Raw genomic sequence first — 55,801 nt, forward strand, 5'->3', positions numbered from 1 at the left:
TTGAGGTAGCCGAGCAGGAAGTCGATGTTCAGGCTGCGTTCATGCGCCTCGTCGATGATGATCGTGTCGTAGTTGCGCAGCAGCGGGTCGGTCTGCGTTTCGGCCAGCAGGATACCGTCGGTCATCAGCTTGACCGAGGCGCCCTTCTGCAGGGTGTCGTTGAAGCGCACCTTGAAGCCCACGTGTTCGCCCAGCGGCGAGCCGAGTTCCTGCGCGATGCGCTTGGCGGTCGACGACGCGGCGATACGGCGCGGCTGGGTGTGGCCGATCAGCCCACGGCCGCCACGGCCCAGTTCCAGGCAGATCTTCGGCAGCTGGGTCGTCTTGCCCGAACCGGTCTCGCCCGAGACGATGACCACCTGGTTCTCTGCAATCGCCCTGGCGATCTCGGCGCGCCGGCCCGACACCGGCAGGTCTTCGGGGAAGGTGATCGGCGGCAGCGGGTTACGCACAACCGGCGCTTCTTCGCGCGGCGCACGTTCCTGGCGTGGACGCGGCTCGCCCGGCTCGCCTCGAGCACGGCGTGGCCGGCGTTCGGCCGGCGCTGCTGCACTGGTTGCGTTGGCGGTGGCGCTCGCGTCGCGCGCCGGCTGTGGCGAAGGCTTGTTACTCTGTTCAGACATTGATTTTACAAGGATTTGGTGCGCACAACGCGCAGCGAATTATAATGCGGCAAATGGAAACTCCTACCCAATTCGTCCAGTGGCTGCGCTCGGTCGCGCCATATATTCATGCGTTCGGTGGCAAGACCTTCGTGGTCGCCTTCCCGGGCGAACTGGTCGCCGCCGGCGCCCTGCCGGTGCTGGCGCAAGATCTCTCCCTGCTGGTCGGCCTCGGCATCCGCATCGTACTGGTGCACGGTTCGCGGCCGCAGGTGGCCGAACAGCTGGCGCTGCGCAACGTCGAGGGGCGCTTCCACAACGGCGTGCGCGTCACCGACACCGCCGCGCTGGAATGCGCCAAAGAAGCCGCCGGCGAACTGCGCCTCGACATCGAGGCCGCCTTCAGCCAGGGCCTGCCCAACACGCCGATGTCGAACGCCCAGATCAGCATCGTCTCGGGCAACTTCGTCGTCGCCCGCCCGCTGGGCGTGATCGACGGCGTCGATTTCGAACTGACCGGCGTGACGCGCAAGATCGCCGCCGAAAAAATCCACCCGATCCTGCAGACCGAGGACAACCTGGTGCTGCTGTCGCCGCTGGGCTTCTCGCCGACCGGCGAGATCTTCAACCTGACCATGGAAGACGTCGCGGCGTCGGCCGCGATCGCCCTGCATGCCGACAAGCTGATCTTCATCACCGAAGCGCCGCTGCTGACGGACGCCGGCGGCGCCGAGCTGCGCGAGCTGTCGTCGCACATGGCCGAAGCCGTGCTGCAGGCCGGCTTCCTGTCCGACCCGGCCGCGTTCTACATGCAGCACGCGATCAAGGCCTGCAACGCCGGCGTCGACCGTGCCCACATCATCCCTTACGAGATGGACGGCTCGGCCCTGCTCGAGGTGTTCACCCACGACGGCGTGGGCACCATGATCAGCCACGAGAACCTGGAAAGCCTGCGCCAGGCCACAATTGAGGACGTCGGCGGAATTATCAAGCTGATCGAGCCACTCGAAGCGGACGGCACCCTGGTCTACCGGGGCCGCGAGCTGATCGAGCGCGAGATCGACCAGTTCTCGGTGATCGACCACGACGGCGTGATCTTCGGCTGCGCGGCGCTGTATCCGTTCCCTGAATCGAAGATGGGCGAGATGGCTTGCCTGACGGTGAGCCAGGACGCCCAGACCCAGGGCGACGGCGAGCGCATCCTGAAGCACATGGAAAACCGCGCCCGGGCGGCCGGGCTGACCAAATTGTTCGTGCTGACCACGCGCACGTCGCACTGGTTCAAGAAGCGCGGCTTCGTGCCGGCCACCGTGGACGACCTGCCAAAAGACCGGCAACACATGTATAACTGGCAGCGCCGATCACAGGTCCTGATCAAGACTCTATAATACCGGTTTTAGACTGTCACGAATAACAGGAGTACACGATGGCCCGCACTGTCCACTGCATCAAACTGAACAAGGAAGCCGAAGGCCTGGATTTCCCGCCGGTCCCAGGCGAAATGGGCAAGAAGCTGTACCTGTCGGTCTCGAAAGAGGCCTGGCAGGGATGGCTGAAGCATCAAACGATGCTGATCAACGAGAACCGCCTGAACCTGGCCGACGACCGCGCACGCAAATACCTGGCGACGCAGATGGAAAAGCATTTCTTCGGCGAAGGCGCCGACCAGGCAATGGGTTACGTGCCGCCACCGGCATAATCAGCCCGTAGTCAGGCCACATCAGCCTTTCGCACCTCCGCACGCAAGACCGTCATTCCCGCGCAGGCGAAAATCCAAGTCATCCGCAGGCCACTTCAGTCAATCGTCGTGGAACGCTGGCGAACCTGGATTCCCGCCTTCGCGGGAATGACGTTTTTGGGCAGGGGGCAGCGTTTTGGGGCGCCGGGCGGCGTTTTGGGGCCGCGAATTTACATTTGACGGCATTGGCGCAACTCGCAGCGCGCCATGAACACCTTGCCGTTTTCGCACTGCATCCGATAGACCTCGATCGGCCCCGGCTCCGTGATCAGGCTCGCGCCTTTGGCACTGGCGCAAGCTTTGGCCTTGCCGAGTTTCTCGACCGTGGTCGACGACACCCCGACCTTGAACGGCACGCGCTGGATCTCGACGACGTCGGAAGACGGCGCCGCCGCAGGCTCCGCCAAATCCACCTTGCCGCCGAAGACGGAACAACCGCCCAGCAAGACCGCCGCCGCAATCCACGCGCGTTTCATGCGTGCTCCCCGGTCAGAGCGACAGGGTCTTGACGCCGTCAGGCGTGCCCAGCAGGCAGACGTTGGCGCCGGCCTTGGCGAACAGGCCCACGGCGATCACGCCGGTGATCTGGTTGATGCTCTCTTCGAGCGCCACCGGATCGGTGATCGACAGGCCGGCCACGTCGATCAGCTCACCGCCGTTGTCGGTGATGAAAGGCTGGTCGGTGCCGGGCTTGAGGCGCAGCTTCGGCTGGCCGCCGAGGGCCGCCAGCTTGCGCATCACGACGGCGCGCGCCATCGGGATTACCTCGACCGGCAGCGGGAAGGCGCCGAGCGTGTCGACCAGCTTCGAGCCGTCGGCGATGCAGACGAACTTCTTCGACACCGAAGCGACGATCTTCTCGCGCGTCAGCGCCGCGCCGCCGCCCTTGATCATGGCGCCCTGCGCGTTGATCTCGTCGGCGCCGTCGATATAGACCGCCATCGACTCGACGTCGTTCAGGTCGAACACCGGGATGCCGTGGCCGCGCAGGCGGCTGGCGGTGGCTTCGGACGAAGCGACGGCGCCCTTGATGCGGTCCTTGATCCTGGCCAGTTCGTCGATGAAGAAGTTGGCGGTCGAGCCGGTGCCGACGCCGATGATTTCGCCGTCGACCACGTAATCGATGGCGGCGCGCGCCACTGCTTGTTTCAGTTCGTCTTGAGTCATGATGCGGTTGGTAGAGGAAAGGGAATACGCCATTTTAGCGGATTGCCGCGACCAATCCTCCAAAACGTCACGCCCGCGAAGGCGGGGCCAAGCGCTAAATCACCCATGCATGCCACGATCATGCAATCCGCATTTGCCAATCTTGTAACAAGCCATCACACTTGTCGTTTTAGTTGTTGTCCGTTTGCGTGGGAACCAATGAAAATCTTTACCAGGAAACGCATCGTCATCGCCGCCGCCATCCTCGTCGCCGCCGCGACAGCCGCGGTCTTGCTCAAGCCAAAAGACAACGTCGTGCCGCCGTCGAAATACCGCACCAGCGTGGTCGACCGCGGCGCCATCAACCAGACCGTGACCGCCACCGGCACCATCAATCCGGTCGCGCTGATCAATGTCGGCTCGCAGGTCTCGGGCACCGTGGCCGAGCTGCACGCCGACTTCAATGACCGGGTCAAGAAAGGCCAGGTGCTGCTCAAGCTGGAGCCCACCATCTTCAACGCCCAGGTAAAACAGGCCGAAGCCAATATCGCCTCGGCGCGCGCCAGCCTGCGCCTTAGCCAGGCCACCTTCCAGCGCAACGAGCAGCTGGTGGCGCAGAACTTCGTTTCCAGCCTGGCGCTCGACCAGTCGCGGCGTGAAATGGACGTCGCCGCCGCCAACCTCAAGCTGGCCCAGGCCCAGTTCGAGCGCGCGCGCGCGGACCTGAACAACAGCGTGATCCGCTCGCCGATCGATGGCGTGATCATCAAGCGGACGATCGACCTGGGCCAGACCGTGGCGGCGTCGTTCACCACGCCGAACCTGTTCCAGATCGCGCAAGACCTGACCAAGATGCAGATCGACACCAGCGTGTCGGAAGCCGACGTCGGCCAGCTGCGCGACGGCCTGCCGGCGCGCTTCGTCGTCGACGCCTATCCCGACCGCGAGTTCCACGCCACCATGCGCCAGTTCCGCCTGGCGCCGAACGTGGTGCAGAACGTCGTGACCTACAACGTCGTGCTCGACGTCGACAACAGCGACGAACTGCTCAAGCCCGGCATGACGGCCCAGGTGCGGCTGGTGGTGGCCAATCGCCCCGACGTGCTGCGCATCCCGACCACGGCGCTGCGTTTCCGCCTGTCCGAAGAAGAGCAGGCGGCCGAGAAGAAGCGCACAGAAGAAAAGAACAAGGGAGCGGGCAAGGACGTCAGGCAGGTCGCCGCCAAGCCGGCGCCGGGCGCCACGGCCAACGACGATGTCGCCTTCCGCAGCGCCAGCGAGCGCGCGCGCATGTTCAAGATCTACAAGCTCGACGCGATGAACCAGCCGCAGCCGGTCGACATCCACGCCGGCCTGTCCAACTTCCGCTACACCGAAGTCCTGTCGGGCGCTTTGCAGCCGGGCGACCGCGTGGTGACGCGCGCGCTGGCGCAGCCGGAGAATCAATGAGCAGTCCGCTGATCGATATCCAGGGCGTCACCAAGACCTATGTCAGCGGCAGCGTCGAGACGCCGGTGCTGCACGGCGTCGACCTGACGGTGGAGCGCGGCGACTTCGTCTCGATCATGGGCGCGTCGGGTTCCGGCAAGTCGACCCTGATGAACATCCTCGGCTGCCTCGACCAGGCCACCGGCGGCGCCTACCTGCTCGACGGCGTCGATACGCGCCTGCTTTCCCGCCCCGCGCTGGCCGATATCCGCAACCGCAAGATCGGCTTCGTGTTCCAGAGCTTTAACCTCATCAAGCGCATGAACCTGGCCGAAAACGTCGCCCTGCCCCTGATCTATGGCGGGGTTTCGCGCGGCAAGGCGCATGCGCGCGCGCTGGCCGAACTGGAACGGGTCGGCCTGGGCAACCTTGCCGGGCGCACGCCCAACCAGCTGTCGGGCGGCCAGCAGCAGCGCGTCGCCATCGCGCGCGCGCTGGCGACCGACCCGCCGCTATTGCTGGCCGACGAGCCGACCGGCAACCTCGACACGCAGACCAGCGACGACATCATGGACAGCTTCGGCCAACTGAACCGCGAGCGCGGCATCACCATCGTGCTGGTGACCCACGAACCGGACATCGCGGCCTGCAGCCGCCGCCTGGTGCGCCTGAAGGACGGGCGCGTGCTGTACGACGGGCCCGCCGCCGATGGCCTGCGCCAGTTCGCGGCCAATCAGGCAGGAGCCGCGCCATGAACCCGATCCAGATCCTGATCGAGTCCTTTCGCTCGATGGCCGCCAACCGCCTGCGCACGGCGCTGACCATGCTCGGCATCGTGATCGGCATCGCCTCGGTGGTGCTGCTGCTGGCGCTGGGCGACAGCATGCAGCGCTTCATCGGCAAGCAGCTCGAGATGCTCGGCACGAATATGGTGTATGTGATGCCGGGGGGCGATCGCACCGCGGCCCAGCGCGCGCGCGAGGGCAAGGTGGCGGTGCTGAGCCTGGACGACGCCGAGGCGCTGAACGCCCTGCCCAGCCTGACCGGCGCCGCCCCCGCGCTGCAGGGCAGCTTCAAGGTCAGCGCCGGCAGCGAGAACCTGAGCAGCACCGTGATCGGCGTGACGCCGGCCATGTTCACGATCCGCAACTGGAAGGTCGACCAGGGCGCGCTGTTCGGCGAGGCCGACGTGCGCGCCAGCGCGCGGCTGGCGGTGATCGGCCAGAAGGTGGCCGACCAGTTCTTCTACCGCACCGATCCGCTCGGGCGCTACCTGCGCATCGAGAACGTGGCGTTCCAGGTGGTCGGCGTGCTGGCCGGCGAAGGCCGCCAGAGCGACGGTACCGAACTGTCCGAACAGATCCTGGTGCCGATCACGGCGGCCAGCGCCCACCTGGTCAAGTCGCCGTTTCCGCAGAACGTCCACTACATCAACGCGCAGGGACGCTCGGACATGTCGATGAGCGATGCGATCGAGGACATCAAGGAAGTGCTGCGCGACCGGCACCGGATCCGGGTCGACGATCCGGACGACTTCAGGGTGCAGAACCTGAACACGATCGCGCAGACGGCCAACAAGATCACCACCGGCATCGCGCTGCTGCTCGGCGTGATCGGCGCGATCTCGCTGCTGGTGGGCGGGATCGGGATCATGAACATCATGCTGGTGTCGGTGACCGAGCGCACCCGCGAAATCGGCATCCGCATGGCGATCGGGGCCCGGCCCAACGCCGTGCTGCTGCAGTTCCTGGCCGAGGCGGTGGTGATCTGCCTGGCCGGGGGACTGGTCGGGATCGCGATCGCGGCGGGCGGCGCGGCGCTGATCACGACATTCGGCGGCGGCGACTTCGAGGTCTATCTCACCCTGTCGGGCATCCTGGTGGCGTGCGGGTTCTCGACGGCGGTCGGGGTGTTCTTCGGGTTCTATCCGGCGCGGCGGGCATCAAGGCTATTGCCGGTGGATTGCCTGCGCTACGAATAGCCTGGACGGCGTAGCCGTACGGGCTACCGGCGGGGCTTCGGCGCCGCCGGCGCCTTCTTCTGCTTCGGCGCGGGCAGCACATGCGTATGCCCCGCATGGATCATCGGCTGATCCAGCCCATCGTCCGAATTGGTCATCACGGTCAGCATCTCCACCTCGTCGCAGCCCTCCGCGACCAGGTAGGCATGCCCCATGCTCGAGTCGAAATAGATCGACTGCCCCTCCTTGAGCACCACCGGGTCGTAGAACTCGGTGTGCAGCACCAGCGTGCCCTTGATCACATACGAGAACTCCTCGCCCGAGTGATGCACCAGGCTGCCGAATTCCTCGAGCGTCTTGGTGCGCAGGCGCCCGAACACCGGGATCATCTGCTTGCGCCGCAACTCCGTGCACAGGTAGTGGTAGTCGTAGTTGGGCGTCTCGATATGCACCGCCGATTGCAGGTCGCCCAGGCTGCGGCGCGCCGTCACCGGCGGCTCGGCCTCGGGCGCTTCGGCGAACAGGTCCGACATGCGCATGCCCAGCTTCTGGCTCAGCTGGTACAGCTTGTCGTAGGTCAGCGTCAGCTGGCCATGCTCGACCTTCGACAAGGTCGATACCGGAATGCCGCTCTTTTCGCTCATTTCCTTCAGCGTCCAGCCCTGGCGGCTGCGCAGGCTGCGGATCAACGCGCCGAGTGTGGGGGATTCAGATGCCATAGGAGAAGTTTTATATGTTGACATAGTCTCTAATTAGGAAGATATTTCTCTAATCAGAGAAAAATAACTCGGATCAAGCTTTATTTTATAGGCTGGACGGGTCGTTCGCAATCAACCGAAAGAAGAGGGAGAAGGAGACTCGATGAGAATTCTGAAGATTCTGCTGCTGAGCATGCTGTGCTGGAACGCCGGCGCGCTCGCCCAGCAAGTCACGCAAACACCGACATTGCCGCCGTCGCCGATCGCGCCGGGTCCGGCCGCCAAGACCCCATCCGATACATCGCAAACCGCCGTCCAGACGCCGCGCGCCAGCGCCGGACAAACCCTCGACAAGACCAACCTCGACACCTGGCTCGACGGCTACATGCCGTTCGCGCTCAACACCAGCGACATCCCGGGCGCGGTGGTGGTGGTGGTCAAGGATGGCCAGGTGCTGAGCGCGCGCGGCTTCGGCTACGCCGATGTCGAGAAGCGTACCCCGGTCGATGGCGAACGCACGCTGTTCCGCCCCGGCTCGGTCTCGAAGCTGGTGACCTGGACCGCCGTGATGCAGATGGTCGAGCAGGGCAAGGTCGACCTCGACGCCGACGTCAACACCTACCTCGACTTCAAGATTGCGCAGCGCGCCGGCAAGCCGGTGACGATGCGCCAGATCATGACCCATACGGCCGGATTCGAAGAGTCGGTCAAGTACCTGATCGTCTACGACAAGGGCAAGGCCAGGCCGCTGGGCGAACTGCTCAAGGCGTGGATACCCGAGCGCATCTATGACGCCGGCACCACGCCCGCCTATTCCAACTATGCCACCTCGCTGGCCGGCTACGTGGTCGAGCGCGTCTCCGGCATGCCGTTCGACGACTACGTGGAGAAATTCATCTTCGCGCCGCTGAACATGCGCACCGCGAGCTTCCGCCAGCCCCTGCCGGCCGCGCTGGAGCCGCTCATGGCCACCGGCTACAGCAAGCCGGGCGAGCCATCGCAGGGCTTCGAGATCGTCAATTCGGCGCCGGCCGGGGCGCTCTCGGCCAGCGGCATCGACATGGCCAACTTCATGATCGCGCACCTCCAGGGCGGCCAATTCAACGGCCAGCGCATCCTGTCGGCCGCCACCGCGAAGACGATGCACGACAGCCCGCTCGACAAGATCGCCAAGCCCTCGCTGCTGCCACCGCTGAACCGCATGGAACTCGGCTTCTTCGAGACCAATGTGAACGGCCGCGACGTGATCGCCCACCTGGGCGACACCGAGGGCTTCCACAGCTCGCTGCACCTGTACATGGGCGACGGTGTGGGCCTGTACCTGTCGGTCAACAGCGGTGGGCGCGAGGGCGCCTCCAATACGCTGCGCGCCGCGCTGTTCCAGGATTTCTCGGACCGCTACTTCCCCACCACCCTGCCGGCGGACGGCCGCGTGCCCGACGACGAAGCGAAGCGCCATGCCGAGATGATGGTCGGCTCGTGGCAGAACAGCCGCCGCTCCGAATCGAATTTCTTCGCCGTGTTCAGCCTCCTCGGCCAGACGAAGATCGCGCTCGACGACAAGGGCCAGCTGACGGTGCCGGCCCTGCTCGGCCCCAACGGCCGCCCGCGCGAGTGGGTCGAGATCGCGCCCTTCGTCTGGCGCGACAAGAACGGAGAAGACCGTCTCGCGGCCCAGGTCGTGGACGGCAAGGTCGTCCGCTGGAGCATGGACTTCATGTCGCCCTTCATGGTGTTCGACCGCGTTCCTGCTTCCATGAACGGCGCCTGGTTGATCCCGGCCGCCTGCCTGGCCCTCGCGGTGCTGCTGTACGCGGTGCTGGCCATTCCGGGCGACTGGATCGTGCGCCGCCGCTACAAGCTGCAGCACACGCTCGACAAGCCGGCGCGCCAGGCGGCGCTGGCCACGCGCCTCGGTGCGCTGGCGATCCTGGCGGTGCTGGCCGGCTGGGTCGGCATCATTGCGGCCTTCGAAGCGTCGCTGGACAACGCCACGTCCCCACTCGACCCCTGGCTGTGGCTCCTGCAGATCGGCGGCCTGCTGGCCTTCGTGGCGGCGCTGGTCGCCGGTGCGCGCAACCTGCAACTGGCGTTCAGGGGCGCTGGCCGCCTGCGCAAGTTCTGGAGCGTGCTGTTCCTGCTGTCCGTGCTGCTGCTGGCGTATATCGCCCTGCGCTTCAGCCTTCTTTCCATGACGGTGAACTACTGATGGCCCGCCTGAATCTCTCGGTCGCGACCGAAAAAATGCGGCTCGTGAAGCCGTTTCGCATCTCGGGCTATGTGTTCGACGCCTTCGACGTCGTGGTTGTCACCCTGGATGACGGCCAGCACCGGGGCCGCGGCGAAGCCGGCGGCGTCTATTATCTGGGTGACGATGCGGCGCACATGCTGTCGGTGCTCGACGGGGCCAGGGCCGACATCGCCGCCGGCCCCACGCGCGAAGAACTGCGCGCCATCCTGCCGCCCGGTGGCGCGCGCAACGCCGTCGACTGCGCGCTGTGGGAACTGGAAGCGGCGCGCGCCGGCGTGCCGGTGTGGCAGCTGGCCGGCAAGCAGGCGCCCCGGCCGCTGCGCACCACCTTCACCCTGGGCGCCGACGAACCGGAAGCGATGGCGGAAACGGCGCGCGGCTACGCGCAGGCCCATTCGATCAAGATCAAGCTGACCGGAGACCTCGATCTGGACCTGGCGCGGGTGGCGGCGGTACGCGCGGCCCGGCCCGACGCCTGGCTCGGCGTGGACGGCAACCAGGGCTTCGTGGCCGGCCAGCTCGACGACCTGGTTGCCGGCCTGCTGGCCCAGGACGTCGGCCTGCTCGAGCAGCCGCTGGCGCGCGGCAGCGAAGCCGACCTCGAGGGACTGCGTTCGCCGATCCTGCTGGCGGGCGACGAGAGCATCCTGTCGCTGGCCGATATCGCGCCCTCGGTAGGCCGCTACGACGTGGTCAATATCAAGCTCGATAAATGCGGCGGCCTGACCGAAGGCCTGCTCATGGCGCAGGAAGCGCGGCGCCTGGGCCTGAAGGTCATGGTCGGCAATATGGGCGGCTCGAGCCTGGCGATGGGGCCGAGCTTCGTGCTGGGCCAGGAATGCGACATCGTCGACCTGGACGGCCCGATCTTCCTGGCCAACGACCGCAACCCGGGCGTCGACTACGTCGACGGCAATGTCTGGTCCGGTCCGGACGTCTGGGGCGGCGGCGCGAAGGCCGCCGCATGAGCAGCGCGATGAACGCCCAGCCAACCTGGTTCGGCCACCCGCGCGGCCTGACGATCCTGTTCCTGACCAATATGTGGGAACAGTTCTCGTACTACGGCATGCGCGCGCTGCTGGTCTACTTCATGACCAAGGAACTGCTGTTCGCCCAGGCCCAGGCTTCGTTCATCTATGGCGCCTACACGGCGGCGGCCTATTTCACGCCGATCCTGGGCGGGGTGCTGGCCGACCGCTGGCTGGGAAAGCGGCGCGCCATCATCATCGGCGCCTCCGTCATGGCGGCCGGCCACTTCATGATGGCCTTCGACGCCTTCTTCTATGTCGCGCTGGCCACCATCGCCCTCGGCAACGGCCTTTTCCTGCCATCGCTCCCGAGCCAGGTCGGCGACCTGTATGCACGCGGCGACGCGCGGCGCGGCTGGGCGTTCAACGTCTACTACGTCGGGGTCAATATCGGCGGCTTCCTGGCGCCACTGATCTGCGGCACGGTCGGCGAACTGTATGGCTGGCACTACGGCTTCGGCCTGGCCGGCATCGGCATGCTGCTGGGCCTGGTCGTCTATGTCGCCGGACAGCGCTACCTGCCGCCCGAGACCACGAACAAGGCCCAGCCCGCGCCGGACGCGGCACACGACGACGCTCCGCGCGGCCTGGGACGCGAAACCGTCATGGTCCTGGTCGGCATCGGCCTGGCGGTGACGGTGTTCCGCTCCGCCTACGAGCAGGTCGGCAATACGGTCGCGCTGTGGGCCGACAGCGGCGTCGATCGCAGCGTGGGCGACTGGACCATCCCGATGACCTGGTTCCAGTCCCTGAACCCGCTGTTCGTGATGCTGCTCACACCGCCCCTGCTGGCCTACTGGCACCGCCGTGCGGCGGCCGGCGTCGACCAGGCGCCGCTGCGGCGCATGGCCTGCGGCGCGCTGATCGTGGCCGGCGCCTACCTGCTGCTGGCGATGGTCGGCTGGAGCGCCGGCGGCGCCGCCACCGGCTGGATCTGGCTGGCGCTGTTCTTCCTGGTGCTGACGATCGGCGAACTGTTCATCCTGCCCACCGGCCTGGGCCTGTTCGCCCGGCTGGCGCCGCGCCACCTGGGCAGCACCACGGTGGCCGCCTGGTTCCTGGTGACCTTCGCCGGCAGCCTGTCGGCCGGCCTGGTGGGCGGCCTGTGGAGCCGCTTCGAACCGGGCGCCTTCTTCGCGCTGCTCGCGGCCCTGGCCGCAATCGCCGCCGGCCTGCTGTGGCGCCTCAACAGCCCGATGCAGCACGCCGAGCGGCTGCATGCCGCCGGCGCCAACGCTTGATGTACCTGCAACGATAACGAATAACAGGAGAGACCCACATGGCAATCCATATGCCTGCAGCAGCACGCCGCATCGTACTGACTTCGATGGCGCTGGCCGTATCGAGCGCGTTTCCAGGGGCTCATGCCGCCGGCCAGGACCAGGCCGCGCGCGAGGACGTCCAGCAAGTGGTGGTGACGGCCCAGAAGCGCGCTCAGACGATGGTCGACGTGCCGCAGTCGATGTCGGTGGTCGGCGGCGACGCGCTGGAAAAGCACCAGGCGACCGGCTTCGCCGACTACCTCAAGCTGGTCCCCAGCCTGCAGCTGGTGCAGAGCACCCCCGGCGAAGGGCGGCTGGTGCTGCGCGGCCTCGATACCGGCGGCGTCGCTTCCACGGTCGCGGTGTACCTCGACGAAACCCCGTTCGGCTCGAGCAGCGGCCTGGCCAACGGCGCGATCCTGGCCGGCGACTTCGACACCTTCGACCTGGCCCGGGTCGAGGTCTTGCGCGGCCCGCAGGGCGCGCTGTATGGCGCCAGCTCGCTCGGCGGCCTGGTCAAGTTCGTCACCAACGCCCCCGACCTCGACGGCTTCGCCCTGCGCGCCCGCATCGGCGCGGCGTCGGTCGATGGCGGCGGCGTCTCGTACCGCACCAACCTGGTGGTCAATACGCCGATCAGCGATACGGTGGCCATGCGCGCCTCGGTCTCGTACCAGAAGGAGCCCGGCTTCATCGACTCGATCGGCACCGCCGGCTCGGACGTGGCCAAGGACATCAACAAGGCCGAGAACTACGGCGCGCGCGCCTCGCTGCTGTACAAGCCGCACAAGGACTTCGACCTGCGCTTGAGCGCAGTCGCGCAGAACATCGCCACCGACGCCCCCAGCATCGTGGAGAGCGATCCGGACACGCTCGAGACGCTGTACGGCCGCCCCACCCTCTCGCAATACATTCCGCATATGCGCGACATCCACTATCGCGTCTTCAACGGCACCGCCAACTGGAACCTGGGCGCCGCCAGCCTGACCTCGTCGACCAGCTACAGCACCCAGAAGCAGTATGTGCGCGAGGACGCCAGCTTCAACCTGAGCGCTCTGGTCGAAGGCGCCTTCGGCGTGCCCAACGAGCTGTACCTGGGCCAGGAACTCGAGGTCAAGAAGTTCACGCAAGAGCTGCGCCTGAGCTCCAACGGCGGCGGACGGGTCGACTGGCTGGCCGGCCTGTACTACACCGACGAGGAAGGCGACCTGGCCCAGCGCTACCACGCCGTGGTGCCGGGCTCGATGACCCCTGCCACCGGCCTGCCGCTGCTGGCCGACCTGAGCCTGGGATCGAACTACCGCGAGATCGCGGCCTTCGCCAACACCACCATCCACCTGAACCCGGTGTACGACCTCGATATCGGCGGCCGCTACAGCCACAACAAGCAGGACGCGCGCCAGATCGGCGACGGCGCCCTGGCCGGCGGACCGGCCGACGACCGCGCCGAATCGTCCGAGGGCGTGTTCACCTATGCGGTGGCGCTCAAGCGCAAGTTCAGCGAGCGCACCGCCGTCTACGCGCGCGCGGCCAAGGGCTTCCGTCCCGGCGGGCCGAACGTGCTGCCGCCCGACCCGCCGCCGGGCACCCCGGCCACCTACGCCTCGGACAGCGTGATGAGCTACGAGGCCGGCCTCAAGACGCAGACCCAGGACGGACGCTGGTCGCTCGACCTGTCGGCCTTCCACATCAAGTGGAACGACATCCAGCTGCTGGCGGTGGTGAACAACTTCGGCGTCAATACCAACGGCGCCGGCGCCACCGCCGACGGCGTCGAGGTCAGCGCCGGCTGGCGTCCCTTGGGCGGCCTGCGGCTGTCGGCCAACGGCGCCTGGAACAAGGCGCGCCTGGATGGGGCCACGGATCCGATCGTGGGCGGCTTCAAGGGCGACCGCCTGCCGTTCTCGCCCAAGTACACGGTCGCACTGCTGGCCGACTACCGCTGGACCATCGGCGACACCACGCCCGCCTATGCCGGCGCCTCGGTGCGGCGCATGGCCGGCCAGTACGGCGCCTTCGACGCCGACTACCGCACCGCCAACGGCCGCCAGCGCGAGATCCCATCGTACAACGTGGTCGACGCCCATGCCGGTCTTGAACTGGGCAACTGGACGGTCGAGGTGTTCGGCAAGAACCTGGGCAATAGCGACGGCCGGCTGTCGACTTCCGCGGTCACGGCCAACGGCGGCTTCGTCTATCCGAATGGCGCCATCGGCACCGGCGTGATCACGCCGCGCACCGTCGGCTTCACCCTGACCCGGGAGTATTGATGGCGCCGGCATCACGAGCAGGAGAACTGGAAAACCAGGCCGTCGGACGCTGCCTGCTGTTCCTCGGCGACGTCACCGAACCGGGCTTCGCCAAGACCGCCTTCGGCCTGCGCGACTGGGCCGCCGAACGCTGTGTCGGCGAGCTGCGCCTGCCGGCGGGGACCGTCTCGGCCGGCCTCCCGCAGCTCAGCTGCGAAGAAGCGGCGGCGCAAGGCGCCAGCGCGCTGGTGATCGGGGTGGCGGCCGCCGGCGGCGCCATTCCCGACGCCTGGGTGCCGACCCTGGCCGGCGCGCTGGACGCGGGCCTCGACATCGTGTCGGGCATGCACGTACGACTGGACTCGTTACCCGCCCTGCGCGAGGCGGCCGCGCGCAGCGGGCGGCGGTTGGTCGACGTGCGCGTGCCGCCGGCCGGGATCCCGATCGCGACCGGCCTGCCGCGCGGCGGACGCCGCATCCTGACCGTCGGCACCGACTGCGCGCTGGGCAAGAAGTACACGGCGCTGGCAATCAGCCGCGCCCTGGCGGCGCGCGGCGTCGACGTGAGCTTCCGCGCCACCGGCCAGACCGGCATCATGATCGCCGGCAGCGGCATGCCGATCGACGCCGTCGTGTCGGACTTCGTGGCCGGGGCCGCCGAGATCCTCAGCCCGGCCGCGGCGCCCGGCCACGTCGACGTGATCGAAGGCCAGGGCTCGCTGTTCCACCCGGCCTTCGCCGGCGTCACGCTCGGACTGCTGCACGGCAGCCAGCCGGACATGTTCGTGGTCTGCCACGATCCGCGGCGCACGCACGTGCTGGGCTACCCCGGCGCCAGCCTGCCGTCGATCGAGACCGTGGTCGATCAGACCATCGCGCTGGGCCGGGTGACCAATCCCGCGATCCGCTGCGTCGGCGTGGCCCTCAACACCGGCGGCATGACGCCGCAGGAAGCCGAGCGCGAGATCGCGGCCCATGCCGCGCGCCTGCCGTATCCCGTCGCCGATCCGATGCGGGGCGGTCCCGCCTTCGACCGCCTGCTCGACGCCTGCCAGGAGACCCCATGAGACATGCCCTGACCACCTTGTTGTTCACTGTCGCCTGCGCCCCCGCGCTGGCGGCGCCCCCGAGCGGCTTCGAGGCCCGCGTCGAGACGCTGCGCCAGCGCATCGGCGTGCCGGGCCTGGCGATCGCCATCGTCGAAGACGGCAAGACCACGCTGGCGCGCGGCTTCGGGGTGCGCCAGCTCGGTTCCGCGGCCCCGGTCGACGGCGACACGCTGTTCCCGACCGGCTCCACCGGCAAGGCGATCACCGTGGCCGCGCTGGCCACGCTGGTCGATGCGAAAAAAATCACCTGGGACGACAAGGTGATCGACCACCTGCCAGGCTTCCAGATGCATGACCCGTGGGTGACGCGCGAGATCACGATCCGCGACCTGCTGACCCACCGCAGCGGCCTTGGCTACGGCGCGGGCGACCTGCTGTTCGTCCCGCGCAGCAAGCTCTCGCGCGCCGAGACGGTGCACCGGGTGCGCTACCTGAAGCCGGCGACCAGCTTTCGCAGCACCTATGCCTATTCGAACCTGATGTACGTGGTGGCCGGCCAGCTGATCGAACAGGTCAGCGGCAAGACCTGGGAAGACTACACGCGCGAGCACGTGCTGCGCCCGGCCGGGATGACGGTGTCGACCACCCGTAATCTCGATAATTTCGCCACCGCCAACCGCGCCTATCCGCACGCCAGGATGAATGGCGGCCTGCGCGGCGCCGGCGACCAGGCGCGGCTGGACGAACGCGACGACCTGGGTCGCAATGCGGCCCCCGCCGGCGGCATCGCCAGCAGCGCCAACGACCTGGCGGCCTGGTTGCACACCCAGCTCGGCGCCGGTGCCACGCCTGACGGCAAGCGCGTGTTCAGCGCCGACACGCACGCGCAGATGTGGACCCCTTCGATGCCGATGCCGACCGGTCCGATGCCGCCCGAGCTCAAGCTGCTCGAGTCGAAGCTGTCGAGCTATGGCCTGGGCTGGGACCTGGTGGACTACCGCGGCGCGCGCATGATCTGGCATGGCGGCGCGGTGTTCGGCTTCGGCACCGCGGTGGTGCTGCTGCCCGAGCAGAAGGTGGGCTTCGCCATCGCGATCAATAGCGAAGACGGCGAGCTGGTGCGCGGCCTGATGTACGAACTGGCCGATCACTACCTCGACAAGCCGAAGGCCGACTGGCCGGCGACCTTCCAGGCCTACAAGGCGAAGAAGGTCAGGCAGGGCCTGGACCTGGTGAAATCGAAGCAAGCCGCGCCGGTCAGGTCGACACCGTCGCTGCCGCCGGCGGCGCTGGTGGGGACCTACGCCGACCCCTGGTACGGCAAGCTCGCGATCACGCAGGAGAAAAAGGGACTGCGCGTCGACTTCACCTCGACCCAGCGCATGGCGGGCCGCCTCGAGCATTGGCAATACGACACCTGGATCACCCGCTTCGACGATAATGCCCTGGAACCCGCCTACCTCAGCTTCGCCTTCGACAAGGACGGCAAGGTGCAAGGGATCAAGCTCGCACCGGTCTCGCCGATCGCCGATTTCAGCTGGGATTACGCGGACCTGGACTTCACTCCGATTAAAGCGCCAGAATGAAAAAAAACAAGACCTCCTGCCTTGCCCTCGCTTCACTGGTCGTGCTCGCCGGCTGCGCCGCACCTGCCGCGACGCCGCCGGTGGACGAGACCCACCGCCGCCTGCTGACGCTCGACGCCCACCTCGACACGCCGGTGCACTTCGGCCGCGAAGGCTGGGACTTCGGCCAGCGCCACGATCCGGCCACCGAAGTGGCCCAGCTCGACCTGGCGCGCATGGGCGACGGCAGCCTCGATGGCGGTTTCTTCGCCATCTTCACCGACCAGGGGCCGTTGACGCCGGAAGGCTATGCGGCGGCGCGCAGCCATGCGCTGGAACGGTCCAGGCTGATCGACGCGACGCTGGCGCGCCACGCCGGCCGGATCGGGCTCGCCACGACCGCCGACGAGGCACGCCGCCTCGACGCGGCGGGCAAGCTGGTCGCGTTCAAGAGCATCGAGAACAGCTATCCGCTGGGCGAAGGTGCGGCGGCGCTGGCCGCGCTGTCCGAATTCCAGCGCCAGGGCGTGCGCCTGGTCGGCATCGTCCACGGCAAGAACAACCAGTTCGCCGATTCGTCGACCGACAAGCCGGCCTGGAACGGCCTGTCGCCGCTCGGCCGCGACTGGGTGCGCGAGATGAACCGGCTGGGCATGGTGATCGACGCCAGCCATGCGGGCGACGCCACGGTCGACCAACTGCTGGCGTTGTCGACCACCCCGCTGCTGCTGTCGCACTCGAACTCGCGCACCAGCTTCGACCACCCGCGCAATATCGACGATGCGCGCATTCGCAAGATCGCGGCCGGCGGCGGCGCGATCTGCGCCTCCACCATCTACCTGAGCGACATCGGCATGGGCCCGCGCCGCACAGAGCTGTTCGACCGGCTCGAACACATCGGCAAGCTGGCGCCGGCCGAACAGGCCGCGCTGGGCAGGCAGTGGCTGGCGCTGGACCGGACCGCCCCCCTGTGGAGCACGAGCTTCGAACAATACATCGCCTCGCTCAAGCACCTGATCGCGGTGGCCGGCAGCGATCACGTGTGCATGGGCGCCGACTTCGACGGCGGCGGCGGCATCCCGGGCCTGGACAATGTGTCGCATCTGCCGCGCATTACCGAACGGCTGAAGGCCGATGGCATGTCGGATGCCGACCTGGCCAAATTGTGGAGCGGGAACCTGCTGCGGGTAATGGCGGCGGCTGAAGCTCGGGCACAGGTCGCTGTCGCTACCAAATAAATATTTGCCAACTTAAGTATTCAATGACTATCGGTCGATAATTTCCATACATTGTTTTGTTTCTTGTTCGCAACGGCGGTGCGAATTTGTGGACTTTCGGTTTCGCAAATACGCACCGGGGCGCTTATCCTTGAGCTGATTTCCTTATGTATCAATACTTTACATGAGAAATTGAGCCAAGACACAAGCCAGCCCTTCGTTCCCGAACCGGAAAAACATGAAAATCAAAGACCTCAGCATCGGTACTCGTCTGGGCGGCGCCTTCGCCGCCGTCCTTCTACTCGTGGTCATCATGCTGGCAAGCGCGCTATGGCAGCTGGCGCGTATCGCGGAAGCAAAGAATGCCATGGCGCAGACATCGCACAAGGCGCAACTGGCCACGAACTGGGTGCACGGCATTGCAATGAACTCGCTGCGTACCGCCGCTAAATTCAACAGTGCCGATCCGGCCTACGAACAGCTGCTCGACAAGGAGATGGCCGAAAACAGCCGTGTGGTCAGCCAGTTACAAAAAGACCTCGAAGCGCTGGTCGCGAGCGACAAGGGCAAGCAACTGCTCGCGGCCGTGGCCGCGCAGCGCCAGCGCTACACCGGGATCCGCAACGAAGGCTACAAGCTCAAGGACGCGCTGGGCGCCGCGAGCCCGGAAGTGCAGGCCTATCTGCGCGACAAGGTCATGCCCGCGATGCGGGCCTATGTGCAAAGCGTCGAGGACGTGAAGGCCTTACAGGTTGCGCTGCACGACCGCGAGAACGCCCACATCGATGCGCTGACGGCATCGGCGCGCCAGATCATGGTCATCCTCGGCGTCATCGCCCTCGCCCTTGGCGCGGCGTTCGGCTGGCTGCTCACGCGCAGCATCACGCGGCCGCTGGCGGGCGCCGTTGGCCTGGCCCAGCAGGTTGCAGCGGGCGACCTGACGGCCGACATCCGCGTCGACTCGCGCGATGAGCTCGGGGCGCTGATGGCCGCGCTCAAGACCATGACCGAGAACCTGCGCAAGACCGTCACCGAGGTGCGCGCCGGGACCGAGACCATCGTCACGGCCTCGCAGCAGATCGCAGCGGGCAATCTCGACCTGTCCTCGCGCACCGAGCAGCAGGCCGGGTCGCTGGAAGAAACCGCGTCGTCGATGGAAGAACTGACGAGCACCGTGCGCCAGAACGCCGACAACGCGCGCCAGGCCAATGTGCTGGCCAGGAACGCTTCGCAGATCGCCTCGCATGGCGGCGAAGTCGTGTCGCAGGTGGTCACGACCATGGCCTCGATCAATGAATCGTCAAGGAAGATCGGCGACATCATCGCGGTCATCGACGGCATCGCTTTCCAGACCAATATCCTGGCGCTGAACGCGGCGGTGGAAGCGGCGCGCGCGGGCGAGCAGGGCCGCGGCTTCGCGGTGGTGGCCAGCGAGGTGCGCAACCTGGCGCAACGCTCGGCCGGCGCGGCGAAAGAGATCCGCGCCCTGATCGCCGACTCGGTGGCCAAGGTCGGCGCCGGCGGACGCCTGGTCGACGATGCCGGCGCGACCATGCAGGAAATCGTGCAGGGCATCACGCGCGTGACCGACATCATGTCCGAGATCGCCTCGGCCAGCGCCGAGCAGACCGTCGGCATCGAGCAGGTCAACGAAGCGATCACGCAGATGGACGGCGTGACCCAGCAGAATGCCGCGCTGGTCGAGGAAGCGGCGGCGGCGGCGACGTCGCTGCAGGAGCAGGCGGCCACGCTGGCGCAACTGGTCAGTGTGTTCAATGTGGGTGAAAGCAAGCCTAGCGGCTCGCGTAGTACCGACTTAGCTCTGCGATCTCCCGCTCGCTCAGCGCCTGCACCGCATTACGCATTTGCCGGTTGATGTCGTTGCTGCGCCGGCCATCGCGAAACGCGCTCAGCTGCTCGCGCAGGTAGCTCTCGGACAAGCCTTCCAGCACCGGCGTGGCGGGCCGTTCGGCATGCGGGCTGTGGCAGGACGAGCAGGCGCCGATGGCGCGCATCGGGTCGCCGTTGCGCACCAGGCGCGGCGTATCGCTGTCCGACGGTTCGACGGCGGCGATGCGCTCGCGCTCGAGCGAGGCGTAATAGACCGCGAGGTCGCGCATGTCCTGGTCATCCAGGCTCGCCACCAGTGGCTGCATGATGGCGCTCGGGCGATGTCCGGAAGCGAAGTCGCGTAGCTGCTTGTAGGTGCCGGACGCCGGCTGGCCGGCCAGGTGCGGCGTGCCGGCGGGGCTGGTGCCGCGCGCGCCGTGGCACATGGTGCAGCTCATGGCCAGGGTGGCCCCGTTGCCGATCGAGTTGGCCCCCTGCGATCCCATCATGCTGGCGCTGACGATCACGTCGCTCGGGTTGCGCTGGCCGGGAGCGGGCAGCGCGGCGCCCTGGAACGGCGCCGGCGCGCCGGCGGCGCTGCAGATCGCGTCCCACAAGTTCGCCAGTGTCGCCTGCGCATGCGCGCGCGGCAACCATACGAACGCCACCATCGCCCCCAGCAGCGCGACGGCGACCACGGCGCCGACGCTCCATGTGAACCAGCGATTGGCCAGCGAAAAAATCTTCTCGTCGCTCATGGCGACTCCCCCACCGGCACCGCCGGCACCGAGGTCTGCTCCAGCAGGATCAGCTGGCTGATCGGATAGCCGTAGTTCACCACCGACAGCCCGACCATCAGCGCCAGCCATAGCGCGTAGCCGTTCAGCGCGGCCGGCATGCCCGCGCCCTCGTGCACCGCCCTGGCGAAGGTGAACTCGGGCAGCGTGACGAGCGCGCTGCGATGGCCGCGCAGCAGGACCAGGATGAACATCAGCCCCGAGACCACCAGCAGCAGGCCGCCGAGGAAGGTGATGATCACCGTGAGCGCCTGGGCGCTGAGTGCCGGATGGCCGTAGTCGAAATAGGCCATGCGGCGCGGCATGCCGAGGATGCCGACCACGTGCCAGGGGAAGGTCAGCACGATCATGCCGATGAACCAGGTCCACAGCTGCGCGCGCATCAGGCGTCCCGCCACCAGCACGCGGCCGGTCAGGTGCGGCCACAGGTCATAGGCCAGGGCGAAGTACATGATCACGATGGCGCCGCCGAAGATCAGGTGGAAGTGGCCGGTGATCCACTGCGTGTTATGGACCGCGAAGTCGAGCTGGTAGCTCATGTTGATCAAGCCCCCTGCCCCGCCGAAGCCCAGCAGGATGAAGGAAAACGCCACCGCCAGCATCATCGGGTTGCGCCACGGCAGCTTGCTGAGCCAGCCGAACGGGCCACGGCCGCCGCGCAGGCGGCCCGCGATCTCGACCGAAGCGGTGATGGTGAAGATGGTCAGCAGGGTCGGCACCGACACCATCGCCGTAAACACCGCGTGCATGAACTTGACGCCGGATCCCACTTGCGGGTCCTGGAACAGGTGGTGGATCCCGATCGGCATCGAGAACACGAGGAACAGCACGAACGAGATGCGCGCCATCTTGTCGCTGTACAGGCGGGCGCCAATGGCGCGCGGCACCAGCGTATAGAAGGCGATATAGGCCGGCATCAGCCAGAAATAGACGATCGCGTGCAGGGTCCACGAAAAGAACACGCGCGCCAGGCCCGCGTCGATCGTGTGCCTGAACCCCAGCGCCACCGGCAGGATCTGGAACAGGATCTCGATCGCGGCGCCCAGCGAGGTCCAGGCCCACAGGTAGGCGCCGGCCAGGTTGGCGAACATGGGCAGCGGCACCGTGGCGCCGGGGTTGGCCCTGCGCCACACCCGCAGGTTGAACGACATCGATCCCACCCAGAGCCACGATCCCACCACCACCAGCACCACGCCGATGTAGTAGAAGGGATTGCCGATCAGCGGCGGATAGAAGGTATACAGCACCGTGGCCAGGCCCATCGACACCGGGGTCAATGCGGTCACGGTGCCCAGCACCACCAGCCAGAAACCGAGCCAGGCCCAGCGCCGTCCGACGAGCGCCTGCTTGAGCGAGAGTTCGACGATGGCGTAGCCGAAGCCCATCGCCACCAGGGTCGGGAACACATAGCCCATCGCGGTGCCGTGGGCGGTGACGGCGCGGTAGTACAACTCGGGGTTGCCGATCCAGTCGCGCAGCGGGCTGCGGATATACATCTGCCACTCGCCCAGCAGCAGGGCCACGAAGAAGGCGGCGAAGGCGACCCAGAAATGGGCCAGCACCAGGCGCCTGGAATCGACGCTATGCACAGCTGACCCTCCTGCCGCCGGCGGCCTGGCGCGCGAATGCTTCCTTGTCGATGATCTTCACCCTGGCCCACATGGCCGCATGGCCGACGCCGCAGTACTCGTGGCAGGGCATCACGTGCTCGCCGGTTTCCTCGAAACGCGCGCGAAAATTCGAGATATAGCCGGGCACCAGCATCACGTTGACGTTGCCGGCGGCGATCGAGAAGCCGTGCACCACATCGGCCGCCGTGCCGCGGATATGGACCGGGGTGCCGCTCGGCACCAGCAGGCAGGTCGGGGTGAACGAATACTGGTTGGCCAGCACCCGCAGCGTGACGCTGCCATCGGGCTCGAGCGTGGAGCCCAGGTTGGCCTCGACGAATTCGCCCGACAGGTGCAGGGTGCCGGGGTCGATGGTCTCGGTGCGCACCGGCGGCATCGCCGCCCAGTGCACGCTCATCCAGACCAGCATCCCGAGCAGGAACGCGATGATGGCGCCGACCAGCCAGGCCCAGCGCGCCTCGGCGGCATGGGCGACGGCGTCCGGATCGACCGGGTGGGGAGCATGCGCCATCTACGTTCCTCCGCGCGCCACATAGACCAGCAGGTAGAAGGCCAGCCACATGGCCAGCACGACCGCCACCGCCAGGCCGGCCACGGCGAAGGCCCCGCCCGGCCCCCTGGCGACGACCGCTTCCACGCGCCGCTGGTCGGCGCTGGCATCGTCTTCTGGCGCTTCCTCGATCATGCTTCCCCCATGTCGTGATATGAACCGCTACTCGACCGTCGCGGCGCGCAGCGCGCTCACCTCGCCCGCCGTGACCGGCGCGCCGCGGTTGCCCCAGGCGGTGCGGATATAGGTGACCACCGCCGCCACGTCGCCGTCCGACATCGCGTACGCGAATGGCGGCATCCCGTATGGCATCGGATTGCGCCTGGTGCCCGGCGGATATCCGCCGTTGAGCACCATGCGGATCGGATTGACGCTCGACGTCATCGTGATCGACTGGTTGTCCTTCAGTGGCGGATAGTGCGGCGGCATGCCGCGTCCATCGCCGCCATGGCAACTCGCGCACTGCGCGTCGTACACGCGCTTGCCCTGGGCATGCATCTGGCCGATATTGGCGCGCGCCGGTGCCTGGGACGGATCGGCGTTGACCGGCCGGTCGGCGGGCAGGCTTTTGAGGTAGACCGCCATCGCACGCACGTCGGCGTCGCTCATGTGCTGCAGGCTGTTATAGGTCACCTCGGCCATCGGGCCATACACGGTGCCGCGCTGGGACACGCCCTTTTGCAGCAGGTCGACGATGTCCTGGATCTCCCAGGTGCCCAGGCCCGCCTCCTTGTTCGAGGTGAGCGACGGTGCATACCAGTTCTGCATCGGGATCAGGCCGCCCTGGAATTCGCGCGCCTGCGAGGAACCGCCCAGCGCATTGATCGGCGTGTGGCACATCGCGCAGTGGCCCAGCCCCTGCACCAGGTAGGCGCCGCGGTTCCACTCGCTTGATTTGGTCTTGTCGTTTTCGTACTCGCCTTCCTTGAAGTACAGCGTGCGCCAACCGATCAGCAGCGAGCGGTTGTTGTAGGGGAAGCGCAGCTCGTGCCTGCGCGAGGCCTGGCGCACCGCCGGCACCGAGCGCAGGTAGGCGTAGATCGCGTCCGAGTCGGCGCGCGTGACCTTGGTGTAGCTGGCGAACGGCATCGCCGGATACAGCAGCTCGCCGTTCCTGGCGCGGCCGGTGCGCATCATCTTGAAGAAATCGTCGGCGCTCCAGCTGCCGATGCCGGTCTTGACGTCGGGCGTGATGTTCGGCGCGTACAGCGTGCCGAACGGGGTCGGCATGGCGCGGTTGCCGGCGAAGATCTTCCCGGCCGGGACCGTATGGCAGGCGATGCAGTCGCCCGCCTGCGCCAGGTATTTGCCGCGTTCGACCAGCGCCTGCTGGCGCTCCCTGGCCGGCGGTTTCTGCGCCGCGCTGGCCGCTAACGCCAGCATGAGCGCAGCGCACGTCAAGGCAGTCCGGCGCTTCATGGTCGGCCTTCGGTATGCGCCTGGCTGCCGCAGGCCAGCGGCAGCTGGGCCGCTCCCGCCTTGGCCGGCCGCGCCTTGCTCACCGGGAGCGAGGCCAGGTAGGCGGAGACGGCGGCCACTTCGGGCTCGGTCAGGCTGGACGAGATCACCTGCATGCAGTCCGGGGCCAGGGCGGTGCGCACGCCGAAGCGCCAGGCGCCCAGCTGAGCGCTGACGTAGTCGGCGCGCAGGCCGAGCAGGCCCGGGATGCCTGGCTCGCGTCCGGCCAGGTCGCCCCCGTGGCAGGTGGTACAGGCGGGAATGCGGCGTCCAGGCACGCCCGCGGTGGCGATGTGGTGCCCCTCCACCACCAGCGAGGCGGCGGGCGGCGCTCCGGCAACCGCCAGCGGCGGCGGGTTCTGGGCCGCGAACCAGTCGGCCATCTGGCGCAGGTAGGCGTCCGGCAGGTAGGCCAGCAGGTAGTTCATCGGCACATACTTGCGGCGCCCGTCACGAAAGGCCACCAGCTGGTTGTACAGGTAGCCGGACGGTTTGCCTGCAAGGCGCGGGAAATAGACGTTTTCCACCCCGCGGCCGGCCACCCCGTGGCAGCCGGTACAGGCGGCAACGCGTGCTTCCATGGTGTCGGGCACGCGTGGCGGGGCGGGCTGCCCCTGGGCCAATACCGTCAGCGGCAGCCAGGCCCAGGCAAGCAGGCATGCGAGAACGCAATTGAGCGGTTTCAACCGAACCCTCCCGGCGAACGTCTGGTATTTGTTGTTGAGGATAAAACAGTTGTCCGATCCACGCTCCGCCCAAAAGTCATAGCCTCGCGCATTGCGGGCGGTCACCAGGCGGTGGCGCGGCAAATCATGATTTTCCGCCATCATTTTGTTACAACTAGGCAACAGAAAGCGTGAAATCGCCATGATAAAGGCCCAAAGCGACAGCAACCGCAGTTATTCTTTACTCTAAGTTCTAGAATTAATATTCAGCAAAATGAATTGCCCTTCTTCTCCGACCTGGACCCTATGAAATACTACGACTTCAAAGTAGGCACCCGTCTGGCCTGCGCCTTTGCAGCAGTCATCGCTCTCATGGCAATCATGCTGTTCTGCATGTTATGGCAGCTCGACCGCATCGCCACGGCCAAGGCGGTCATGGCCGATGCCAGCCATCAGACGACATTGGCCAGGCAATGGCTCGAAGGTATCTCGACGAACAGTGTGCGCATCGTCGCCAAGCTCAGGAGCGTCGTCGCGGCCGACGACGCCTATTACGACGAGCGGATACGGGGCGCCGATCTCAAGATCGCCCAGGTGCAGAAGGAACTCGAAGCCGTGCTCGACAGCGAGCACGGCCGGCAGTTGCTGCTTGCGGCGGGCCAGCACCGCGCGGCCTGGTCGGGGCTGAGCGAGCAGGGCTTCGCGCTCAAGGCCCGATTCGGTGGCGACCATCCGGACGTCCAGCAGCATTTCAAGGACAAGGTGGCCCCCCAGATGCGGTCCTATACCCAGTCGGTCGAGGAGCTGGTCGCCTACCAGGCCAAGCTGTTCGACGAGGCCAATGCCGGTATCGATACGCTGCAGGAATCCGGCAAGTGGATCCTGGGCGCCCTGGGCCTGTTCGCCTTCGCCGGCGCGGCCCTGTTCGGATGGCTGCTCGCGCGCAGCATCACGCGCCCTCTTGCGCGCGCCGTCGACGTCGCCCAGCAGGTCGCGGCGGGCGACCTGACGGCCGACATCCGCGTCGACTCGCGCGATGAGCTCGGGGCGCTGATGGCCGCGCTCAAGACCATGACCGAGAACCTGCGCAAGACCGTCACCGAGGTGCGCGCCGGGACCGAGACCATCGTCACGGCCTCGCAGCAGATCGCAGCGGGCAATCTCGACCTGTCCTCGCGCACCGAGCAGCAGGCCGGGTCGCTGGAAGAAACCGCGTCGTCGATGGAAGAACTGACGAGCACCGTGCGCCAGAACGCCGACAACGCGCGCCAGGCCAATGTGCTGGCCAGGAACGCTTCGCAGATCGCCTCGCATGGCGGCGAAGTCGTGTCGCAGGTGGTCACGACCATGGCCTCGATCAATGAATCGTCAAGGAAGATCGGCGACATCATCGCGGTCATCGACGGCATCGCTTTCCAGACCAATATCCTGGCGCTGAACGCGGCGGTGGAAGCGGCGCGCGCGGGCGAGCAGGGCCGCGGCTTCGCGGTGGTGGCCAGCGAGGTGCGCAACCTGGCGCAACGCTCGGCCGGCGCGGCGAAAGAGATCCGCGCCCTGATCGCCGACTCGGTGGCCAAGGTCGGCGCCGGCGGACGCCTGGTCGACGATGCCGGCGCGACCATGCAGGAAATCGTGCAGGGCATCACGCGCGTGACCGACATCATGTCCGAGATCGCCTCGGCCAGCGCCGAACAGACCGTCGGCATCGAGCAGGTCAACGAAGCCATCACCCAGATGGATGGCGTGACCCAGCAGAATGCGGCGCTCGTGGAAGAAGCGGCGGCGGCGGCGACCTCACTGCAGGAGCAGGCGGCCGCGCTGGCGCGGCTGGTGAGCGTCTTCAACATTGGCAGCCGCGATGTTGTCGTGCACGCGACGGCGCACTCGCGTCCGGCCCGGGTGCAGCTGGCCGAAGCCGAGACCTTCGCCGCCTGAACCCGGGCCCGGCCTCAGGCCGCCGCTCCGGCCAGCGCGCACGCCAGCCAGCGCGCCGGCCCGCGGTGCAGGTTGGCGCGGTCGCCCGGGTCGCGCAGGAACGACGCCAGCACCTGCTCGAACAGGGCCAGGCTGTCGCGGTAGCGCTGCTGGCGCATGGCGCCCGGTTTGCGCAGGAACTTGAGGACGAAATAATCGGCCAGCAGGTCGCCCTGGGCTTCCATATTGTAGTCGGCCAGGGTCGCGTCGTCGTACAGGGTGTAGCCGTACGACAGGCCGATGCGCAAAGCCCCGCGCAGCCGCACCGGATAGCCCAGCTGGTGCTGCCAGACGTGCACCATCTCGTGCATGAACCAGTGGATCGCGGGCGGATCGCCGCGCGAATAGTCGGGCAGGAAGCAGGACGGATGAAAATACATGCTGCCGTTCGGGGTCATCGCGCAGTTACGCGGCTGGAACGGCATGTAGCGCCGGTTGTACACGCGTACCCGGCGGTAGTCGATGGCGTCGCCAAACAGCAGCGACGCCATCGCGGTCTCGCCCTCGCTCATTGAGCGAGAACGAGGACGCACGCGCAGCTTCATCATGTCATTCCTGCGATGCCCGGGTCCGATGCTCAGGCGCGCAGCGCGGCGGCGGCCCTGGCCAGCTCGGTGATGCGAGCCCAGTCGCCGGCCTGGATCGCATCCTTCGGGGTCAGCCACGAACCACCCACGCAGGCCACGTTCTTGCAGGCCAGGAAGGATGGCGCGTTATCGATCGAGACACCTCCGGTCGGGCAGAACGTCACGTCCGGCAGCGGGCCGGCAATCGCGTTGAGCATGCCTACGCCACCCGCCGGCACCGCCGGGAACAGCTTCAGTTGCCTGAAGCCGGCCTCGCGCGCCGCCATCACTTCGGACGGCGTCATCACGCCCGGCAGCAGGGCCAGGCCGCTCGACTTGGCGGCGGCGATCAGCGCTGGCGTCAGGCCCGGCGAGACGCCGAACACGGCGCCGGCGTCGCGCGCGGCGGCGAATTCCTCGCGCTGGGTCAGGGTGCCGACGCCGACGATGGCGCCTTCGACCTGGCTCATGGCGCGGATCGCGCCAAGACCGTGTTCGGTGCGCAGCGTCACTTCGAGTACGCGGATGCCGCCGGCCACCAGGGCTTTCGCCAGGGGCACGGCGTGGTCTGGGTCGTCGATGGCGATGACGGGGATGACGCTCGCCGAGCGCATGATCTCAAGTAGGGTCATTGGTTGGCTCACTTTTGGGTCCTGAAAAGATGGTCTTCGTCGGAGCCGGGCATGATTTCGCCGGCATCGATACCTTCGTGCAGCGGCACGGTGGTGGGGATCGGCGACGGCAGCGGGAACGTCGCCGCGCCATGTTCGGCTTCGCTGATCGCGGCGCGGAACACGCTGAACAGCTCGCGTCCCATGCCGATATGGCTCTTGCTCAAGTCGGCGGTGGCCATGCTGCGCGCGGCCCACACCTCGGCCGGCACCAGCGCATCGAGCGCGCCCGTGGTGGCGTCGACGCGGATGATGTCGCCGTCGCGCACCAGGCCCAGCGGGCCGCCGGCCAGGATCTCGGGGGACACATGGATCGCCGCCGGCACCTTGCCGGACGCGCCCGACATGCGGCCGTCGGTGACCATCGCGACCTTGAAGCCGGCGTCCTGCAGGTTGGCCAGCGCCGGGGTCAGCGCGTGCAGTTCCGGCATGCCGTTGGCGCGCGGACCCTGGAAGCGGATCACGGCCACGAAGTCGCGATTGAGCTTGCCGTCCTTGTAGGACGCCATGAAATCTTCTTGCGAATCGAAGGTCAGTGCCGGCGCCTCGATCACGTGGTAGTCGGCCTTGACCGCCGAGATCTTCATCACGGCGCGGCCCAGGTTGCCCTGCACCAGCACCATGCCGCCATTGCTGGTAAACGGGTTGCTGGCCGGGCGCAGCACGGCTTCGTCGCCGCTGTGCGCCGGCGCGTCCCTGAACACGACCTTGCCGTCTTCGCCCAGGAACGGCTCCTTGCAGTGGGCGCGCAGGCCGTGGCCGAGGATGGTGTTGACGTCTTCGTGCGCCAGGCCCGCGTCGAGCAGTTCGCGGATCACGAAGCCCGGGCCGCCGGCGGCCTGGAAGTGGTTCACGTCGGCTTCGCCGTTCGGGTAGATGCGCGTCAGCGACGGCACGACTTTCGACAGTTCGTCGAAGTCGTTCCAGTCGATCACGATGCCGGCCGCGCGCGCGATGGCGATCAGGTGCAGCGTGTGGTTGGTCGAGCCGCCGGTCGCGTGCAGCGCGACGATGGCGTTGACGATGCTCTTTTCGTCGACGATGCGCCCGATCGGCATATAGGTGCTGCCCTGCTGCGAAATCGCCACCGCTTGCTGCGACGCCGCGCGGGTCAGCGCGTCGCGCAGCGGCGTGCCGGGGGTGATGAAGGCGGAACCCGGCATGTGCAGGCCCATCATCTCCATCAGCATCTGGTTGCTGTTGGCGGTGCCGTAGAAGGTACAGGTGCCGGCGCCGTGGTAAGAGGCCGACTCGCCCTCGAGCAGCTCTTCGCGGGTGGCTTCGCCCTTGGCGTAGCGCTGGCGGATCGCGGCCTTTTCTTTATTGGAGATACCGGTGGTCATCGGGCCGCCCGGTACGAAGATGCCCGGGATGTGACCGAAGTGCAGCGCGCCGATGAGCAGGCCCGGCACGATCTTGTCGCAGATGCCCAGGTATAGCGCGGCGTCGAACATATTGTGCGACAGCGCCACCGCGGTCGCCATGGCGATGGTGTCGCGCGAGAACAGCGACAGTTCCATGCCCGGCTGGCCCTGGGTCACGCCATCGCACATGGCCGGCACGCCGCCGGCGAACTGGGCCACGGCGCCGATCTCGCGCACGGCGTCCTTGATGACTTTCGGGAAGGTTTCGAACGGCTGGTGCGCCGACAGCATGTCGTTGTACGACGAAACGATGGCCACCGACGGCTGCTTGTATTCGCGCAGCTTGAGCTTGTCGTTGGCGGGGAAAGCGGCGAAACCGTGGGCGAGATTGGTGCACGACAAGGCACCGCGCTGCACGCCCTGGATCCGCGCGGCTTCGAGATGGGCAAGATAGGCCGCGCGCGACGGCCTGCTGCGCTGGATGATGCGTTGGGTAACCTGTTCGACTACGGGGTGGAGCGCCATGTTCGTTCCTTCCTGAATTTAGTATCTGAAATTTTACTACAGATTGCCCTGATCCGCGTATTCCGCCAGCATTTTCTCTCTATGGAATGGGTGGCCTCGGGACGCCGGGGAGTGTGCGGTGCACAGGTGAAAGGGGGCGCGCTCGACACATTTTGTAGTGAATTTACGCGAAGTTCCCTGTATTATTCGATAATCTGCTATTGACAACATTGTGCCACGCACCCGGACCCCATGCGCCAGCCTCCTTTGACCAGTACCGCCAGCTTCCAAGCCCTCGCCCAACACGCCGATACCGCCAAGACCTGGCAGATGCGCGACCTGTTCGCCGCCGATCCGGACCGTTTCGAGCGTTACTCCGACGAGGCCGCAGGCCTGTTCCTAGACTATTCAAAAAATCGCCTCGACGGGCGCACGCTTGAACTGCTCGTCCAGGTGGCGCGCGAGCGCGGCCTCGAGGCGCGCCGCGATGCCATGTTTGCCGGCGAAAAGATCAACAACACCGAGAACCGCGCAGTGCTGCACACTGCACTGCGCGCCCCGCGCGGCGCGCAATTGACGGTGGAGGGCCAGGACGTCAACGCCGACGTGCACGCCGTGCTCGACCGTGTAAGAACCTTCACCGACGCCGTGCGCAGCGGCGAATGGCTGGGCCATACGGGCAAGCCGATCCTTGATGTCGTCAATATCGGCATCGGCGGCTCGGACCTCGGTCCCAAGATGGTCGTGCTGGCCCTGCGCCACTATGCCCACCCTCGCCTCAAGATGCACTTCGTGTCGAACGTCGACGGCCACGACATGGACGCCGCGCTGGCCCAGGTCGATCCCGAGACCACGCTGTTCATCGTCGCCTCGAAGACGTTCACCACGGCCGAGACCATGATGAACGCGCAGACCGCGCGCGCCTGGTTCCTGCAGAGCGCGCCCGAGGACGCGCTGGCCAGGCACTTCGTCGCCGTCTCGACCAACACCGAGGCCATCAAGACCTTCGGCATCGATCCGGCCAATATGTTCCCGTTCTGGGACTGGGTCGGCGGCCGTTATTCGGTATGGTCGGCGATCGGCCTGCCGGTCGCGCTGGCCGTGGGCTTCGGCTACTTCAAGGACTTCCTGGCCGGCGCCCACGAGCTCGACGAGCACTTCCGCACCGCGCCGCTGGAGCAGAACCTGCCGGCCCTGCTCGCCCTGATCGGGTTCTGGAACCGCCAGTTCCTGGACTGCGCCTCGGTCTCGATCGCGCCCTATCACCAGGACCTGAACCGCTTCCCGGCCTACCTGCAGCAGCTCGACATGGAGAGCAACGGCAAGCGCGTGACGCGCGACGGCGAAGCGGTCGACACTCCCACCTGCCCGGCGATCTGGGGCGAGTGCGGCACCAACGGCCAGCACGCCTACTTCCAGCTGCTGCACCAGGGCACCGACGTGACGCCGATGGACTTCATCGCCGCCCTGCGCCCGGCGCACGAGATGGACCACCACCACACCGCCCTGCTGGCGAACTGCTTCGCCCAGTCCGAAGCCTTCATGAAGGGCAAGACGGCCGACGAAGTACGCGCCGACCTGCAGGCCCAGGGTTTGTCGGCCGAGGAAGTGGAACGCCTCACGCCCCACAAGACCTTCCCGGGCAATCGTCCGAGCAACACCATCCTGATGGAGCGCCTGACCCCGTCGACCCTGGGCGCCCTGATCGCGCTGTACGAGCACAAGACCTTCGTGCAGGGTGTGATCTGGGATGTCAACAGCTTCGACCAGTGGGGCGTTGAGTTAGGTAAAGTGCTGGCGAAGAAGATCGAAGCGGAACTGGCGGGCGCACCCGCGCCGGGTCAACACGACAGTTCCACGAACGGCCTGATCGCCCGCGCCAAGGCCGCTTTCTGACACCTTCCACTACCTGACTCGTTTGAATAATGGCAACGGAAAAATTTGAAGTAGTACACGATGCGCCGATGCTGGTCGGCGAATCCGCGATCTGGCACGAGGTCGAATCGGCGCTGTACTGGGTCGACATCGAAGGCTTGACCGTCAACCGCCTGCACGCGGCGAGCGGCAAGTTCACCTCGTGGAAAATGGGCTCGAACCCGTCGGCGCTGGCAATCGACGACAACAACTGCCTGACCGTGGCGACCCGCGACGGCCTGCTGCGCCTGAACACGACCGACGGCTCGGAAAAGCCGATCGCGGATGCGCCCTATGACCCGTCGAAGGTGCGCTTCAACGACGGCCGGGTCGACCCGGCGGGCCGCTTCTGGATCGGCACCATGTACGAACCGCGCGACCAGCCGGCCGCCGAGATGTACGTGCTCGACAAGGACCAGCTGCGCCGCGCCTGGAGCGGCGGCATGACCAACTCGAACGGCCTGGCCTGGAGCCTGGACGGCCGCACGATGTATCACGCCGACACCACCACGCACCGCGTCGACTGCTACGACTTCGACCCGGCGACTGGTGAGCACAGCAATCGCCGGACCATCGTGACCTTCCCTAGCGATAAGTCGGCCGCAAATTACGGTGGCCGGCCGGATGGCGCGACGATCGATTCGGAAGGCATGTACTGGGTGGCGATGTTCGAGGGCGCGCGCGTCCTGCGCATCGCGCCGGATGGCGAGATCGTTCGCGAGATCAAGCTGCCGGTCAAATGCCCGACGTCGGTGGCGTTCGGCGGGCCGGACCTGCGTACGCTGTACATCACCAGCGCCAGCCATGGCCGGTCGAAAGAGGAACTGGAACAGTATCCACTCAGCGGCAAGATACTGAGCCTGAAGATGGATGTGGCGGGCCGCGAAGAGCCCGAGTACCGGATCTGACCCGTGAGCATCCTGCCCGCCCGGGCAGGATGCTCACGGCTCGGCGTCGCACAGCCGGTCGCGCCCCGCGGACTTGGCCTGGTACAGGCGGCGATCGACGCGGTCCAGGAAGACCCGGGGCAGGTCCCCGGCGCCAGGCACGATGGTGCCGATGCCCATGCTCACGGTAACCAGGCGGCCGGCGCCCGAGCTCACATGCGGGATCTCTTCTTGCCTCAGCAGTTTGCGGCAGCGCTCGGCCAGGCTGCTGGCCGCTGCATGCCCGGCGCCGGGCAGCAGCAAGACAAACTCCTCGCCTCCGAACCGCGCGCACAGGTTGCCCGGCTGCGCCGCCCCGGCGTCGAGTGCCTGCGCCACGCGCCGCAGGCACTCGTCGCCCTGCAGATGGCCGTAATGGTCGTTGTACTGCTTGAAGTAATCGATATCGATCATCACCAGCGACAGCGGCTCGCCAAGGGCCTGCGCCCTGGCCCACTCGAGCGCATACACCGCATCGAACATGCGCCGGTTGGCGACGCCGGTCAGGCTGTCGCGGTACGACAGCACTTCGAGCTCATGCTGCAGTTGCAGGATCTTGTCCTCGGCCTGCTTGCGCGCCGTGATGTCGAACATGAAGCCAAGCAGTGCATCGACGCTGCCGTCGGGTTTTCGCACCACATGCACGACATCGCGAATCCAGACATGGTCGCCATCGCGCGTCAACGCGCGATAGTCGGCCTCGTGGTCCACGCCGCGCTGCGACTGCGCAACGCAGAAATCCACCGTCTTCTGGCGGTCTTCTTCGTGAATGCGGTCGGCCCAGTCATCCACCGACAGCCAGCTCGACGGCGTCCAGCCCAGCAGTTGCTCGATCTGGGGACCGATATAGGTGAAGCGCATCGTCGCCCAGTCGATGCGCCAGGGAATGGCCCGGGTCGACTCCAGCAAGGTGCGGTAGACGCCAGGATCGTCGCAAGCGACAGGCTCGCCAGCTTCTCGCGCCAGCGACAGCGGTAGCAAGCCTGCCGGCAGGGTACTCATCCGGCTTGCTCGCCCTTTGCCATCTGCTCGAACACCCCGTCACGCCGCACCCATGCATGGAACAGCGCCGCGCCCAGGTGGACCAGGATGGTAAAGAACAGCACATAGGCCAGCACGCCGTGCAGCGGCCGCAGGAAGCCATACATCGCCGGGCTGTGCGGCAGGATCGGTGGCAGGTGGACGCCGCCGAACAACGCCACCGGATAGGCGCCGGCCGACAGCATGGCCCAGCCGATGACGGGCAGCGCGAACATCAGCGCATACAGCAGCCAGTGCGACGCGGTCGCGGCCCGGGCCTGGATGCGCGGCAGGTCGGCCGGCAGCGGCGGCGGCGGATGGCGCAGGCGGTTAGCCAGGCGCACGATCGCCAGCAGCAGGATCGCCAGCCCGAGCGGCCGGTGCAGGTCGAGCAGCGGCTCGCGGTAGCGCAGCGACACCACCATGGCGGCGCCGACGAACAGCATCGCGAGGATCGCGACGGCCATCGACCAGTGCAGCACGCGGGCCAGCAGGTTGAAGTGACGTGAACGGTTCATTGCGCGCCCCCGATCCGGGCCTGGCCCTGGCTGATTTCACGTTCGCGGCGGTTGAACGATACCGAATAGACGGCCGAGCGCGCATGCAGGACCGGATCGTCGGTGGCCGCGATCCCCGTCGGTAAAATAAGCGGATCGAAGTTCAGGTCGAAGCAGGGTCCGCCGGCTTGCGGCTCGGCGCGCACCAGCGTCAGCGTGCCGACCTTGGTCTCGGGCCGGGTCTCCGGCCAGGCCTTCGACGGATCTTCGATCGGGTCGCCGGGCGCGGCAAACTGCATCACCATGTCCCATCGCAGCGGACCCGCGGCCAGGCGGCGGTCGAGATCCTGGGCCAGGAAATCGCGGCCGGCCACCTTGAGCCGTTCGGGATCGGCAGCCACGAAGGGCGTGTGCGGCCGCATCGACCAGCGCACGGCGCGTTCCCTGCCCTGTTCATCGACCAGGCGGAACGCGTTGACGCCGTTGAAGCGCGTGTTGGCCAGGCTGTCGGGCGTCGGGGCGCTTTTCGACCATGCCATGAATGCGGCGATCTCGGGATGCTGCGCCAGGACCGCCTTCATCTTTGCCGGATCGGGCTTGCCGGTTGCCGGGTCTGGCAGGCGCGCGACGTTCATCGCCTGGAAGCCTTCCGGTGTCGACGAGGCGAAGAACGGGAAACTGTTCATCGCCATGCGCCACTCTTGCCCGTCGTCGGTTTTCAGTTGCAGGGCCATGCCGCGCACCGCCGCCTTGTTGTCCGGTGCGTGCGGATCGTTGCCGGGATTGGAGAAGCGGCCCAGCACCGGCGTCGACGCCTGCGAGAACACGCGCGCCGTCGACAGTCCGGCCGCTGCGGGCGTCGGTGCGAAGGTGCCGACGATGCAGATGCCCTTGCTGTGGGCGCGGCGGAAACCCGGCTGGGGCGAGCCGGACGATTCGGCGGTAGCGATCATCGCTTGCGGCGTAAGGCCCCTGGTGCCGAACCAGCCGCCGATCCATGCGAACAACAGGGCCAGCGCCGCCACGACCAAGGCGATCGGCAGCAAAAATAGAGGAGATCCGCGGCGCGGGTCGGGTGTGGGCATGGAAGGCTACTTTCGTTAAAGGCGGGTACTTGCGCTTTAGGCAAGGCCCGCGCATTGTCGCATGATTGACAGCAATACCATGTTTCGCGTGGGCGGATCTCAGCCGCCGGTGCGGCCATGCCGCCCGTCGGGTGCAGCCTCATGCCGGCCTTGTTGCGCACCAGGCGGCCCGGTCTCGGTCCACGGCCACGTTGGCGAGCATGACGAGGTAAGAAATACCTTCGTGGATAGTACGCCGATTGCAGCGTCCAACTGCAGTTCACCGACTCTGCGCCATACCATTGCCAGATCGTGGTCGGTCGCCCCACCGTCGAAACGCAGTTCGAAAGTGGCTGTACCGTGGCCTGTCATCGAGTTCATTCCGGCGAGGCGGGGCATGCGCGCGAGCCGCCGCTCCAGCGGATTGGTGATCATCGCCTCCACGCGCTCGGGCACCTGTTCATGCACGCGGTAGTGCACGGCCACCAGCGGGAACGGTCCCTGGCAGGCGCAGGCGAAGCCACTTGCTGACAGCATTGCCGCAGTCAATATCAACGTTCCGCTGGGTCGCACCGGATGCCTCCTGCCGAAGAAAACTGCGATTCTTGCTTCATATCATCCTCGGGTAGTCGTACCCGCCCCTCGTCGCGCCCCAATGCTTCCCCTCGAACACGATCGGCATCGACAGGTCGTTGATCGCCTCGTCCGTATCGCGCAGATAGGTCTGCAGCAGGAACGGCCCGCGGTTCCTGGCCAGCCTGATTCCCACCGGACCGTCGAAGGTCCGCTGGTTACGACAATACACCAGATCATGCTCGCGCTGCCCCATCGGTGGGCGCAAGCACCTGGTGTTATGGGTCGGCGCGGCACCGCGGTCGTCGACCGCGCGCGCTTGGCCGCGCCGGGCAGCCAGGCGGGCCTCACCGCATCGCGCAGGGCGGTGGTGAGGTCCACCAGCGCGTCGAAGGCGGTACCGCCGGTGCGAAAGCCCGCCAGCACGCCCTGCAGTTCCTCGGTCCACGCGCACCTCGTCCACGCGGCGCGAAGCATCCTGCATCGTGGCCCTGGCGCTCGACGCGTTCTGCGCCGCCTCGTCCACCTTCGCATTGATCTGCTGGTTGACGCCGTCAAGCGACTGCATCGCCGCCGCCAACTGGTCGACGGTCGCCGTCATGCGCTCGAAGTCGGCGCCGAAGGCGGCCAGGTGGCTGGCCGCGCCGCCGGCCCCGCGCGCCGATAGGTTCACGCCGTCGAGATGCCGGCGGGGGCGCCCGAGGTGCATTGCCGCCCGCACCGCGAGCCGGTGCTTGCGTCCAGGTCCGCATCGTCCCCTCCTGTGCCACCTCGTGGCCACCTCTTTACTTGCAGAAAACTAAGGCCGAATCCGGCGAGGTGTCGTTCATGACGCATGGCGAATGCGCCATGTGTCGCTTTCACGTCAGCCAATGGTCTTGCCGGCGCGAAGAAGGATTTTCCTGAAAAAAACTGGATCTCGATGCTGCAAATACGGGCGGTATTTTCAGCATTCCTGCGCGATATAACGCTTACCTGGAAACTGAAATATTTTCCTGTATTTCACGCGAGCCGAATGGCCACGAAACCCGGCCGATCAGGCTGTGTTAATATAAAAATGTTTAAAAACAGATACTTATATTAATATCGATACTGATAATTCCATATATTTTCGCCATTCCCGATAAAATGAACCGGATTCACAGGTCAGATAGCCAAAGACTGTTATGATGAATCGACCGATGTTCGCGATTTTCGCGAAAACGATAATCGAGGACAAAAATGACCCAACATCGGCTCAGCGAATTCATTCGCAGTAATATGGAATGCGTTTTGCAGACATGGGAAGACTTCGCCCGCACCATCGAGCCCCCGGCCCTGACCATGGATGACGTCGAGCTTCGCGACCATGCCCGTCAAATGCTGCTGACAATCGCGGACGATCTGGCCACGACACAGACAGACGAGGAACGCACGGCCAAGTCGCAGGGCCTGGGCCGGCGCGAACGTGCGGATACGCCCGCCGAGACGCATGCCGAGGCGCGCCTCCTGTCTGGCTATACCGTGGTGCAGCTGGTTTCCGAGTACCGCGCGCTGCGCTCGAGCGTCCTGACCTTATGGATCGTCGACGACCGAAAGGAACATGCGACCGATGTCGCCGATATCACGAGGTTCAACGAGGCGATCGACCAGGCGCTGGCGGAGTCGGTCGCGCGCTATGAGGCGATGGTGAAGCGGTCACAAAACATGTTCCTGGCCATCCTCGGGCACGACTTGCGCAATCCCCTGAGCACGGTCGTCACCGGATCGCAGTTCATCATGGCCGCGACCGATATTCCGCCCAAATACATCTTGGCAGCAACCCGCATGTACAACAGCGCCACCCGCATGAGCAAGTTGATCAGTGACCTGATCGACTTCACGCGTACGCACCTGGGGCCGGGAATCCCGATTCATGTGCGGCAAGGCGACCTGGTCAAGATTTGCGAAGAAGTCGCCAACGAGTTGCGCACGTCGCAGCCCGAAATGCAGATCGACTTCCGTGCCCCGGGCCCCATCGAGGCGATCTTCGATGGCGCGCGGATCGCGCAAATGCTGTCCAACCTGGCCGGGAACGCGATCCAGTATGGCGATGCCGAGATGCCCATTACCATTGAATTGAAGCGCAGCGACGACGATGTCGTCATCACGGTGAACAATCACGGCGCCCCGATCGAGGCCGACAAACTGGCACGCGTGTTCGATCCCATGGTGCGCATCGCCGCCAACGCGGAAGCCGGCGCCGATGCCGGCGCCGGTGAGCGTACCAGTCTTGGCATCGGCCTGTTCATCTCCCGCGAGATCGTCCAGGCGCACGCCGGCCGCATCGACGTCACGTCCAATGCGCGCGAAGGGACCACGTTTACGGTCACCATTCCCCGCCTTCCCCCGGGATTTTCCTCGGCCACGACCGGTCGTGACAGGGCTGGCGAAAGATCCGTGTGCTAGGGGCCGCTGCGGCAAGGGGCGACCGGCCAGGCGCGCTGCCGCGCAAGGTACTCGTGGTCGACGATGAGCCCGACCTCGTCGACCTGGCGCAGGCCCTGCTGAGCCATCACGGGCTGGAGGTCTGCATCGCCTATGGAGGAGCCGAAGCGCTGGAAATGCTTGCAGCGGACCCGTACATCGATGCCCTGTTCTCCGATGTGATGATGCCCGGGATGAACGGACTGGAGCTGGCAGACGCGATCCGCTCGCATTACCCGCACATCAGGATCCTGCTTACCTCCGGCTACACGGCTCCCGAACTGCTGGGCTTGCACAGCGAGCGATATGCTTATATTCCCAAACCGTACCGCATCGACGATGTGATCGAGCGCCTGCGCCACTAGATCCGGCTACCCTTCAGCCGGCGCGCCATTGCCGCGGTCCGGGTGCCTTGCGACCTTCCAGCGGCGGCTATGGCATGATGAACCGGCGCGCTCGCGTAGTATATTTTCTTGATCGGTAAAATAATATGTAGTAAATTTACAAAATCCGATTACTGCTCACTTTATCACCATGGCTCTTTCCGATTTCGACCTCGTCTTCTTTGGCGGCAGCGGCGACCTTGCGATGCGCAAGCTGCTGCCCGCGATGTACTCGCGCGACGTCTGCAACGACCTGCCCGACAGCAGCCGCATCATCTGCGTCGGCCGCGACGACGCCACGCAGGAAGAATTCCTGCGCATGATCGAGACGAACTCGAAGCCGCACATCAAGGACGGCCCCGATGAAGTGAGCTGGGCGCGCTTCCTGAAGCGCATCACCTACGTGGCGCTGAACGCCACCGACGTCTCGACCTACAAGGCGCTGGTCGAGGCCCTGCGCGACGATGCGGCGCTGACCCGCGTCTATTACCTCGCCACGCCGCCGCAACTGTTCGCCAAGATCTGCGACAACCTGGCGGCGACGGGTCTCGCCACGCCGAACTCGCGCGTGGTGCTCGAAAAACCCCTGGGCCGCGACCTGGCCTCGGCCAAGCAGATCAACCTCGACGTCGGCAAGGTCTTCGCCGAATCGCAGATCTACCGCATCGACCACTACCTGGGCAAGGAAACCGTGCAGAACCTGCTGGCGCTGCGCTTCGGGAACATCCTGTTCGAGCCGCTGTGGCGCCGCGAATGGATTTCGGACGTGCAGATCACGATCGCCGAAAAGATCGGCGTCGGCAACCGCCTGGGTTACTACGACAATTCCGGCGCGCTGCGCGACATGCTGCAAAACCACCTGCTGCAACTGCTGTGCATCGTGGCGATGGAACCCCCCACCTCGATCGCGCCGGACGCCGTGCGCGACGCCAAGCTGCAGGTGCTCAGGTCCTTGAAACGGTTCACCCCGACCACCCTGTCGCAGAACATCATCCGCGGCCAGTACCGCGCCGGCTATATCGACGGCCAGCAAGTGCCGGGCTACCGCGAGGAACCCGAGGCGCCCAAGAGCTCGCGCACCGAGACCTTCGTGGCGATGAAAGCCGAGATCGACACCTGGCGCTGGGCCGGCGTGCCGTTCTACCTGCGCACCGGCAAGCGCATGGCCGACCGCCTGGCCGAGATCGTGGTGCGCTTCAAGCCGATCCCGCATTCGATCTTCAACCAGCCGACGTCGAGCTTCCAGCCCAACAGCCTGGTGATCCGCCTGCAGCCCGACGAAGGCCTGTCGATGAACCTGATGGCCAAGACACCGGGCGACTCGATGCGCCTGAAGCAGGCCGAGCTCGAACTCGATTTCCGCGAGCAGTTCAAGGCGCCGCGCATGGAAGCTTATGAACGCCTGCTGCTCGACGTGCTGCGCGGCCAGCTGACGCTGTTCATGCGGGGCGACGAACTGGAAGCGGCATGGGAATGGGTCGAGCCGATCCTGGAGCACTGGGAGCAGGATGACAGCTCGCCGGCGCCGTACACCTCGGGCACCTGGGGGCCGGCCTCGGCCAGCGCCCTCATCGGCCGCGACGGCCTGCAATGGCGCGAAGAAGCGCTGCCCGAAGACTAACCGGCGCTTGAGACATACCATGCTGCTCGACTCGATCCGCACCCAGCTCGACACGCTCTCCAAATCGGAGCGCAAGGTCGCGCTCGCGGTGCTGGCCGCGCCTTCCGCGACCGTGAGCCAGAACATCACCGCCCTGGCGCGCAACGCGCAAGTATCGGAACCGACCGTGGTACGCTTTTGCCGCACGCTCGGCTACGACGGCTGGCACGAGTTCAAGCTCAAGCTGGCGCAGGGCCTGGCGCTGGCCCTGCCTGGCGCCAGCGAGGCGCCGCACCAGGATGACCTGGCCTCCGACCTGATCAACAAGATCTGCAGCCGCTCGATCAATACCCTGCTCGACCTGCGCAACAATCTCAAGCCCGAGCTGGTGCAGCAGGCGCTCGAGATCCTGGCGCGCGCCAACAAGATCGAATTCTATGGCCAGGGCACGTCCGGTTTCGTCGCGTCCGACGCCCAGCACAAGTTCTTCCGCTCGGGTGTGCCGACCGTGGCCTATACCGACCCGTCGATCCACTCGATCGCGGCGGCCCTGCTGCGTGAAGGCGACGCGCTGGTGGCGATCTCGCAGCGCGGCAACAACCCGGCGCTGACGCGCTCGGCCAAGCTGGCCAAGGCCGGCGGCGCCGACGTGATCGTGCTGGCGCCGTCGGGCACGCCGCTGGCCGAGATGGCGACGCTGCTGATCCCGATCGACCTGGTGTTCGCGACCGATCCCTATACCCCGATCTCGGCGCGCCTGGCCTACCTGGTCGTGATCGACGTGCTGGCGGTGGGCCTGGCCCTGCGCCGCGGACCGGAGTTTCGCAAGAAGATGCAGAACGCCCAGAAGGCGCTGCAAGAATTCGACATGCAGTTCGATTCGTTCATCGGCTGATCCTGCGTAGACGGCAAAAACCGTATTTGGTCTAGAATGCCTGCTTCCTGACGCTTGCCGTTACCCATGCACATCATTCTTCCAATGGCTGATCGGTCCTGACTACGCCAATGCCGACGTTCTACAAGCTACTCCTGTCGGCCCTTGTCGCGGCCGGCGCCCTGACGATGTGCATGGCCAAGTCCGAGCTGCGGCTGCCCGGTCCGCTCGTGATGCGCAGCGTGAGCGGCGTCGAAGGCGTCGAATTGCGCCACATCGGCTTCGACCAGCCCGGCGCGGGCCCCTTCCAGCCGCTGTTCGGCCTCGACGACGCCTTGTGGGCCGGCTATCCGTTCGTGCTCCATCATGACAAGGTCTATCGCCGCGCCGGCCCGGGCAGCGTCGTCGTGCGTCCCCGCGGGGACGTCCGCGCGCGCTACGTGGTCGAGGAACACGCGGACCGGTCCGAAGACAGTCCCGATCGCATCACCAGCCTGTCCATCCGCGACCGCGACAGCGACGAACTGCTCGGCCGGCAGTACCTGCGTGCCGCGCAGGACGAAGCCGGCCGCGGCCGGGTTGGCGACGATGCGATGGCGTTCGTGCGCAGGGTGCTGGGCACGGCGGCCCCGGCCGGCGGCCGGCTCGACCGGCCGTGGTATGGGGCGGCGCCTGTCACGCATGCGCGGCTTCGCGCCGGCCGCGCCGATCCTCCCGTCCACGGAGGCGATGGCTGCCCGCCTAACTACCGGATCGGGACGGACGCCGCGCCCCACCAGTTCGATGCCGGCGCGTGGTCGTTCCGGCCACGGAACGACGTCGACAGCTTTGCCTGCACCGGCAACTTCATCGTGGTGGCGTCGGGCGACGGCGCGCGCCTGCTGCTCGACCTGCTGGACCCGACCGGCAAACACCTGTTCCAGACCGAGGTCGCGATGCCGCTCGACGCCCGCGCCGACGCGACGCTGCAGCGCCTGCGGGTAAACGGCGAGCGCCTGCAGGTCGACGTGCATTATCGTCCTGGCAAGCTACCCGATGGCAAGCCGACGCCGCGCCAGCTGTTCAGGCTGGTGATTTCGATGACGCCGCCGGACGCCGGCCCGCCTCCGGCAGCGGTGGCTGTAAAATAGCGGTTTTCGACCAGCATTTTCGCCCGTCATGCATATCAATCCAGAACGCAGCGCCCGTCCCGACTACGACCTGCTGGTGCGCCAGGTTACCAGCGTCCTCGAGGGCGAACGCGACCTGACCGCCAACGCCTCGCAGTTCTCGGCCCTGGTCTACGACACCATCTCCGACCTGAACTGGGCCGGCTTCTACTTCACCGTGCCGTCCAGGAAGGGTGCGGGCCAGGACCTGCTGGTCGGCCCGTTCCAGGGCAAACCCGCCTGCGCCCGCATCCCGTTCGGCCGCGGCGTGTGCGGCGCCACCGCGGTCGAGCGCAAGACCATCGTGGTGGCGGACGTGCATGCCTTCCCGGGCCATATCGCCTGCGATTCGGCATCGGCGTCGGAGATCGTGATCCCGGTGATCAAGGACGACCAGCTGATCGGCGTGTTCGATATCGACAGCCCCAAGCCCGACCGCTTCTCCGAAGAAGACCGGGCCGGCCTCGAAGCCATGCTCGCCGCGTTCATTGCCGGCACCGATTTCTAATTGCGTCACCTCATCCAGAGACCCACATGAACCAGCTCGAACAGCTCAAGCAATACACCACCGTGGTCGCCGACACCGGCGACTTCCAGTCGATCAAGGCCTACGCCCCGCAGGATGCGACCACCAATCCGTCGCTGATCCTGAAGGCCGTGCAAAAACCTGAATACCGTCCGCTGCTCGAAAAAGCGATCGCCGACGCGCCTGACGCGTCGATCGACGCCATCGTCGACAGCCTCCTGATCGCGTTCGGCGTCGAGATCCTGAAATACGTGCCGGGCCGTGTCTCGACCGAGATCGACGCCGCGCTGTCGTTCGACACCGAAGCCACCGTCGCCAAGGGCCGCGAACTGATCGCCCTGTATGAAAAGAACGGCGTGTCGCGTGAGCGCGTGCTGATCAAGATCGCCTCGACCTGGGAAGGCATCCGCGCCGCCGAGATCCTGGAACGAGATGGCATCCACTGCAACCTGACCCTGCTGTTCTCGCTGTGCCAGGCAGTGGCCTGCGCCGAAGCCGGCGTCAAGCTGATCTCGCCGTTCGTCGGCCGCATCTACGACTGGTACAAGAAGTCGAGCGGCACCGATTACCAGGGCGCCGGCGATCCGGGCGTGCAGTCGGTCAAGCGCATCTACCAGTACTACCGCAAGTTTGGCTACGAGACCGAAGTAATGGGCGCGAGCTTCCGCAATACTTCGCAGATCCTGGAACTGGCCGGCTGCGACCTGCTCACCATCTCGCCCGACCTGCTGCAAAAGCTGGCCGACAGCGACGCGCCGGTCGAGCGCAAGCTGGTCAAGGATGACGGCGCGGACATCGAGAAGATCGCGGTCGACGAAAAGACCTTCCGCTTCATGCTGAATGAAGACGCGATGGGTACCGAGAAACTGGCCGAAGGCATCCGCGCGTTCGTGGTGGATTCGCTCAAGCTCAAGCAGATGATTGAAGGTATGCGTTAACAACGACAGCTACATCGTGGGATGGTTGGACGCGTGGACGGCGAGCCGTCCACCCCACAGCCGCCCCTTGCACTAAATGGGGCGGATCGCGAGCCTTCCACCTCACAGTCGCCCCTTGCACCAAATGGGCTGGGTCGCGAGCCGTCCACCCCACAGCCGCCCCTTGCACCAATGGGGTGGATCGCGAACCGTCCACCCCACAGCCGTCCCTTACACTAAATGGGCTGGGTCGCAAGCCGTCCACCCCACAGCCGCCCCTTGCACCAATGGGGTGGATCGCGAACCGTCCACCCCACAGCCGTCCCTTACACTAAATGGGCTGGGTCGCGGGCCGTCCACCCCACAGCCGCCCCTTGCACTGAATGGGGTGGATCGCGAGCCGTCCACCCCACAGCCGCCCCTTGCACTAAATGGGGTGAGTCGCTAGCCGTCCACCCCACAGCCGCCCCTTGCACTGAATGGGATGGATCGCGAGCCGTCCACCCCACAGCCGCCCCTTGCACTAAATGGGGTGAATCGCGAGCCGTCCACCCCACAGCCGCCCCTTGCACTGAATGGAGTGAATCGCGAGCCGTCCACCCCACAGCCGCCCCTTGCACTAAATGGGGTGAGTCGCTAGCCGTCCACCCCACAACCGCCCCTTGCACTAAATGGGGTGGATGGCTCTGCCATCCACGCGTTCAACCACCGCATGCATCACAACGCAACCGCGATTCGAACGCGTCGACGGCACGTACGAAGACGTTCCCGCCAGGACTCCTTTCGAGGGGCAGGAACGACTTTTTTTCTTGAAGCAAAAGCGCAAGCAGGCGAAACGCCGGCTTTAACGCGCCTTCAGGCCCGCCAGGAAGGTATCGATCGCCTCCCCGCCCAGCGCCAGCAGGTCGAACGGCGCGAGGTCGAACAGCCAGTTGCGCAGCAACCCGTCGAGCAGCACCCACATGCAGGTCGCGGCATTGTGCGGGTCGACGCTGCGCGGCAGCTGGCCCTTGGCACGCGCCTCGACAAGCTGCGCCTCCATGCGCGCACGCCACTCGGCCACCGCTTCGCGCTTGCGCACGCGGGCCGAGTCGACTTCATCGGTGAACTCGGTCTTGAGGGTGGCGATCTCGAACACCCGGCGCGCCTTCTCGTCGCTGACGACGATGTGCAGCACCGCCATCAGCTCATCACGCAGACGCTGCAACGGGTCGGCCACCTGGCGCTCGTCGAGCAGCTTGACCGCCGTGTCCATCGGCATCGTGGCGCGGTCCATCATGGCGCTGAACAGGGCCCCCTTGTCGACGAAATGCCAATAAATCGCGCCGCGCGTTACACCCGCCGCACTGGCGATATGTTGTAATGTCGTTCGTGAAACACCCTGCTTTGCAAACAAGATTTCTGCTGCATCGAGAATGCTGTCGCGGGTCGCCGCTGCTTCTTCCTTCGTCCTGCGAACCATTTCTTTTAGGTAACCCTCAAATTGATAGGTGCTTAAACTGATTTACATACAATCGTGATAGTATATAAAACTATTCGCAAAAGCCAGCGTTGATCTTACATCCCATGCACATGTTGTTGACCGGGGTGTGACATCGACGCGTATTACTAACTAGAAGGAAGCACTCGTAATGCGCTCTGCCAACTCCTCATCCATGTCCCTCACCCGGGTCGCGGCCGCCACCATGGCTGCCCTGGTCTTGTTGTCTGCCTGCGGCAAGAAAGACGCAGCGCCCGCTGGCGCCGCGCCAGGCGGCAATATGCCGGCCCCGGAAGTGGGTGTCGTCACCGCCACTTTCCAGACCGTCGCCCTGCAGAATGAACTGCCGGCGCGCGTGGAGCCGATCCGCACCGCCCAGGTCCGCGCCCGCGTCGACGGCGTGGTGCTCAAGCGCTCCTTTACCGAGGGCAGCATCGTCAAGCAGGGCCAGTCGCTGTTTACCATCGACCCTGCGCCTTACCAGGCCCAGCTCGCCGCCGCGCGCGCCGATGTCGCGCGCGCCCAGGCCAACCTGGTGGCGTCGCGCGCCATCGCGGAGCGCTACAAGCCGCTGGTCGAAGCCAACGCGGTCAGTAAACAGGAATTCGACAATGCCGTCGCCGCCCAAAAGCAAGGTGAGGCTGAAGTCGCTGCTGCCCAGGCCCAGTTGAAAGTCGCGCAGATCAATGTTGGTTACACGAATGTGAACGCTCCCATCTCGGGCCGCATCGGCCGCGCGCTGGTGACCGAAGGCGCCCTGGTGTCGGCGACCCAGTCGACCGAGCTGGCACTGATCCAGCAGACCGACACCATGTACCTTAACATCACCCAGTCGGCCACCGAGCTGCAGCGACTGCGCAAGCAGGGCGGCGGCGCCGACAACGTGCCGGTGACCGTGCTGCTGGAAGACGGCTCCGAGCTGTCGCAGCGCGGCAAGCTGCTGTTCTCGGACGTCACCGTCGATCCGGGCACCGGCCAGATCACGCTGCGCGCCACCGTGGCGAACCCGAACAACGCCCTGCTGCCGGGCCAGTACGTGCGCGTGCGCATCGCCCAGGCTTCGCTGCCGAACGGCATCCTGATCCCGCAACAGGCGGTCACGCGCGGCGGCCAGAACGGCGACATCGTGACGGTCATCGGCGCCGACAACAAGCCCGTCCCACGTCCGGTCAAGATCGCTTCGCAGCAGGACGCGAGCTGGGTCGTCACCAGTGGCCTGAAGGAAGGCGAAAAAGTGATGGTCGACGGCTTCCAGAAGCTGCAGATGCTGCCGCCAGGCACTCCGGTCAAGCCAGTGCAATGGACCCCGGCCGGCGCCCAGCAGACGCCGGCCCAGGCCGGCGCACCGGCGGGTCAGCCGAACGCGGCGGGCGTCAAGGCAGCCGCCACCACCGGCGCTGGCGGTACCCGCACGCCAGACGCCGGCTCGCCGGCCGCAGGCGCGACCACGCCGGCCGACAGCAGCCGATAAGAACAAGGAATAGGACTTTCCAATGGCACGTTTTTTTATTGACCGCCCAATTTTCGCATGGGTGATCGCGCTGTTCATCATGGTGCTTGGTGGCGTTGCCATCAATCAGCTGCCGATCGCGCAATATCCATCCGTGGCGCCTCCCTCGATCGTCATCAACGTCGCCTACCCGGGCGCATCGGCGCAGACGCTCGAGGATTCCGTCATCTCGATCATCGAACGCGAGATGAACGGTGCCCAAGGCATGATCTACATGGAATCGACCAGCCAGGCCAACGGCAGCGGATCGATCACGATCTCGTTCGAGACCGGCACCGATCCGAACCTGGCCCAGGTCGACGTCCAGAACCGCCTGTCGCGCGCCACCCCGCGCCTGCCGCCGGCGGTGACGCAGCAGGGCGTGCGCGTCGACCAGGCGCGCTCGAACTTCCTGCTGTTTACCATCCTGTCGTCGGATGATCCGAACATCACCAACATCGAGCTGGGCGATTACGCCTCGCGTAACGTGCTGCCGGAAATCCAGCGGATCACCGGCGTGGGCCAGGCCCAGCTGTTCGGTACCGAGAAGGCGATGCGGGTCTGGATCGATCCGACCAAGCTGGTCGGCCTGAACCTGTCGCCGGCCGACGTCACCGCCGCGATCTCGCAGCAGAATGCCCAGGTCGCCTCGGGCACCATCGGCGACCTGCCGGTGGCCAAGGGGCAGCAGATCAGCGCGACCGTGATCGTCACCGGCCAGCTGTCGAATGTCGAGCAGTTCGGCAACATCGTGCTGCGCGCCAATCCTGACGGCTCGACCGTGCGCCTGAAGGACGTGGCCCGCATCGAGATCGGCGGCCAGGCCTATGCCACGACCGCGCGCCTGAACGGCAAGCCGTCGGCCGGTATCGGCGTGCAGCTGGCGCCGTCGGGTAACGCCCTGCAGACCGCCGAGCTGATCAAGGAACGCATGGCGGAACTGCAGAAGTACTTCCCGAAAGGCATGAAGTACTCGATTCCTTACGACTCGACCACCTTCATCGACATCTCGATCGAGCAAGTGGTGCACACCCTGATCGAAGCGATCGTGCTGGTGTTCCTGGTGATGTACCTGTTCCTGCAAAACTTCCGCTACACCCTGATCCCGACCATCGTGGTGCCGATCGCCTTGCTGGGCTCGTTCGCCTGCCTGCTGGCGATGGGCTTCTCGATCAACGTGCTGACCATGTTCGGCATGGTGCTGGTGATCGGTATCGTGGTCGACGATGCCATCGTGGTCGTCGAAAACGTCGAACGCATCATGAGCGAGGAAGGCCTGCCCCCACTGGAAGCGACCCGCAAGGCGATGGGCCAGATCTCGGGCGCCATCATCGGCGTGACCGTGGTCCTGATCGCCGTGTTCGTGCCGCTGGCCTTCTTCGCCGGCGCGGTCGGCAACATCTACCGCCAGTTCTCGGTCGTGATGGTGACCTCGATCGGCTTTTCGGCCTTCCTCGCGCTGTCGCTGACCCCGGCGCTGTGCGCGCACCTGCTCAAACCCGTCGAAGCCGGCCATCACATGGACAAGAAGGGCTTCTTCGGCTGGTTCAACCGTCACTTCACCAAAGGCGCCAAGCGCTATGAAGGCTTCGTCGGCTCGATCCTGAAACGCGCCGGCCGCTGGATGGTCGTGTTCGCGCTGCTGGTCGCCGTCGTCGCGCTGATGTTCACCCGCATGCCCAACGCCTTCCTGCCGAACGAAGACCAGGGTTACGTGATCGCCAACATCCAGCTGCCGCCGGGCGCGACCGCCGAGCGTACCGGCACCGTGCTGCGTTCGCTGGAAGAGTTCGTGATGAAGCAGCCCGAGACCGCCAATATCGTGGCCGTGACCGGCTTCTCGTTCTCGGGCCAGGGCCAGAACATGGGTCTCGCATTCATCCCGATGAAGCCATGGGACGAACGCAAGGGCGACGGCCAGGACGCACAATCGTTCGCCGGCCGCATCACGGGCCACATGGGCGCGGTGCGCGACTCGTTCATCTTCGTGGTGAGCCCGCCGCCGATCCCGGAACTGGGTACCGGCACCGGCTTCTCGTTCCGCCTGCAAGACCGTGGCGGCAATGGCCACAACGCCCTGCTGGCCGCGCGTAACCAGCTGTTGGGCATGGCCATGCAGAGCAAGATCCTGACCGGCATGCGTCCGGAAGGCCTGGAAGATGCGCCGCAACTGAAGCTGAACATCGACCGTGACAAGGCGCAGGCCCTGGGCGTGACCTTCGGCGCGATCAATACCGCGCTGTCGACGTCGCTCGGTTCGTCGTATGTGAACGACTTCCCGAACGCCGGCCGCCTGCAGCGCGTGATCGTGCAGGCCGATGCGCCGCAGCGCATGCAGCCGGACGACCTGCTGCGCATCAATGCGCTGAACCGGGAAGGCCAGCCGGTGCCGCTGTCGTCGTTCGCGAGCACCGAATGGACCACCGGCCCGATGCAGACCAACCGCTACAACGGCTATCCGGCGATGAAGCTGACCGGCGAACCCGCCCCGGGCTACTCGAGCGGCGACGCGCTGGAAGAAATGCAGCGCCTGGCGGCCCAGCTGCCGGCCGGCTTCGCCTTCGAATGGACCGGCCAATCGCGTGAAGAGATCCTGTCCGGCTCGACCGCGGGCATCCTGATCGCCTTCTCGCTGCTGGCGGTGTTCCTGGCCCTGGCCGCGCTGTACGAAAGCTGGACCATCCCGGTGTCGGTCATGCTGGTGGTGCCGCTGGGCATTCTCGGTTCGCTGATCGCGGCCACGATGCGCGGCCTGCCGAACGACGTCTACTTCAAGGTCGGCCTGATCACCATCATCGGCCTGGCGGCGAAGAATGCGATCCTGATCGTGGAATTCGCCAAGGACCTGCAGGCCGAGGGCAAGTCGCCGTACGAAGCGGCGCTGGAAGCAGCGCACCTGCGTTTCCGTCCGATCATCATGACCTCGCTGGCATTCATCCTCGGCGTGCTGCCGCTGGTGATCGCGGGCGGCGCCGGCTCGGCATCGCAGCGCGCCATCGGTACCGGCGTGATGGGCGGCATGATCACCGCGACCGTGCTGGGCGTGATCTTCGTGCCAGTCTTCTTCGTGGTGGTGCGCACGCTCTTCAAGGGCAGCGCCCGCCAGCAGAAGATGTACGCGACCCTACACCAAAAGCACGTAGAAGAAGGAAGCAAACAATGATCAAGCACATCAAACTCGTCACTCCGCTGGCGCTGGCGATGACGCTGGCAGGCTGCCTGTCGCTGGCCCCGGACTATGAACGCCCGGCCGCGCCGGTGGCCGCCGCCTACCCGGAAACCCCGCAGGCGGCGACCTCTTCGACCAGCCCGGTGCTGACCGCTGCGCCGGCGACGGTCGCCTGGCAGTCGTTCTTCACCGATGCGCGCCTGCGCTCGCTGATCGACGCGGCACTGGTGAACAACCGCGACCTGCGCATCTCGATCGCCAATATCGAGCAGGCGCGTGCGCAATACCGCATCACCCGCGCCGACCGCCTGCCGACCGTGGGCCTGGGCATCAGCGGCAATCGCCAGACCACGGGCGAAGACCAGCCGATCCAGAGCGTGTACCAGTCGGGCCTGTCGGTATCGCAGTTCGAGCTCGACCTGTTCGGCCGCGTGCGCAACCTGTCGGACGCGGCGCTGGCGCAATACCTCGCCACCGAAGAAGCGCGCAAGGCCACGCAGATCAGCCTGATCTCGTCGGTCGCCAGCGCCTGGCTGCAACTGCTGGCCGATGAGGAACTGCTGCGCATCACGCAAGACACGCTCAACACGCGCCTGGAATCGGACAAGCTGTTCCAGCTGCGTTTCGAAAACGGCGTGGCATCGCGCCTGGAACTGCAGCAGTCGCGTTCGCTGGTCGAGACGGCCCGCGCCACCCTCGCCCAGCAGCAGCGCCTGCGCGCCCAGGACATCAACCTGCTGACGCTGCTGGTTGGCGGGCCGCTGCCGGCCGACGTGAGCGCCGGCGCCACCCTGGCCAAGACCGAGCTGCCGGACATCCCGGCCGGCCTGCCTTCCGACCTGCTGACCAACCGGCCGGACATCCGTTCGGCCGAGCAGCAGCTGATCGCCGCCAACGCCAATATCGGCGCGGCGCGCGCGAACTTCTTCCCGCGCATCACGCTGACCGGCAGCGCGGGCAGCGCCAGCAGCGAACTGTCGGGCCTGTTCGACAGCGGCACCTGGGGCTGGACCTTCGCACCGCAGGCGATCCTGCCGATCTTCGACTACGGCCGCAACACCGCGACGCTGGGCAGTGCCCGGGCCGGACGCGATATCGCGGTGGCCGAATACGAGCGCTCGATCCAGACCGCTTTCCGCGAAGTGGCGGATGCGCTGGCTGGGCAGGCGACGTTCAGTGAGCAGCTGCGCGCGCAGGCGGCGGTGACCGAGGCGGAAGCCGATCGTTTCAACCTGTCGGACCTGCGGTACCGCAGCGGCGCGGCGAGCCAGCTCGATTTGCTCGATGCGCAGCGGTCGCTGTTCCAGTCGCAGCAGCTGTCGGTGCAGGCGAACCTGCTGAGGTTGCAGAATCAGGTGACCTTGTATCGCGTGCTGGGTGGAGGATGGACGGAGCCGGCGGCGCCGGCGGACGGCGGAGCACCGGTGGCTGCGCGTTAAGCCGCCACCGAAAAGTGCTGTCATACGGACCGGGCCCATGTGGCCCGGTCTTTTTTTGCGGGCAGCCATGACGAAGAATGCCGATTGATCCGGCGGCGTTGCAGGATTCCCGTCCCCGATCAACCGTGGCTGAAGTTCGTCACCGTCGATACCAGCGTCGCACCGCAACTGGTCTTGTGGCCATCATAGACGACGGCAAGACCGCCGACCGTATGGTTCGCCTCTCCTTCCACAATGGTGACCTGACCATGTATGGGGCAAGTACAAAAATCGCCGACACACGCGACGGCGACACCCCCAACCGTGAAGTGGGTCGCGGCGACCTCGCTTACCTTGCCGCCGTGACTGGTGGGGTCGTTCAGGCGGATTATGTCAGGCATTGCTATCCTTCATATCGTGATCAGCATGTCAGATGTCGGTTCCTGATCTATCGACCGAGGATCCAAGGGGGGATTCATGCTCAAGCAACTTCCACTCGACCGTCGCGATTTGATACGTATTGCCGACCAGCGTATGCCACAAGCTCGCCCCGCCATCCGCCAACACAGGTGGCAACTTGTCGCCCGCCTTGAAGAATCGGCGCCGTTCACCGTCGATCTTTCGCTTTTCCAGGCATTCCCACCAACCGGATTTGGGGGCAGATGTCTCCCGACTTCCTCACGTTTCCAAGCGATGCCATGGGCGCAGGCGTAATCGGCGATGTGGCATCGCTCGGCTGACGCACACGAATAGTCGGGAGAAGCTTGTCCCACAATGCCAATGCCGCTTCGTTGGTAAGGCTCGGTTTGACACTAGTCCTGGCATTCTCCTTTACACCAGTATCCATGCGAATATCCAGTTGCGGGTGCAGGGCGTCGTGACGCTGTCCCACGCTGAAGAACCGAAACTCGTGTGCGTCAGTATCGCCTTTGTATTCAGGTCTTCTGGTGAGAATTTCTTCTCCTTCCCAACCGTCAAGCTGGCGACGCCCTTCGCGTAGTGTCGTGACGCGAGCGAAGAAGGAAGCAAGCTGGATAGCATTAGCGCGTTCCCTGGCGCTCTTTCGCAGGACTGAGGGATTACTGCTTTCCTGTAAATAATCATGATTTTTTTGCATTCTTATCGAGAACCTGACGTCCGGGATATCGTTGAAGCGAAGACCAAATGTAGTGTTTTCATATTCTGGTTGAATATCAACAAATCCTCCATCGACGCAAAGTCCCTGTCCAGATGGGATTTCGGCATCGGAACGTAAGCGCAGTTGCGTGGCAAACCGGTTCATCTCCCGAATCACATCATCCTTCTCCGTTACATTACCCCTCTCCAAGACAAATAAATCGCGGCCTAATGGCATGTAGGAATGAATCGTATAGCCGATTGAGCTTCTCGCTCCGAAGACGAATTTCTGGCCAGGCAATGCTCCATCCATTGTTTCTCCAACCAATGGAAATTCCTCTATTCGATCTTCTGGAAGATAATCCTTCTGCTTTTTTGCCTCATCAAGCTGAGACGACACGAATTCTGGAAGATCACCAGCCTGATCTCGATAAACGCTGAAGTTACCGTCCAACTCTGCCGGGCCGTACACTACAATCGCACTATCCGGCACAGAAATGACAAACCTCCCGAAGCATACGAGACGAGTCTTTTCAAACAATCCAGCAACATGATCATTCGACGTTTCCATTAAATCCCCAGTAAGTTTTTTAAAGGCGTAGCTTGCCCCGGAGGCTATGACCAGCGAGAAAATTATCGCAGTAACCCACGAATTCTGATTTAAACGAAATTTTTTCATTTATCAGACCATTTCATCGTCGAGATAATTCTAAATAAGCTGTACAAGGTGGCATCAATCACTGCTTCATCAGCATAGCTCGCCTGGTGCTCGTAGCCAGACTGCCTGAAAATACCCTTAAATTTTCCGCTTCTAAGCTGCGCATCTCCCGAGTGCAGCGGGACAGTTTGATCTCCCGGTTCTGCAGCATCCTGCATTTCAACACCGAATGCCATGGCGGGAGACTTCTCGACTTCAACCGCCGAATCTATCATTTTCAATTCTCCCGCCTGATTATCCTCAACAATGCTCAATGCTTCGACATCGTGGAAAACCGCAGTGGCATTTGCTCGCCATACGACCTTATACCAGGCTTTTCTATCAATATCGGCGCCATAATGAGCGTAGCTATTTTCATGATATGTATCCTCGATATCCTCATGAAACTTTTTAGCCTCATCTAAATGAAGAAGGGTTTGTGAAATTCCAGCCGTATTCAAGCCAGCCGGATTAATCCATTCTTCGCGAAATAAGCCGTACCACTTCCCTGTTATCTTATATATTTCCTCGTAAGGGCATTCTTGAGGCCAGCTCTTAATCAATTTCTCACCTCTTCGAAATTCCAGCCAGCGTTTTCCATAAAGACGACTAGGGAGCAATTGCAGTGCACCTGGCGCGCCTGCAAGGACTGCAGTAACATCCTTCCCGTTATTTCCTAGGATTGCCGCACCTATGTTTGTTAGCAAGCTATACCACGTACTCTCAACACCGCATCGCATACGCTTATACGCAGCCCCTGCCCCGACAGCGGGCATGACTCCATGTACTATGCCAAGTACTTTGTCATTAATTTTTCCTATTTTTGGATGAATTACGGCTCGAGCTACTAATCCACCCATAGAGTGGGTTACCAAGATTACTTTTTCGCATCTAAATCCCTGCCTCTGATAATCTTCTATGAGACTATCGATCCTTCTCGCAACATCAATTCCGGATATACGATTACTCTTTAGCCAGTTATATCCGATTGCGTGAACCGGAAACCACGCTCCTTTAATTGCAGAACGCATAGCATCCACATCAATAGCCTTCATCGATGATGTAGGATGCGCCCCCCATTTATTGGGATCAATGCTGGCGACATGACCGGATAAATATCTTTCCACAGTCCTGTTTGAAAATGCAGAATTCAGCTTATTCTCGCACATGGCCAGAATCGGCTGATAGCTACCAAAATACACCTCGCCCCACCCCCGCCCCCGGGCCTTCTGGTCTTGTGTTCGACCATTTTTTGTACCAGGAAGATCTCCCTGCAGCAATGGACCATCAAGCCGCTTCCACCCACCATAACCCCATGAATAATGCACCGCCTCATTTCTCTGGTCAGATTTTTCACTTCGATTTCCGGTATCACTTCGTTCTGGATCATAGGTATCCACCTCTGTGACTTCCGGATCAAGACGCATTTGTCTTTCGGCAGGATTGTCGTCGAATTGTTTAATCGTCACATAGGAATTATCCGGACGCCATGATATATTGTGACCCTGCCCTATTTCGCCTTGACGATCGGCCTTTAACCTCAAGTTCGACCCCATAATTCCGGGAATAAAAATAATAGGCAACACTTTTTTAGGCAAAATACATTGCACTTGCGGAGTGCGATCTTGTTTTGGCGTAACAAAGCCTTGGGATATGTTCCCCTGATTTCTCTGCGGGCTTACTGGAAGTTTGTACCCATAAGGCTTAAACGAAGAATTCATATCGGATCCCTTTGACAAATTTTTCAGTCGTCGAGTGCTTCGATAATATAACTTCCGAATGGAATATCGGAGATAAAGTCCTGAGTCATCCCATCAACGCTGGTACGCCCTTCAATGATTTGCCCATCGTCTAATGTCACTCGATAGCGCTGATAGCCAAGTGGCTCACCTGTGGACAGATCGGCTAGCCGCACACGCTGGTCATGTTCAACCATGCTCTTTGGTATGTGCATGGAAAGCGAACCTCCGTCACCAGCACCGGGAAACTCAGTTTTCGAGGATCTGACTGTGAAGCTGCCAGTACATTGATGCGTAACTGCGCCATCCCCGAGTGCCATTTGCGCGCCTCGGGTTACCACCGTCACTCTCGGCGATTGCAAGACAATTTCTTCGGTGGCGGAAAGGACAATACGTTTCGCCGATGTGATCTCCACGTTCTCATCGTGCGCCTCGATTTCGACCTTTCCGCTTCCCGCGACCAGCTTGGCCCCAAGCGAATGCGCAGTAAGCGTGCAGCCCACCCACCTGTAACGTAGCCGCGATGACGTGCAGACTCGAGGTTTTCTACTTCGAGGATTCCATGACCCGTCAACGCATTCCCGCATCGACCTGGCATGAGCG

At 65.0% G+C, this 55,801-nt stretch carries 49 protein-coding genes (1 of these 49 running past the window's edge); 26 read left to right on the top strand and 23 right to left on the bottom strand.

What is annotated here, in order from left to right; genetic code table 11:
- Positions 1–623, bottom strand: partial view of an ATP-dependent RNA helicase HrpA gene (hrpA, locus tag AC56KW_RS21725; RefSeq protein WP_497172732.1) — the 5' portion only. It extends 3,472 nt beyond the left edge of the window; the window shows 623 of its 4,095 coding nt (coding positions 1–623); the start codon lies at positions 621–623; its stop codon lies beyond the left edge, outside the window.
- 53 nt (positions 624–676) lie between these two features.
- Between hrpA and argA the strand changes: the two genes are divergently transcribed.
- Both argA and AC56KW_RS21735 read left to right on the top strand, forming a co-directional pair.
- Positions 677–1,990, top strand: coding sequence for an amino-acid N-acetyltransferase (gene argA / locus AC56KW_RS21730; protein ID WP_497172733.1), 1,314 nt, complete (start codon positions 677–679; stop codon positions 1,988–1,990).
- A gap of 38 nt (positions 1,991–2,028) precedes the next feature.
- A complete protein-coding gene (locus tag AC56KW_RS21735) occupies positions 2,029–2,301 on the top strand; it encodes an oxidative damage protection protein (protein WP_497172734.1) in 273 nt (90 codons plus the stop codon).
- Positions 2,302–2,510: 209 nt separating this feature from the next.
- On the opposite strand, the gene AC56KW_RS21740 is transcribed toward AC56KW_RS21735, so the two are convergent.
- Together AC56KW_RS21740 and rpiA are read right to left on the bottom strand one after the other, a co-directional pair.
- Positions 2,511–2,816 carry a hypothetical protein gene (locus AC56KW_RS21740; RefSeq protein ID WP_497172735.1) on the bottom strand — a complete coding sequence of 102 codons (306 nt, stop codon included), beginning with the start codon at positions 2,814–2,816 and terminating at the stop codon, positions 2,511–2,513.
- Positions 2,817–2,829: 13 nt separating this feature from the next.
- Positions 2,830–3,507, bottom strand: a complete 678-nt coding sequence (gene rpiA / locus AC56KW_RS21745) for a ribose-5-phosphate isomerase RpiA (RefSeq protein WP_497172736.1) — start codon at positions 3,505–3,507, stop codon at positions 2,830–2,832.
- Between the two features lie 198 nt (positions 3,508–3,705).
- Here rpiA and AC56KW_RS21750 point away from each other — a divergent pair, with 198 nt between their 5' ends.
- Genes AC56KW_RS21750 through AC56KW_RS21760 form a run of 3 tightly spaced genes read left to right on the top strand, consistent with a single transcriptional unit; the run spans position 3,706 to position 6,895 of the window.
- Entirely contained in the window at positions 3,706–4,935 is a 1,230-nt protein-coding gene (locus tag AC56KW_RS21750; protein ID WP_497172737.1) for an efflux RND transporter periplasmic adaptor subunit, read from the top strand.
- Positions 4,932–5,669 carry an ABC transporter ATP-binding protein gene (locus AC56KW_RS21755; protein ID WP_497172738.1) on the top strand — a complete coding sequence of 246 codons (738 nt, stop codon included), beginning with the start codon at positions 4,932–4,934 and terminating at the stop codon, positions 5,667–5,669. The genes AC56KW_RS21750 and AC56KW_RS21755 overlap by 4 nt, the downstream gene beginning before the upstream one ends.
- Entirely contained in the window at positions 5,666–6,895 is a 1,230-nt protein-coding gene (locus tag AC56KW_RS21760) for an ABC transporter permease (protein WP_497172739.1), read from the top strand. The genes AC56KW_RS21755 and AC56KW_RS21760 overlap by 4 nt, the downstream gene beginning before the upstream one ends.
- 23 nt (positions 6,896–6,918) lie before the next feature.
- Here AC56KW_RS21760 and AC56KW_RS21765 read toward each other — a convergent pair whose 3' ends face one another.
- Positions 6,919–7,593: a helix-turn-helix domain-containing protein gene (locus tag AC56KW_RS21765; RefSeq protein WP_497172740.1), complete on the bottom strand. Its 675-nt coding sequence runs from the start codon at positions 7,591–7,593 to the stop codon at positions 6,919–6,921.
- Between the two features lie 142 nt (positions 7,594–7,735).
- Here AC56KW_RS21765 and AC56KW_RS21770 point away from each other — a divergent pair, with 142 nt between their 5' ends.
- From AC56KW_RS21770 to AC56KW_RS21805, 8 genes are all read left to right on the top strand, one after another.
- Complete coding sequence (locus tag AC56KW_RS21770) at positions 7,736–9,781, top strand: serine hydrolase domain-containing protein (protein ID WP_497172741.1); 2,046 nt, start codon at positions 7,736–7,738, stop codon at positions 9,779–9,781.
- Complete coding sequence (locus AC56KW_RS21775; protein ID WP_497172742.1) at positions 9,781–10,791, top strand: dipeptide epimerase; 1,011 nt, start codon at positions 9,781–9,783, stop codon at positions 10,789–10,791. The genes AC56KW_RS21770 and AC56KW_RS21775 overlap by 1 nt, the downstream gene beginning before the upstream one ends.
- An 8-nt stretch (positions 10,792–10,799) precedes the next feature.
- The gene (locus AC56KW_RS21780) at positions 10,800–12,092 is read left to right on the top strand and encodes a peptide MFS transporter (RefSeq protein WP_497172743.1); all 1,293 of its coding nucleotides are present in this window, start codon (positions 10,800–10,802) and stop codon (positions 12,090–12,092) included.
- A gap of 38 nt (positions 12,093–12,130) precedes the next feature.
- Complete coding sequence (locus AC56KW_RS21785) at positions 12,131–14,383, top strand: TonB-dependent receptor (protein WP_497172744.1); 2,253 nt, start codon at positions 12,131–12,133, stop codon at positions 14,381–14,383.
- Entirely contained in the window at positions 14,383–15,429 is a 1,047-nt protein-coding gene (locus AC56KW_RS21790; protein WP_497172745.1) for an N-acetyltransferase DgcN family protein, read from the top strand. The genes AC56KW_RS21785 and AC56KW_RS21790 overlap by 1 nt, the downstream gene beginning before the upstream one ends.
- Positions 15,426–16,997: a serine hydrolase gene (locus AC56KW_RS21795; RefSeq protein WP_497172746.1), complete on the top strand. Its 1,572-nt coding sequence runs from the start codon at positions 15,426–15,428 to the stop codon at positions 16,995–16,997. The genes AC56KW_RS21790 and AC56KW_RS21795 overlap by 4 nt, the downstream gene beginning before the upstream one ends.
- Positions 16,994–18,214, top strand: coding sequence for a dipeptidase (locus tag AC56KW_RS21800; RefSeq protein WP_497172747.1), 1,221 nt, complete (start codon positions 16,994–16,996; stop codon positions 18,212–18,214). Before AC56KW_RS21795 ends, AC56KW_RS21800 begins: the two co-directional genes overlap by 4 nt.
- A gap of 217 nt (positions 18,215–18,431) precedes the next feature.
- Positions 18,432–20,069: a methyl-accepting chemotaxis protein gene (locus AC56KW_RS21805; protein WP_497172748.1), complete on the top strand. Its 1,638-nt coding sequence runs from the start codon at positions 18,432–18,434 to the stop codon at positions 20,067–20,069.
- Here the strand turns inward: AC56KW_RS21805 and AC56KW_RS21810 are convergent.
- From AC56KW_RS21810 to AC56KW_RS21835, 6 genes are read right to left on the bottom strand one after another with little or no spacing between them, the layout of a single operon-like run.
- Entirely contained in the window at positions 19,987–20,781 is a 795-nt protein-coding gene (locus AC56KW_RS21810; RefSeq protein ID WP_497172749.1) for a c-type cytochrome, read from the bottom strand. The two genes, AC56KW_RS21805 and AC56KW_RS21810, sit on opposite strands and share 83 nt — an antisense overlap.
- A complete protein-coding gene (locus tag AC56KW_RS21815) occupies positions 20,778–22,382 on the bottom strand; it encodes a cbb3-type cytochrome c oxidase subunit I (RefSeq protein ID WP_497172779.1) in 1,605 nt (534 codons plus the stop codon). Before AC56KW_RS21815 ends, AC56KW_RS21810 begins: the two co-directional genes overlap by 4 nt.
- A gap of 19 nt (positions 22,383–22,401) precedes the next feature.
- Positions 22,402–22,962: a cupredoxin domain-containing protein gene (locus AC56KW_RS21820; protein ID WP_497172750.1), complete on the bottom strand. Its 561-nt coding sequence runs from the start codon at positions 22,960–22,962 to the stop codon at positions 22,402–22,404.
- Positions 22,963–23,136 (bottom strand): hypothetical protein, encoded by a 174-nt coding sequence (locus AC56KW_RS21825; RefSeq protein WP_497172751.1) that lies wholly within the window; start codon positions 23,134–23,136, stop codon positions 22,963–22,965. It abuts the gene before it with no gap.
- A 27-nt stretch (positions 23,137–23,163) separates the two neighbouring features.
- Complete coding sequence (locus AC56KW_RS21830; protein ID WP_497172752.1) at positions 23,164–24,420, bottom strand: c-type cytochrome; 1,257 nt, start codon at positions 24,418–24,420, stop codon at positions 23,164–23,166.
- A complete protein-coding gene (locus tag AC56KW_RS21835) occupies positions 24,417–25,040 on the bottom strand; it encodes a c-type cytochrome (protein WP_497172780.1) in 624 nt (207 codons plus the stop codon). Before AC56KW_RS21835 ends, AC56KW_RS21830 begins: the two co-directional genes overlap by 4 nt.
- Before the next feature lie 456 nt (positions 25,041–25,496).
- Here AC56KW_RS21835 and AC56KW_RS21840 point away from each other — a divergent pair, with 456 nt between their 5' ends.
- Positions 25,497–27,059 carry a methyl-accepting chemotaxis protein gene (locus AC56KW_RS21840; protein WP_497172753.1) on the top strand — a complete coding sequence of 521 codons (1,563 nt, stop codon included), beginning with the start codon at positions 25,497–25,499 and terminating at the stop codon, positions 27,057–27,059.
- A gap of 14 nt (positions 27,060–27,073) precedes the next feature.
- On the opposite strand, the gene AC56KW_RS21845 is transcribed toward AC56KW_RS21840, so the two are convergent.
- Genes AC56KW_RS21845 through edd form a run of 3 tightly spaced genes read right to left on the bottom strand, consistent with a single transcriptional unit; the run spans position 27,074 to position 30,224 of the window.
- Positions 27,074–27,646: a Rhs element Vgr protein gene (locus AC56KW_RS21845; RefSeq protein WP_497172754.1), complete on the bottom strand. Its 573-nt coding sequence runs from the start codon at positions 27,644–27,646 to the stop codon at positions 27,074–27,076.
- A 29-nt stretch (positions 27,647–27,675) separates the two neighbouring features.
- A complete protein-coding gene (gene eda / locus AC56KW_RS21850; protein WP_497172755.1) occupies positions 27,676–28,296 on the bottom strand; it encodes a bifunctional 4-hydroxy-2-oxoglutarate aldolase/2-dehydro-3-deoxy-phosphogluconate aldolase in 621 nt (206 codons plus the stop codon).
- Positions 28,297–28,304: 8 nt separating this feature from the next.
- The gene (gene edd, locus AC56KW_RS21855) at positions 28,305–30,224 is read right to left on the bottom strand and encodes a phosphogluconate dehydratase (protein WP_497172756.1); all 1,920 of its coding nucleotides are present in this window, start codon (positions 30,222–30,224) and stop codon (positions 28,305–28,307) included.
- 231 nt (positions 30,225–30,455) lie between these two features.
- Here edd and pgi point away from each other — a divergent pair, with 231 nt between their 5' ends.
- Complete coding sequence (gene pgi / locus AC56KW_RS21860; RefSeq protein ID WP_497172757.1) at positions 30,456–32,099, top strand: glucose-6-phosphate isomerase; 1,644 nt, start codon at positions 30,456–30,458, stop codon at positions 32,097–32,099.
- Positions 32,100–32,128: 29 nt separating this feature from the next.
- The gene (locus AC56KW_RS21865) at positions 32,129–33,025 is read left to right on the top strand and encodes an SMP-30/gluconolactonase/LRE family protein (RefSeq protein ID WP_497172758.1); all 897 of its coding nucleotides are present in this window, start codon (positions 32,129–32,131) and stop codon (positions 33,023–33,025) included.
- 33 nt (positions 33,026–33,058) lie between these two features.
- Here AC56KW_RS21865 and AC56KW_RS21870 read toward each other — a convergent pair whose 3' ends face one another.
- The 5 genes from AC56KW_RS21870 to AC56KW_RS21890 all read right to left on the bottom strand — a co-directional run bounded on the left by AC56KW_RS21870 (position 33,059) and on the right by AC56KW_RS21890 (position 36,906).
- Positions 33,059–34,045, bottom strand: a complete 987-nt coding sequence (locus AC56KW_RS21870; protein WP_497172759.1) for a diguanylate cyclase domain-containing protein — start codon at positions 34,043–34,045, stop codon at positions 33,059–33,061.
- On the bottom strand, positions 34,042–34,581 hold the full coding sequence (locus AC56KW_RS21875) for a cytochrome b (RefSeq protein ID WP_497172760.1): 540 nt from the start codon (positions 34,579–34,581) through the stop codon (positions 34,042–34,044). Before AC56KW_RS21875 ends, AC56KW_RS21870 begins: the two co-directional genes overlap by 4 nt.
- Positions 34,578–35,645 carry a catalase family peroxidase gene (locus tag AC56KW_RS21880; protein WP_497172761.1) on the bottom strand — a complete coding sequence of 356 codons (1,068 nt, stop codon included), beginning with the start codon at positions 35,643–35,645 and terminating at the stop codon, positions 34,578–34,580. The genes AC56KW_RS21875 and AC56KW_RS21880 overlap by 4 nt, the downstream gene beginning before the upstream one ends.
- A gap of 99 nt (positions 35,646–35,744) precedes the next feature.
- Positions 35,745–36,161, bottom strand: a complete 417-nt coding sequence (locus AC56KW_RS21885; protein ID WP_497172762.1) for a hypothetical protein — start codon at positions 36,159–36,161, stop codon at positions 35,745–35,747.
- 73 nt (positions 36,162–36,234) lie between these two features.
- A complete protein-coding gene (locus AC56KW_RS21890) occupies positions 36,235–36,906 on the bottom strand; it encodes a hypothetical protein (protein WP_497172763.1) in 672 nt (223 codons plus the stop codon).
- Between the two features lie 512 nt (positions 36,907–37,418).
- Between AC56KW_RS21890 and AC56KW_RS21895 the strand changes: the two genes are divergently transcribed.
- The 7 genes from AC56KW_RS21895 (at position 37,419) to tal (ending at position 44,111) form a co-directional block, all read left to right on the top strand.
- Entirely contained in the window at positions 37,419–38,624 is a 1,206-nt protein-coding gene (locus AC56KW_RS21895; RefSeq protein ID WP_497172764.1) for a sensor histidine kinase, read from the top strand.
- 53 nt (positions 38,625–38,677) lie between these two features.
- Positions 38,678–39,007 (top strand): response regulator, encoded by a 330-nt coding sequence (locus tag AC56KW_RS21900; protein WP_497172765.1) that lies wholly within the window; start codon positions 38,678–38,680, stop codon positions 39,005–39,007.
- Between the two features lie 169 nt (positions 39,008–39,176).
- A complete protein-coding gene (gene zwf, locus AC56KW_RS21905) occupies positions 39,177–40,646 on the top strand; it encodes a glucose-6-phosphate dehydrogenase (RefSeq protein WP_497172766.1) in 1,470 nt (489 codons plus the stop codon).
- Between the two features lie 19 nt (positions 40,647–40,665).
- Positions 40,666–41,520, top strand: a complete 855-nt coding sequence (locus AC56KW_RS21910; protein WP_497172767.1) for an SIS domain-containing protein — start codon at positions 40,666–40,668, stop codon at positions 41,518–41,520.
- 110 nt (positions 41,521–41,630) lie between these two features.
- On the top strand, positions 41,631–42,629 hold the full coding sequence (locus tag AC56KW_RS21915) for a hypothetical protein (protein WP_497172768.1): 999 nt from the start codon (positions 41,631–41,633) through the stop codon (positions 42,627–42,629).
- Between the two features lie 28 nt (positions 42,630–42,657).
- Positions 42,658–43,155 (top strand): GAF domain-containing protein, encoded by a 498-nt coding sequence (locus AC56KW_RS21920; RefSeq protein ID WP_497172769.1) that lies wholly within the window; start codon positions 42,658–42,660, stop codon positions 43,153–43,155.
- Between the two features lie 26 nt (positions 43,156–43,181).
- Positions 43,182–44,111 (top strand): transaldolase, encoded by a 930-nt coding sequence (tal, locus tag AC56KW_RS21925; RefSeq protein WP_497172770.1) that lies wholly within the window; start codon positions 43,182–43,184, stop codon positions 44,109–44,111.
- An 823-nt stretch (positions 44,112–44,934) separates the two neighbouring features.
- Here the strand turns inward: tal and AC56KW_RS21930 are convergent.
- Positions 44,935–45,486, bottom strand: coding sequence for a TetR family transcriptional regulator (locus AC56KW_RS21930; protein WP_497172771.1), 552 nt, complete (start codon positions 45,484–45,486; stop codon positions 44,935–44,937).
- Between the two features lie 235 nt (positions 45,487–45,721).
- Between AC56KW_RS21930 and AC56KW_RS21935 the strand changes: the two genes are divergently transcribed.
- Genes AC56KW_RS21935 through AC56KW_RS21945 form a run of 3 tightly spaced genes read left to right on the top strand, consistent with a single transcriptional unit; the run spans position 45,722 to position 51,667 of the window.
- A complete protein-coding gene (locus tag AC56KW_RS21935) occupies positions 45,722–47,041 on the top strand; it encodes an efflux RND transporter periplasmic adaptor subunit (protein WP_497172772.1) in 1,320 nt (439 codons plus the stop codon).
- A 22-nt stretch (positions 47,042–47,063) separates the two neighbouring features.
- Positions 47,064–50,222 (top strand): efflux RND transporter permease subunit, encoded by a 3,159-nt coding sequence (locus AC56KW_RS21940; RefSeq protein WP_497172773.1) that lies wholly within the window; start codon positions 47,064–47,066, stop codon positions 50,220–50,222.
- Entirely contained in the window at positions 50,219–51,667 is a 1,449-nt protein-coding gene (locus tag AC56KW_RS21945; protein ID WP_497172774.1) for an efflux transporter outer membrane subunit, read from the top strand. Before AC56KW_RS21940 ends, AC56KW_RS21945 begins: the two co-directional genes overlap by 4 nt.
- A gap of 119 nt (positions 51,668–51,786) precedes the next feature.
- On the opposite strand, the gene AC56KW_RS21950 is transcribed toward AC56KW_RS21945, so the two are convergent.
- The 4 genes from AC56KW_RS21950 to AC56KW_RS21965 all read right to left on the bottom strand — a co-directional run bounded on the left by AC56KW_RS21950 (position 51,787) and on the right by AC56KW_RS21965 (position 55,785).
- Positions 51,787–52,047, bottom strand: coding sequence for a PAAR domain-containing protein (locus AC56KW_RS21950; RefSeq protein ID WP_497172775.1), 261 nt, complete (start codon positions 52,045–52,047; stop codon positions 51,787–51,789).
- Between the two features lie 206 nt (positions 52,048–52,253).
- Positions 52,254–53,441 carry a T6SS immunity protein Tli4 family protein gene (locus AC56KW_RS21955; RefSeq protein WP_497172776.1) on the bottom strand — a complete coding sequence of 396 codons (1,188 nt, stop codon included), beginning with the start codon at positions 53,439–53,441 and terminating at the stop codon, positions 52,254–52,256.
- Positions 53,438–55,180, bottom strand: a complete 1,743-nt coding sequence (locus tag AC56KW_RS21960) for an esterase/lipase family protein (RefSeq protein WP_497172777.1) — start codon at positions 55,178–55,180, stop codon at positions 53,438–53,440. Before AC56KW_RS21960 ends, AC56KW_RS21955 begins: the two co-directional genes overlap by 4 nt.
- Positions 55,181–55,203: 23 nt before the next feature.
- The gene (locus AC56KW_RS21965) at positions 55,204–55,785 is read right to left on the bottom strand and encodes a DUF2345 domain-containing protein (RefSeq protein ID WP_497172781.1); all 582 of its coding nucleotides are present in this window, start codon (positions 55,783–55,785) and stop codon (positions 55,204–55,206) included.
- Positions 55,786–55,801: the final 16 nt, after the last annotated feature.

This window comes from Telluria sp. RT2P19 (genome assembly GCF_059685725.1).

Excerpts from the sequence above, each read along its gene's own strand:
- argA (WP_497172733.1), top strand. The coding sequence starts at position 677 with ATGGAAACTCCTACCCAATTCGTCCAGTGGCTGCGCTCGGTCGCGCCA.
- AC56KW_RS21735 (WP_497172734.1), top strand. The coding sequence starts at position 2,029 with ATGGCCCGCACTGTCCACTGCATCAAACTGAACAAGGAAGCCGAAGGC.
- AC56KW_RS21740 (WP_497172735.1), bottom strand. The coding sequence starts at position 2,816 with ATGAAACGCGCGTGGATTGCGGCGGCGGTCTTGCTGGGCGGTTGTTCC.
- rpiA (WP_497172736.1), bottom strand. The coding sequence starts at position 3,507 with ATGACTCAAGACGAACTGAAACAAGCAGTGGCGCGCGCCGCCATCGAT.
- AC56KW_RS21750 (WP_497172737.1), top strand. The coding sequence starts at position 3,706 with ATGAAAATCTTTACCAGGAAACGCATCGTCATCGCCGCCGCCATCCTC.
- AC56KW_RS21755 (WP_497172738.1), top strand. The coding sequence starts at position 4,932 with ATGAGCAGTCCGCTGATCGATATCCAGGGCGTCACCAAGACCTATGTC.
- AC56KW_RS21760 (WP_497172739.1), top strand. The coding sequence starts at position 5,666 with ATGAACCCGATCCAGATCCTGATCGAGTCCTTTCGCTCGATGGCCGCC.
- AC56KW_RS21765 (WP_497172740.1), bottom strand. The coding sequence starts at position 7,593 with ATGGCATCTGAATCCCCCACACTCGGCGCGTTGATCCGCAGCCTGCGC.
- AC56KW_RS21770 (WP_497172741.1), top strand. The coding sequence starts at position 7,736 with ATGAGAATTCTGAAGATTCTGCTGCTGAGCATGCTGTGCTGGAACGCC.
- AC56KW_RS21775 (WP_497172742.1), top strand. The coding sequence starts at position 9,781 with ATGGCCCGCCTGAATCTCTCGGTCGCGACCGAAAAAATGCGGCTCGTG.
- AC56KW_RS21780 (WP_497172743.1), top strand. The coding sequence starts at position 10,800 with ATGAACGCCCAGCCAACCTGGTTCGGCCACCCGCGCGGCCTGACGATC.
- AC56KW_RS21785 (WP_497172744.1), top strand. The coding sequence starts at position 12,131 with ATGGCAATCCATATGCCTGCAGCAGCACGCCGCATCGTACTGACTTCG.
- AC56KW_RS21790 (WP_497172745.1), top strand. The coding sequence starts at position 14,383 with ATGGCGCCGGCATCACGAGCAGGAGAACTGGAAAACCAGGCCGTCGGA.
- AC56KW_RS21795 (WP_497172746.1), top strand. The coding sequence starts at position 15,426 with ATGAGACATGCCCTGACCACCTTGTTGTTCACTGTCGCCTGCGCCCCC.
- AC56KW_RS21800 (WP_497172747.1), top strand. The coding sequence starts at position 16,994 with ATGAAAAAAAACAAGACCTCCTGCCTTGCCCTCGCTTCACTGGTCGTG.
- AC56KW_RS21805 (WP_497172748.1), top strand. The coding sequence starts at position 18,432 with ATGAAAATCAAAGACCTCAGCATCGGTACTCGTCTGGGCGGCGCCTTC.
- AC56KW_RS21810 (WP_497172749.1), bottom strand. The coding sequence starts at position 20,781 with ATGAGCGACGAGAAGATTTTTTCGCTGGCCAATCGCTGGTTCACATGG.
- AC56KW_RS21820 (WP_497172750.1), bottom strand. The coding sequence starts at position 22,962 with ATGGCGCATGCTCCCCACCCGGTCGATCCGGACGCCGTCGCCCATGCC.
- AC56KW_RS21825 (WP_497172751.1), bottom strand. The coding sequence starts at position 23,136 with ATGATCGAGGAAGCGCCAGAAGACGATGCCAGCGCCGACCAGCGGCGC.
- AC56KW_RS21830 (WP_497172752.1), bottom strand. The coding sequence starts at position 24,420 with ATGAAGCGCCGGACTGCCTTGACGTGCGCTGCGCTCATGCTGGCGTTA.
- AC56KW_RS21835 (WP_497172780.1), bottom strand. The coding sequence starts at position 25,040 with ATGGAAGCACGCGTTGCCGCCTGTACCGGCTGCCACGGGGTGGCCGGC.
- AC56KW_RS21840 (WP_497172753.1), top strand. The coding sequence starts at position 25,497 with ATGGCAATCATGCTGTTCTGCATGTTATGGCAGCTCGACCGCATCGCC.
- AC56KW_RS21845 (WP_497172754.1), bottom strand. The coding sequence starts at position 27,646 with ATGATGAAGCTGCGCGTGCGTCCTCGTTCTCGCTCAATGAGCGAGGGC.
- eda (WP_497172755.1), bottom strand. The coding sequence starts at position 28,296 with ATGACCCTACTTGAGATCATGCGCTCGGCGAGCGTCATCCCCGTCATC.
- edd (WP_497172756.1), bottom strand. The coding sequence starts at position 30,224 with ATGGCGCTCCACCCCGTAGTCGAACAGGTTACCCAACGCATCATCCAG.
- pgi (WP_497172757.1), top strand. The coding sequence starts at position 30,456 with ATGCGCCAGCCTCCTTTGACCAGTACCGCCAGCTTCCAAGCCCTCGCC.
- AC56KW_RS21865 (WP_497172758.1), top strand. The coding sequence starts at position 32,129 with ATGGCAACGGAAAAATTTGAAGTAGTACACGATGCGCCGATGCTGGTC.
- AC56KW_RS21870 (WP_497172759.1), bottom strand. The coding sequence starts at position 34,045 with ATGAGTACCCTGCCGGCAGGCTTGCTACCGCTGTCGCTGGCGCGAGAA.
- AC56KW_RS21875 (WP_497172760.1), bottom strand. The coding sequence starts at position 34,581 with ATGAACCGTTCACGTCACTTCAACCTGCTGGCCCGCGTGCTGCACTGG.
- AC56KW_RS21880 (WP_497172761.1), bottom strand. The coding sequence starts at position 35,645 with ATGCCCACACCCGACCCGCGCCGCGGATCTCCTCTATTTTTGCTGCCG.
- AC56KW_RS21885 (WP_497172762.1), bottom strand. The coding sequence starts at position 36,161 with ATGCTGTCAGCAAGTGGCTTCGCCTGCGCCTGCCAGGGACCGTTCCCG.
- AC56KW_RS21890 (WP_497172763.1), bottom strand. The coding sequence starts at position 36,906 with ATGCACCTCGGGCGCCCCCGCCGGCATCTCGACGGCGTGAACCTATCG.
- AC56KW_RS21895 (WP_497172764.1), top strand. The coding sequence starts at position 37,419 with ATGACCCAACATCGGCTCAGCGAATTCATTCGCAGTAATATGGAATGC.
- zwf (WP_497172766.1), top strand. The coding sequence starts at position 39,177 with ATGGCTCTTTCCGATTTCGACCTCGTCTTCTTTGGCGGCAGCGGCGAC.
- AC56KW_RS21910 (WP_497172767.1), top strand. The coding sequence starts at position 40,666 with ATGCTGCTCGACTCGATCCGCACCCAGCTCGACACGCTCTCCAAATCG.
- AC56KW_RS21915 (WP_497172768.1), top strand. The coding sequence starts at position 41,631 with ATGCCGACGTTCTACAAGCTACTCCTGTCGGCCCTTGTCGCGGCCGGC.
- AC56KW_RS21920 (WP_497172769.1), top strand. The coding sequence starts at position 42,658 with ATGCATATCAATCCAGAACGCAGCGCCCGTCCCGACTACGACCTGCTG.
- tal (WP_497172770.1), top strand. The coding sequence starts at position 43,182 with ATGAACCAGCTCGAACAGCTCAAGCAATACACCACCGTGGTCGCCGAC.
- AC56KW_RS21935 (WP_497172772.1), top strand. The coding sequence starts at position 45,722 with ATGCGCTCTGCCAACTCCTCATCCATGTCCCTCACCCGGGTCGCGGCC.
- AC56KW_RS21940 (WP_497172773.1), top strand. The coding sequence starts at position 47,064 with ATGGCACGTTTTTTTATTGACCGCCCAATTTTCGCATGGGTGATCGCG.
- AC56KW_RS21945 (WP_497172774.1), top strand. The coding sequence starts at position 50,219 with ATGATCAAGCACATCAAACTCGTCACTCCGCTGGCGCTGGCGATGACG.
- AC56KW_RS21950 (WP_497172775.1), bottom strand. The coding sequence starts at position 52,047 with ATGCCTGACATAATCCGCCTGAACGACCCCACCAGTCACGGCGGCAAG.
- AC56KW_RS21955 (WP_497172776.1), bottom strand. The coding sequence starts at position 53,441 with ATGAAAAAATTTCGTTTAAATCAGAATTCGTGGGTTACTGCGATAATT.
- AC56KW_RS21960 (WP_497172777.1), bottom strand. The coding sequence starts at position 55,180 with ATGAATTCTTCGTTTAAGCCTTATGGGTACAAACTTCCAGTAAGCCCG.
- AC56KW_RS21965 (WP_497172781.1), bottom strand. The coding sequence starts at position 55,785 with ATGCGGGAATGCGTTGACGGGTCATGGAATCCTCGAAGTAGAAAACCT.